The 41602-nt window shown below is 66.3% G+C and carries 39 protein-coding genes (1 of these 39 running past the window's edge); 19 read left to right on the top strand and 20 right to left on the bottom strand.

Translation table 11 applies throughout. The features are described from left to right. Window positions 1-249: 249 nt before the first annotated feature. Complete coding sequence (tyrS, locus tag MJ606_RS06335) at window positions 250-1461, bottom strand: tyrosine--tRNA ligase (RefSeq protein WP_243048544.1); 1212 nt, start codon at window positions 1459-1461, stop codon at window positions 250-252. A 183-nt stretch (window positions 1462-1644) separates the two neighbouring features. On the opposite strand from tyrS, the gene MJ606_RS06330 reads away from it, so the two are divergent. Together MJ606_RS06330 and MJ606_RS06325 are read left to right on the top strand one after the other, a co-directional pair. Beyond that, complete coding sequence (locus MJ606_RS06330; RefSeq protein WP_243048543.1) at window positions 1645-3084, top strand: peptidoglycan DD-metalloendopeptidase family protein; 1440 nt, start codon at window positions 1645-1647, stop codon at window positions 3082-3084. A gap of 6 nt (window positions 3085-3090) precedes the next feature. Next, entirely contained in the window at window positions 3091-4203 is a 1113-nt protein-coding gene (locus MJ606_RS06325; protein WP_243048542.1) for an anhydro-N-acetylmuramic acid kinase, read from the top strand. Between the two features lie 3 nt (window positions 4204-4206). On the opposite strand, the gene MJ606_RS06320 is transcribed toward MJ606_RS06325, so the two are convergent. From MJ606_RS06320 to MJ606_RS06310, 3 genes are all read right to left on the bottom strand, one after another. Continuing rightward, complete coding sequence (locus MJ606_RS06320; RefSeq protein ID WP_243048541.1) at window positions 4207-4503, bottom strand: hypothetical protein; 297 nt, start codon at window positions 4501-4503, stop codon at window positions 4207-4209. Window positions 4504-4600: 97 nt separating this feature from the next. Next, complete coding sequence (locus tag MJ606_RS06315) at window positions 4601-5911, bottom strand: MFS transporter (protein ID WP_243048540.1); 1311 nt, start codon at window positions 5909-5911, stop codon at window positions 4601-4603. After that, the gene (locus MJ606_RS06310) at window positions 5901-6671 is read right to left on the bottom strand and encodes an exodeoxyribonuclease III (RefSeq protein ID WP_243048539.1); all 771 of its coding nucleotides are present in this window, start codon (window positions 6669-6671) and stop codon (window positions 5901-5903) included. The genes MJ606_RS06315 and MJ606_RS06310 overlap by 11 nt, the downstream gene beginning before the upstream one ends. Window positions 6672-6705: 34 nt before the next feature. Here MJ606_RS06310 and MJ606_RS06305 point away from each other — a divergent pair, with 34 nt between their 5' ends. From MJ606_RS06305 to MJ606_RS06295, 3 genes are all read left to right on the top strand, one after another. Next, window positions 6706-7203 (top strand): GNAT family N-acetyltransferase, encoded by a 498-nt coding sequence (locus MJ606_RS06305; RefSeq protein WP_243048538.1) that lies wholly within the window; start codon window positions 6706-6708, stop codon window positions 7201-7203. Window positions 7204-7226: 23 nt separating this feature from the next. Further along, complete coding sequence (gene pyrE / locus MJ606_RS06300; RefSeq protein ID WP_243048537.1) at window positions 7227-7874, top strand: orotate phosphoribosyltransferase; 648 nt, start codon at window positions 7227-7229, stop codon at window positions 7872-7874. A 109-nt stretch (window positions 7875-7983) separates the two neighbouring features. Continuing rightward, complete coding sequence (locus tag MJ606_RS06295) at window positions 7984-8637, top strand: DUF4124 domain-containing protein (RefSeq protein WP_243048536.1); 654 nt, start codon at window positions 7984-7986, stop codon at window positions 8635-8637. A gap of 64 nt (window positions 8638-8701) precedes the next feature. Here the strand turns inward: MJ606_RS06295 and MJ606_RS06290 are convergent, their stop codons facing one another. Genes MJ606_RS06290 through coaBC form a run of 3 tightly spaced genes read right to left on the bottom strand, consistent with a single transcriptional unit; the run spans window position 8702 to window position 12744 of the window. Next, window positions 8702-11035 carry a phosphomannomutase/phosphoglucomutase gene (locus tag MJ606_RS06290; RefSeq protein WP_243048535.1) on the bottom strand — a complete coding sequence of 778 codons (2334 nt, stop codon included), beginning with the start codon at window positions 11033-11035 and terminating at the stop codon, window positions 8702-8704. Between the two features lie 51 nt (window positions 11036-11086). After that, window positions 11087-11542, bottom strand: a complete 456-nt coding sequence (gene dut, locus MJ606_RS06285; protein WP_243048534.1) for a dUTP diphosphatase — start codon at window positions 11540-11542, stop codon at window positions 11087-11089. Next, entirely contained in the window at window positions 11539-12744 is a 1206-nt protein-coding gene (coaBC, locus tag MJ606_RS06280) for a bifunctional phosphopantothenoylcysteine decarboxylase/phosphopantothenate--cysteine ligase CoaBC (protein ID WP_243048533.1), read from the bottom strand. Before coaBC ends, dut begins: the two co-directional genes overlap by 4 nt. Before the next feature lie 224 nt (window positions 12745-12968). On the opposite strand from coaBC, the gene radC reads away from it, so the two are divergent. From radC to MJ606_RS06265, 3 genes are all read left to right on the top strand, one after another. Next, the gene (gene radC / locus MJ606_RS06275) at window positions 12969-13640 is read left to right on the top strand and encodes a DNA repair protein RadC (protein ID WP_243048532.1); all 672 of its coding nucleotides are present in this window, start codon (window positions 12969-12971) and stop codon (window positions 13638-13640) included. A gap of 477 nt (window positions 13641-14117) precedes the next feature. Continuing rightward, a complete protein-coding gene (argS, locus tag MJ606_RS06270; RefSeq protein ID WP_243048531.1) occupies window positions 14118-15809 on the top strand; it encodes an arginine--tRNA ligase in 1692 nt (563 codons plus the stop codon). Further along, window positions 15810-16556, top strand: a complete 747-nt coding sequence (locus tag MJ606_RS06265) for an SPOR domain-containing protein (RefSeq protein WP_243048530.1) — start codon at window positions 15810-15812, stop codon at window positions 16554-16556. Between the two features lie 67 nt (window positions 16557-16623). On the opposite strand, the gene MJ606_RS06260 is transcribed toward MJ606_RS06265, so the two are convergent. The 5 genes from MJ606_RS06260 to speA form a co-directional block, all read right to left on the bottom strand. After that, window positions 16624-17484, bottom strand: coding sequence for an NAD(P)-dependent oxidoreductase (locus MJ606_RS06260; protein WP_243048529.1), 861 nt, complete (start codon window positions 17482-17484; stop codon window positions 16624-16626). 16 nt (window positions 17485-17500) lie between these two features. Then, window positions 17501-18691 (bottom strand): patatin-like phospholipase family protein, encoded by a 1191-nt coding sequence (locus MJ606_RS06255; RefSeq protein WP_243048528.1) that lies wholly within the window; start codon window positions 18689-18691, stop codon window positions 17501-17503. 16 nt (window positions 18692-18707) lie between these two features. Then, entirely contained in the window at window positions 18708-19448 is a 741-nt protein-coding gene (locus MJ606_RS06250; protein WP_243048527.1) for an acetoacetate decarboxylase, read from the bottom strand. 106 nt (window positions 19449-19554) lie between these two features. Continuing rightward, on the bottom strand, window positions 19555-20340 hold the full coding sequence (locus MJ606_RS06245; protein ID WP_243048526.1) for a 3-hydroxybutyrate dehydrogenase: 786 nt from the start codon (window positions 20338-20340) through the stop codon (window positions 19555-19557). Between the two features lie 154 nt (window positions 20341-20494). Further along, window positions 20495-22384, bottom strand: a complete 1890-nt coding sequence (gene speA, locus MJ606_RS06240) for a biosynthetic arginine decarboxylase (protein ID WP_243048525.1) — start codon at window positions 22382-22384, stop codon at window positions 20495-20497. A gap of 294 nt (window positions 22385-22678) precedes the next feature. Between speA and speE the strand changes: the two genes are divergently transcribed. Next, window positions 22679-23533: a polyamine aminopropyltransferase gene (gene speE, locus MJ606_RS06235; protein WP_243048524.1), complete on the top strand. Its 855-nt coding sequence runs from the start codon at window positions 22679-22681 to the stop codon at window positions 23531-23533. A gap of 62 nt (window positions 23534-23595) precedes the next feature. Here speE and MJ606_RS06230 read toward each other — a convergent pair whose 3' ends face one another. Continuing rightward, on the bottom strand, window positions 23596-23796 hold the full coding sequence (locus MJ606_RS06230; RefSeq protein ID WP_243048523.1) for an antitermination protein NusB: 201 nt from the start codon (window positions 23794-23796) through the stop codon (window positions 23596-23598). Window positions 23797-23959: 163 nt separating this feature from the next. Between MJ606_RS06230 and MJ606_RS06225 the strand changes: the two genes are divergently transcribed. The 5 genes from MJ606_RS06225 to MJ606_RS06205 all read left to right on the top strand — a co-directional run bounded on the left by MJ606_RS06225 (window position 23960) and on the right by MJ606_RS06205 (window position 28676). Then, window positions 23960-24988 (top strand): hypothetical protein, encoded by a 1029-nt coding sequence (locus tag MJ606_RS06225; RefSeq protein WP_243048522.1) that lies wholly within the window; start codon window positions 23960-23962, stop codon window positions 24986-24988. Window positions 24989-25068: 80 nt separating this feature from the next. Further along, entirely contained in the window at window positions 25069-25701 is a 633-nt protein-coding gene (locus tag MJ606_RS06220) for a ParA family protein (RefSeq protein ID WP_243048521.1), read from the top strand. Window positions 25702-25750: 49 nt separating this feature from the next. Further along, window positions 25751-26224 (top strand): histidine phosphatase family protein, encoded by a 474-nt coding sequence (locus tag MJ606_RS06215; protein ID WP_243048520.1) that lies wholly within the window; start codon window positions 25751-25753, stop codon window positions 26222-26224. Further along, window positions 26221-26787 carry a YceI family protein gene (locus MJ606_RS06210; RefSeq protein ID WP_243048519.1) on the top strand — a complete coding sequence of 189 codons (567 nt, stop codon included), beginning with the start codon at window positions 26221-26223 and terminating at the stop codon, window positions 26785-26787. The genes MJ606_RS06215 and MJ606_RS06210 overlap by 4 nt, the downstream gene beginning before the upstream one ends. 23 nt (window positions 26788-26810) lie before the next feature. Beyond that, entirely contained in the window at window positions 26811-28676 is a 1866-nt protein-coding gene (locus MJ606_RS06205) for a phospholipase D family protein (protein ID WP_243048518.1), read from the top strand. An 11-nt stretch (window positions 28677-28687) separates the two neighbouring features. Here MJ606_RS06205 and MJ606_RS06200 read toward each other — a convergent pair whose 3' ends face one another. Together MJ606_RS06200 and MJ606_RS06195 are read right to left on the bottom strand one after the other, a co-directional pair. After that, on the bottom strand, window positions 28688-29221 hold the full coding sequence (locus MJ606_RS06200; protein WP_243048517.1) for a TonB family protein: 534 nt from the start codon (window positions 29219-29221) through the stop codon (window positions 28688-28690). A 17-nt stretch (window positions 29222-29238) separates the two neighbouring features. Next, on the bottom strand, window positions 29239-30522 hold the full coding sequence (locus tag MJ606_RS06195; RefSeq protein WP_243048516.1) for an acetyl-CoA C-acetyltransferase: 1284 nt from the start codon (window positions 30520-30522) through the stop codon (window positions 29239-29241). Between the two features lie 116 nt (window positions 30523-30638). Between MJ606_RS06195 and MJ606_RS06190 the strand changes: the two genes are divergently transcribed. Both MJ606_RS06190 and MJ606_RS06185 read left to right on the top strand, forming a co-directional pair. Continuing rightward, a complete protein-coding gene (locus tag MJ606_RS06190) occupies window positions 30639-31769 on the top strand; it encodes a hypothetical protein (protein ID WP_243048515.1) in 1131 nt (376 codons plus the stop codon). A gap of 116 nt (window positions 31770-31885) precedes the next feature. Next, a complete protein-coding gene (locus tag MJ606_RS06185) occupies window positions 31886-34351 on the top strand; it encodes a GGDEF and EAL domain-containing protein (protein ID WP_243048514.1) in 2466 nt (821 codons plus the stop codon). A gap of 38 nt (window positions 34352-34389) precedes the next feature. Here the strand turns inward: MJ606_RS06185 and MJ606_RS06180 are convergent, their stop codons facing one another. From MJ606_RS06180 to MJ606_RS06160, 5 genes are all read right to left on the bottom strand, one after another. Beyond that, window positions 34390-34851 carry a GNAT family N-acetyltransferase gene (locus MJ606_RS06180; protein ID WP_243048513.1) on the bottom strand — a complete coding sequence of 154 codons (462 nt, stop codon included), beginning with the start codon at window positions 34849-34851 and terminating at the stop codon, window positions 34390-34392. 11 nt (window positions 34852-34862) lie between these two features. Continuing rightward, window positions 34863-36260 (bottom strand): nitrogen regulation protein NR(I), encoded by a 1398-nt coding sequence (ntrC, locus tag MJ606_RS06175; RefSeq protein ID WP_243048512.1) that lies wholly within the window; start codon window positions 36258-36260, stop codon window positions 34863-34865. Beyond that, window positions 36253-37263, bottom strand: a complete 1011-nt coding sequence (locus MJ606_RS06170) for an ATP-binding protein (RefSeq protein WP_243048511.1) — start codon at window positions 37261-37263, stop codon at window positions 36253-36255. Before MJ606_RS06170 ends, ntrC begins: the two co-directional genes overlap by 8 nt. A gap of 180 nt (window positions 37264-37443) precedes the next feature. Beyond that, window positions 37444-38721 carry an NADH:flavin oxidoreductase/NADH oxidase family protein gene (locus tag MJ606_RS06165; protein WP_243048510.1) on the bottom strand — a complete coding sequence of 426 codons (1278 nt, stop codon included), beginning with the start codon at window positions 38719-38721 and terminating at the stop codon, window positions 37444-37446. Between the two features lie 139 nt (window positions 38722-38860). Then, complete coding sequence (locus MJ606_RS06160) at window positions 38861-39691, bottom strand: alpha/beta hydrolase (RefSeq protein WP_243048509.1); 831 nt, start codon at window positions 39689-39691, stop codon at window positions 38861-38863. A gap of 279 nt (window positions 39692-39970) precedes the next feature. On the opposite strand from MJ606_RS06160, the gene MJ606_RS06155 reads away from it, so the two are divergent. The 3 genes from MJ606_RS06155 to MJ606_RS06145 form a co-directional block, all read left to right on the top strand. Beyond that, on the top strand, window positions 39971-40423 hold the full coding sequence (locus MJ606_RS06155) for a MerR family transcriptional regulator (protein WP_243048508.1): 453 nt from the start codon (window positions 39971-39973) through the stop codon (window positions 40421-40423). A gap of 91 nt (window positions 40424-40514) precedes the next feature. Next, entirely contained in the window at window positions 40515-41438 is a 924-nt protein-coding gene (locus tag MJ606_RS06150) for a hypothetical protein (protein WP_243048507.1), read from the top strand. 40 nt (window positions 41439-41478) lie between these two features. After that, a protein-coding gene (locus MJ606_RS06145) for a coniferyl aldehyde dehydrogenase (RefSeq protein WP_243048506.1) crosses the window boundary here: on the top strand, window positions 41479-41602 show its 5' portion. The gene runs 1358 nt beyond the window's last position; the window shows 124 of its 1482 coding nt (coding positions 1-124); it begins with the start codon at window positions 41479-41481; its stop codon lies off the right edge, out of view.

The following is a 41602-nucleotide window of genomic DNA, read 5'->3' as shown; positions in this document are numbered from 1 at the left end:
TTTCGTTCCGAGTGAGCCGCTCATCTTACATCGTTTTCCGTATCCGTCAACACCTTCAGCGAAGAATTTTTGCTGTCGTTGTTGCCGTGGAAGACGCTGCCAGCGGCGGGGAGGCGAATAATAGGGAGGCACCCCACCTTTGACAAGCAATTTCTGAAATTATTTTTCGTGTTTCGCGTAAGACGTTGTTCTCACGCGAAACATCCGTTCGCGAACGCATCGCGACGACGTTGCGTCGCCGCGATCAACTTATGCGAGCTTCAACAACACGCGAGCGAAGTTGCGCTTGCCGATCTGCAAAACCCCTTCAAAACCCGGGAAAAACACGCGTTGCGCATCTTCGACGACTTCTGCATCGATGCGCACGGCGCGTTCCTTCAGCTTGCGGTTCGCCTCGGCGTTGCTCGGCGTGAGGCCTGCTGCCGTAAGTAGCGCAGGCAGACGCAGACCTTCTGCAGGTATGGCGATTTCGGTGAGCGGCAGCAGGCTGGTATCGCCTTCGCCACGCACCACCGCATGCCAGCCGGCAATCGCCTGATCTGCGGCGGCGGCATCGTGGAAACGCGTGGCCAGTTCGCGGGCCAGCTTGAGCTTGGCATCGCGCGGATTGAGCACGCCGCTGGCCACCGCCTGCTTCATGCGGGCGATGTCCGCCAGCGAGGTCTCGAAACTGAGCAGCTCGAACCAGCGCCACATCAACTCGTCACCGATCTTCAGCGTCTTGGTGACGATGTCGATGGCCGGCTCATTGATACCTATGTAGTTGCCCAGCGACTTGGACATCTTGTTGACGCCGTCCAAGCCCTCAAGCAGTGGCATGGTGAGCACGATCTGCGGCGGCTGGCCGTGGTGTTCCTGCAGGGCACGGCCCATCAGCAGGTTGAACTTCTGGTCGGTGCCACCGAGTTCCACATCGCACTTGAGTGCGACCGAGTCGTAGCCCTGCACCAGCGGATAGAGGAATTCGTGGATGGCAATGGGCTGCTGCGCGGCGTAGCGCTTGGCGAAGTCGTCGCGCTCGAGCATGCGCGCCACCGTGTGCTGGGCGGCGAGCTTGATCATGTCGGCGGCGCCCATCTGGCCGAACCACTCGGAATTGAAGCGCAGCTCGGTGCGCTCCTTGTCCAGCACCTTATAGACCTGCTCGGCATAGGTCTCGGCGTTGGCCAGCACGTCCTCGCGGGTGAGCGGCTTGCGCGTGACGTTCTTGCCGGTGGGGTCGCCGATCATGCCGGTGAAGTCACCGATGAGGAAAATGACCTGGTGCCCCAGGTCCTGGAACTGGCGCATCTTGTTGAGCAGCACGGTGTGGCCCAGGTGCAGGTCCGGCGCGGTGGGGTCGAAACCCGCCTTGATGCGCAGCGGACGACCGAGCTTGAGGCGTGCCGCCAGCTCTTCCTGCTTGATGATTTCGTCGGCGCCGCGCGCGATGGTGGCCAGCGCCTGCTCAAGCTCGTTCATGTATTCCTCAAATTTTCGTTGTTTGGACGTCACCGGAAAGCATAGCTTCCGGAGCGGTTCCGTTAATTGTGTGTTAACCCAAAAGAACACGCAACCCATTGATGGAAAAGGCGTTGACGCCCTTTGCACAGGGCCGCTATGGTACGCGCCAATAAATGGTTTGTACCTCGGGGAACACCGGGCATGGGTGAGAGAACAGAGATCGCGCGTTCAGCGCGCAAACTTGCCATGCGCCGAAAGGCGCAGCGTCGGCACTCTCACTTCTATGAACGTTGCGCCCACTGGTCCTTCGGTTGCCATGGTGACGCAGAACCCATCCGCTGGCACCGCGAGCGCTGGATGCTCGCCGGCACGGCCCTGTTGATTACGGCGGTTTCCGGTTTCCTTATTCCTGCCTGGGCCGGTGCGATGCGCCCGGACACCGTGTCCACGGCCCACGCCATCCTGCCGCTCGCACTGCCCAAGGCCGCCCCCGAAGTCGCCCAGGCGCCGACGGTCGAGGACTGGCACATCGTGCAGGTGCAGCCGGGCCAGACGTTGTCGGACCTGTTCCAGAGCCAGGGCCTGAGCCTCACGGATGTACAGCACGTGGTGGACCAGTCGGGCAATGCCAAGGCGCTGCACCATATCAGTCCCGGCCAGGAGTTCGATTTCCTGCTCGACGGCGACGGCAGCCTCAAGGGCATCCGTTTCGACAACGACGAAGCCAACCGCACCACCATGCGCTTCGATGGCGACAAGGCCACGGTAACGGCGCAGGCGCGCGAAGTGGATCGTCGCGAGCACGTGGCGCACGGCACCATCGACAGCTCGCTGTTTGCCGCCGGCTCCAAGGCCGGCATGAGCAACGCGATGGTGCTCAAGCTGGCCGAGTTGTTCAAATACGACATCGACTTCGTGCAGGACCTGCGCGAGGGCGACAGCTTCACGGTGATCTACGACGACGTGTATCGCGACGGCGCCTACCTGCATGAAGGCGAGATTGTCGCGGCGGAGTTCGTGAACCAGGGGCAGCGCTACACCGCCTACCGCTTCAAGAAGGACGACGGCAGCTACGGCTGGTTCAGCGAGGACGGCCGCCCGATCCAGAAATCGTTCCTGCGTATCCCGGTGGACTTCACGCGCATCTCCTCGCAGTTCAGCGCGGCGCGCATGCATCCCATCCTGGGCCTGATGCGCGCGCACAAGGGCGTGGACTATGCGGCGCCCACCGGCACGCCTATCCACGCCGCCGGCGACGGTGTCATCAAGTTCAAGGGCTGGATGAATGGCTACGGCAATTTCGTGATCATCCAGCACAACGGCACGATCAGCACGGCCTATGGCCACATGTCGAAATTCGGCGACGAGCGGGTGGGCCAGCACGTAAGCCAGGGCCAGGTGATCGGCTATGTCGGCATGACCGGCCTGGCCACCGGCCCGCACCTGCACTACGAATTCCGCGTCAACGAGGTGCAGCGCGATCCGCAGACGGTGACCCTGCCCAAGCCCGAGCCGCTGCCCGCCGTCCAGCTGGCCAAGTTCAAGGCGCAGGTGGTGCAGCCGCAGCTGGCTCGCTTGAAGACGCTGGATGCGAACATCAAGCTGGCCCGCGCCAGCGGCAACTCGCGCAACGACGACTGATCCGACGTGAATGATGCTTCAGCGCTTTACCTCGGCCTGATCTCCGGCACCAGCGCCGACGGCATCGATGCCGCACTGGTGCGCTTCGACAACGACCTGCCGCAATTGGTGGATGCGCTGACGCATCCCTGGCCGCCGGAACTGCGCGAGCGCATCCTCGCGGTGGCACAGGACGAGACCCGGCTGGACCTCGATGCCTATGGCCGACTGGATGTCGCGATCGGCCACTGCTTTGCCGAGGCCGCCCAACAACTGCTGGCACGCAATGGTTCGGCCGCGGTACGGGCGATCGGCTCGCATGGCCAGACCTTGCGGCACCGCCCTGCCGGCGCGTTCCCCTTCACCCTGCAGGTGGGCGACCCGTCGGTGATCGCCGAGCGTTGCGGCGTCGATGTGGTCGCCGACTTCCGTCGCGCCGACGTGGCCGCGGGCGGCCAGGGTGCGCCCTTGCTGCCGGCCGTGCACGCGATGTTGCTGGCGCGCCCCGACCGCACGCGCGTGGTGCTCAATCTCGGCGGCATCGCCAATATCACGGTGCTGGGCGCGGACGGCACGGTGTTTGGTTTCGACACCGGGCCGGCCAATGGCCTGATGGATGCCTGGTGCCTGCGTCATCGCGGGGTGCCGTTCGATGCGGAGGGTGCCTTCGCCGCCTCCGGCCGGGTCGATGAGGCCCTGCTGCAAGACTTGCTGGCCGACCCGTACTTCACCCTGCCGCCACCCAAGAGCACGGGGCGCGAACATTTCCACCTGGCGTGGCTGGAGGCACATGCGCGTGTCGCCTCGCTATCGCCTGTCGATGTCCAGGCGACGTTGCTTGAGCTGTCCGCCCGTAGTGTCATCGAGGCCATTGAGCGCCACGCGCCCGACGCCGCCGACGTGCTCGCCTGTGGTGGCGGTGTGCATAACGGCGTGCTGATGCAGCGGCTTGGCGAGCGGCTGGTACCGCGCCAGCTGCGTAGCACCGCCGAACACGGCATCGATCCGGATTACCTGGAAGCCACCGCGTTCGCCTGGCTGGCGCGCCAGCGCCTGCTCGGCCTGCCCGGCAACCTGCCCGCGGTGACAGGTGCGCGTGGCCCCCGCGTGCTCGGCGCGATCTATCCCGCGCCTCGCTAGTCGTCAGTCATCGCCCAGCAGTTGGTTGCCCGGGGCCAGCTGCGTCGGCGTGGTGCGCGAAAGCGCCTGCATGGCTTCCATGAATGCGGCTTTTTCCTTGGCGTCCCACGAGCCGGCCAAGGTGGTCAGGTCGCCCGGATCGAGCATGGTTTCCGCAAACAGGTTGGTCGAGGCCATGCCAAGGCCATGGCGCAGCGCATGCAGCACCACGTCATTGATGGACCACTGTCGCTCTTTGGCCAGCGCCTTGATGCGGTCGGCCATGAAGCTGTCGATATGGCGTATGACGAGGTCCGGCACGGACTCCCCCTCCCAGTCATAAACCCCCTGTGAGAGCTATCTTGGCACAGCGGAATTTTGGGGACTATCGACCACTTGGCTGATTTTCACGGCGCCGTCACCCTGCCGGGGTGCTCTCCTCACGCGGGCGTTCGCGACCGAAATACGACCACAGGCCGGCGAACAGCAGCATCGCCGGCAGCATCGAGACCACGGTAATGGCGAAGTAGCCGCCATAACCCATCACGGCGACGAGGCCACCCGCAAAGAATCCCAGCACTTTACCCGGCAGGTTCACCAATGAACTCAGCAACGCATATTGCGTGGCCGTGTGCTGGCGGTTCACCAGCAACGAGAGGAAGGCCACCGTCGGCGGTCCCAGCAGACCCTCGGCAAAGTTCTGCCCGGAAATCGCCACCGTCAACAGGGCGAGGTTCCCATGGTGCCCAAGCAGCATCAGGTACAACAGGTTGCTGCAGCCCTCCAGCACGATGCACACACCCAAGGTACGCCAGGCCCCCCAGCGGGCGACCGCCGCGCCGCCGACGAAAGCACCCGCGATGCCGACCCAGACACCGTAGATCTTGGTCACCGCGCCGATCTCGGTCTTGCTGAAGCCCATGTCGCGCATGAACGGATTGAAGATGGTGCCAATGGACTGCTCAGGCAGCTTGAACAACAGGATGAACAGCAGCGTGAGACCTGCGAGCGGCCAACCGTAGCGGCGGAAGAAGTCGGTGAACGGATCGATCACGCTCTCGCGCATCGCCATGCGCCAACCCCGCGGCGTCGAACAGGCGATGGCCGGCTCACGCATCAGGATCGTGGTGACTATCGGCACCGCCATCGCTGCCGCCATCAGCACATAGATCCATGACCAGGCGATATGGTCGGCCAGAATCAGCGCAATCGCACCGGCCAACAGCAGGCCCAACCGATAGCCCAGCGCATAAGTCGCCACCAGCGCGCCCTGGGCGGCGGGCGGCGCGATCTCAATGCGATAGGCGTCGATGGCGATGTCCTGCGTTGCCCCCATAAATGCCACCAGCAACGTCGCCAGCACAAAAGGCTGCAGCCGATAGGGCGTGAACAGCGCCATCAGCAGGAGTCCGCAGAGCACGCCCAACTGGGCGAACAACAGCCAGCCGCGACGTCGGCCTAGCCGCTTGAATAGCGGCAGCCGCCAATGGTCCAACAGGGGCGCCCACAGAAACTTGAGCGCATAGCTCAAGCCCGCGCTGGCGATCATCGTGACGTTCTTCAGCGCGAGGCCGTCTTCCTTCAACCAGAGCGAAAGCGTGACGGACACCAGCAGGAACGGCAGCCCGGAGGAAAACCCGAGCAGGCACATCGTCCATGCCGCCGGTTCGGCAAACGAGTGCCAGACCGATGGCTTGGACGTCGCCGCCCCACCCACCTCAGTCGGCATAATCGACCGTATAAGGCGCGTGGTCGGAGAAGCGCTCGTCGCGATAGATCGAGCAGTGCTTCAGGCGCTTTTGCAGCGAGGGCGTCACGATCTGGTAGTCGATGCGCCACCCCACGTTGTTGGCGCGCGCCTGGCCACGGTTGGACCACCAGGTGTAGTCCTCGCCGGTGGGGTTGAGCGTGCGATAGCTGTCGACCCAGCCGCGCTGTTCGATCAGGTCGTTGAGCCAGGCGCGTTCCTCGGGCAGGCAGCCGGAGTTCTTCTGGTTGGAGCGCCAGTTCTTGATGTCCAGCTCGCTGCGCACGATGTTCCAGTCGCCGCACAACACGTAGTCGCGGCCGCTCTTGAGCCACTGGTCGAAGATCGGCCTGATCCAGTCCATCACCTTGAACTTGAACTGCTGGCGTTCTTCGCCCGAGGAGCCCGACGGCACGTACAGCGATACCACGCTCAGCTTGCCGAAGCGCGCCTCGATATAGCGTCCCTCGTTGTCGAATTCGTCCCAGCCCAGTTCGGTGCGCACCTCGTCGGGCTCGCGCTTGGCATAGATGGCCACGCCGCTATAGCCCTTCTTGCTGGTGGCGTCACGGTAAAAACAATGCGAGCCATCCGGGCGGAACATCGGGTCGGTGAGTTGATCTTCCTGCGCCTTGGTCTCCTGCAGGCAGACCACATCCGCCTTCTGGTGACGCAACCACTCGAACACGCCCTTGGTGGCGGCCGAACGAATGCCATTGGCGTTGAGGCTGATGATGCGCATGCGGACTCCCAGGTGATGCGCCATCATAGCAACCATGCCCGCCCACCCCGATATTCGCGTCGCACCCGTGCATGCCGCGCTGCGGCCCGCACTGCTGCAGCTTGCCGTGCACGAAACGCAGCAACCCTTTGTCAGCCCGATCGCCGTGACGCTGGCCGATGCCGAGCTTTGTGGCGGCAGCGAAGCCATGGCGATTCTTTGCGATGGCGCGCCGATCGGTTTCTATCGCATCGAAACCCAGCCGGGCTGCATCGCCGACCGCGATTTCCCACGCCCCACGCTGGGGCTGCGTTCGTTCTTCATCGATGCCCGCTGGCAGCGCCGTGGACTGGCCACGCTCGCGCTGACGGCGCTGGTGGATGACCTGCTGCAACGCCACCCCGCTGCGCACGACCTTGCCCTGACCGTGAACACCCGCAACACCGCGGGCATCGCGCTCTACCGCCGGGCGGGCTTCGTGGATACCGGGGAGTTGTACCATGGCGGGCGTTCCGGGCCGCAGCACCTGATGGTGCGCGCCCTCGCCCCCTGACCTTTCCATCGAGAGACCCCGCCGTGCACGACTACCAGCGCGACTTCATCGAGCTCACCCTGCAGCGCGAAGTGCTGCGTTTTGGCGACTTCACGCTCAAATCCGGCCGCCAGAGCCCCTACTTCTTCAATATGGGACGCATCGATTCCGGCGCCGCGCTGGCCCAGCTGGGCCGTGCCTATGCGGCGGCGGTGGTGAACGCGGGCATCGAGGTCGACATGCTGTTCGGGCCGGCCTACAAGGGCATCGCGCTGGCCGCTGCCACCGCCATCGCACTGGCCGACCAGCATGCCCGCGACCTGCCCTGGGCCTACAACCGCAAGGAAGCCAAGGACCATGGCGAAGGCGGCGTGCTGGTGGGCGCGCCGCTGCAGGGACGCGTGCTGATCGTGGATGACGTGATGACGGCGGGTACGGCGGTGCGCGAATCGCTGGCGCTGATTCGCGCCCAGGGCGCCACGCCGGCCGGCGTGCTGATTGCGCTCGATCGCCAGGAGCGCGGCCAGGGCGCGCTGTCCGCCGCGCAGGAAGTGACGGCGGAATTCGGCATTCCCGTCATCGCCATCACCAGCCTCGGCGACGTGCTGGCTTATGCCGGCGAGCGTCCGGAACTGGCCGGCGAACACCAGCGGCTGGTGTCTTACCGCGAACGATACGGCGTGAGCGGCTGATGACCTGCGCCTCTTGGCGAAGCCGGTCACACTAGGAACACCGACGCCATGGCAACGTCGTAAGCGTCACTGGTCCTGCCGGCTATACTTCGCCGACAAGGGGGATTTCATGCGTAAAACACTTATCGTCATCGCGATGCTTGCGCTGACCGGCGGCCTGCACGCGCAGGCACAGAAAACCACATCCAGCAGTTTCCGCTATCGCTGGAAGGACCCGAGCGGCCTGCCGCATTACAGCGACAGCCTCACCGCGGATGCCTTGAAGTACGGCTACGACCTCGTCAACGATCGTGGCCTGGTGGTGCAGCACGTCGACCGCCAGCTCAACCCGGAAGAACGCGCCGCCGCGCAGAAGCTGGCCGACCAGCAGGCCGCGGAACAGCACGCCGCACAGGAGCGCCAGCGTGCCGACGCGCAGATGCTGGCCGCCTATCCCACCGAGGATGCCTACAAGGCCGGACAGCAGTTGCAGCTGGACAGCATCGACCAGCAGATCACCACCACGCAGGCCAATATGCGCACCCAGGAAAAGGCGCTGACGGACCTGCTCACCCGCGCCGGCGATCTGGAGCGTGCCAAGCAGCCGGTACCTAAGCTCCTCAACGACAGCATTGCCAAGCAGCGCGACGTGGTGGCCAAGCAGCGCGACCTGCTCGAACACGAGCGGACCGCCCGCGATGCCGCCGCGCAGAAGAATGCGCAAGACCTGCAGCACTACCGCGAGTTGAAGGCGGCGCAGGACAAGAGCCAGCAGGGACAGTAAGGCAGCGCTCCTCGGGAAGCTGTCCAGCTAGCGAGAAGGCCCGGTTCTGCCGGGCCTTCGGCGTTCAGAACGGCAGCTTCAGCGACGGATCGACCGCCAGCAGCTGCTCGCGGAAAACATTCTCGATGCGGGCCAGCGCCGCGGCGTTGTCGGCATCGAAGCGCAGCACCAGGATGGGCGTGGTATTGGAGGGCCGCACCAGGCCCCAGCCGTCCGGCCAGTCGGCACGCACGCCATCGATGGTGGTGAGCGTGGCATCGCCGAAGCTGGCCTGCTGGCGGAACTTCTCGATAAAGCGGTAGTGCGCGCCCTCGGCCATCTCCACCTTGAGTTCGGGCGTGGACACGCCCTTGGGGCAGGTGGCGAAAATCTCCTCTGGCGTGCGTTCTTCCAGATCGCCGGCAAGGATCTCCAGCAGGCGCGCACCTGCGTAGATGCCGTCGTCAAAGCCGTACCAGCGCTCCTTGAAGAAGAAGTGGCCGCTCATCTCGCCGGCCAGCTCCGCACCGGTTTCGCGCATCTTGGCCTTCATCAGCGAATGGCCGGTGCGCCACATCAGCGGGCTGCCGCCCGCGTCGAGAATCACGCCCTTGAGGTGCCCGGTGCACTTCACGTCGTAGATGACGGTGGCGCCCGGCTGGCGCGACAGCACGTCGCGCGCGAACAGCATGAGGGTGCGGTCGGGGAAGATGATCTCCCCTGCCTTGGTGACTACGCCCAGGCGGTCGCCATCGCCGTCGAAGGCGATGCCCAGGTCCGCGCCGGTCTGCTTCACCGCGAAGATCAGGTCTTCCAGGTTGTGCGGATCGGACGGATCGGGGTGATGGTTGGGGAAGCTGCCGTCCACATCGCAGTAGAGCGGGATCGCCTCGCAACCGATGCCCTCGAGCACCTGCGGCGCCACTGCGCCCGCGATGCCATTGCCGCTGTCGACCACCACCCTCAGCCGGCGTTCGGCCTGCACGTCGGACGTAATGCGCTCGATGTAATCGGGCACCACATCGACGTGGCGCAGATTGCCCTTGCCGTCGCCCTCCAGCTGGTGGGAGGCGATGCGCTGGTAGAGATCCTGGATCGCGCCTTCGGCCAACGTCTCGCCGCCGACCACGATCTTGAAGCCGTTGTACTCCGGCGGGTTGTGGCTGCCGGTAACGGCTACGCCGCAACCCGTGTTGAAGCGATAGGCGGCGTAATAGACCACCGGGGTCGGCACCGCGCCCAGGTCGATCACGTCGATGCCAGCCAGGCGCAGGCCATCGGACAACGCCCCCGCCAGCTCCGGGCCGGACAGGCGACCATCGCGGCCCACCACGATTTCGGGCAGCCCCTTTTCGCGCATCACCGTGCCGATGGCCTGGCCCAACATGCGGGCCACGTCCTTGGTCAGCGACTTGCCGACCACGCCGCGCACGTCATAGGCGCGGAAGATGGTGGGATCAACGGTGACGGGTGCGGCAGGCTCCGCTTTGGCGGCGGCCAGGCGGGGAGCCGGTACCGGCTTGGCCGGCTCGGCGGGTGACTCGATCAGATCCGACAGAATTGCCTCCTCGACGTCGTCGGCGCGCTGCCGACGCGGATGGTTGCGCAGCCACAGCAGGTAAAAGCCACCGCCCAGGCACAGCAGCCCGAGCACGCCGGTCAACAGCCAGACGCGGGGCAGCACGATGTAAGCCGCCGGCAATGCTGCCACCACGCTCAGGGTGCTGCCAACCACCGGCTCGCCGGCGGACGACTCGCGCTCAGCGGCCGGGCTGCCCGATGCCAGCAGGCGCAGATCGCCGCGATCATCGCCCTGGCGCAACTCCAGCCGGCCGCCGGCGGGGGAGACCGACTCGAAGCGCTGCTGCAACGGCCCGAACGGCAGCGCCACCCAGACCCAGGCCACCGGGTGCGTGGGCTTGCCCACCGGCAGCACCAGGCTCAACACCCGACTGCCCTGGGCGCTATAGATGGTTTGCGCCAATGGCGCGCCATCGGCGGTCTGGGCGGCCATCAGCTGGGCCGCCTTGCCGTAGCCGAATACGCGGTAGTTGGCGTGCAGTACTTCATCCAGGCTGCCGCTGTAGGCATCCACCGCGACTGCCTGGGGTAATCGGGTGCGCAAGGTGGCGGCGGCCTGTGCGGGATCGGCCACCACGGTGACGGGATCCAGCGTGTCGACCACCGATGCGACACGCGCCCGCTCGCCGGCGATCTCGTCCGCCAGCGCCTTGGCCGCCTGTTTCTGCGCCGCATGCACGCGCTCGTTGGCGGTAGCCTCGTCGGCGATCAGCCAGGTCTGCCAGAGGCAGGCGAGCCCCAGCAGCAGCAGCAAGGTACCCGCCGCCAACGGCAACAGGCGGCGCCACTCGATGGTTCCCGCCAACGGTCGTCCGCCAATGCTCATGATCTTCGCCATGCCCTGTCCCCACACAGGTTGTCCGGCACATGCGGCATCCGCACGCTGTGCCTAGTTGAGCCCGGTCGACCCGAATCCGCCCTCGCCCCTCTGCGACGGCGCAAACTCCTGTACCACCTTCAGACGCGCCTGCGCCACCGGCACCAGCAGCAGCTGGGCGATGCGATCGCCCACTGCGATGGTGTACGGCTGCGTGCCGCGATTCCAGCACGAAATCATCAGCGGCCCCTGGTAGTCGGCATCGATGACGCCGACCAGGTTGCCCATGACCAGGCCATGCTTATGGCCCAGGCCGGAGCGCGGCACGATCAGCGCGCACCAGCCCGGATCACCGATATGGATGGCCATGCCACTGGGCACCAGGGCGCTTTCGCCCGGCTGCAGGGTCAGCGGCGCCTCGACGGCGGCGCGAAGGTCCATACCGGCGCTGCCCGATGTCGCCGGCTGCGGCAGCGGAATGGTATCGCCCAGGCGCGGGTCGAGAATCTTCAGCTCGACGTCGATCATCCACGCACCGCCCGGTAGCGCTCGGCCACCTGGGTCACCAACTGGCGCGCCAGCTCGGTCTTGGAGGTGCGCGCCAGCTCGGCGGCGCCATCGGCCCAGTACAGATTCAGCGCATTGTCGTCGGCCTCGAAACCGAGGCCACTACCCACCTGGTTGGCGGCAATCATGTCCAATCCCTTGCGCTGGAGTTTGTCGCGCGCGTATCGCGCCACATCATGCGTCTCGGCGGCGAATCCGACCAGGAAAGGGCGCACGGTTTGCGCGGCCAGCGTGGCGAGGATGTCCGGGTTCTCGGTCAGGTGCAGCTCCAGCGCGGCGCCGTCGTGTTTCTTGAGCTTGTGGTCGGCCACTTCGGCAGGGCGGTAATCGCCCACGGCGGCGGCGCCGATATAGATATCGGCCTGCGGGGTGGCGGCCAGCACGGCGTCACGCATCTGCACGGCACTGCGCACATCGACGCGACGCGCGATGCCGGGCGGCGTGGCAAGGCTCACTGGCCCGGCCACCAGGGTCACTTCGGCGCCCGCCTGCGCGGCGGCCTCGGCCACGGCGAAGCCCATGCGACCAGAGCTGCGGTTGCCGATGAAGCGCACCGGGTCGATGTCTTCATAGGTGGGGCCCGCGCTCACCACGACTTTCAGTCCACGCAGCACCGGCTTGCCGAAGGAGGCGACGATGGCCTCGCGCAGCTCCAGCGGTTCCAGCATGCGGCCCGAACCGATATCGCCGCAGGCCTGGTCGCCCGAGGCGGGACCGAGCAGGTGGACGCCACGCTGGCGCAAGGTGTCGATGTTGGCCTGCACCGCCGGGTGCGCCCACATCTGCTGGTTCATCGCGGGCGCCACATAGACCGGCGCGGCACTGGCCAGGCACACCGTGGTGAGCAAGTCATTGGCCATGCCGTGGGCGAGCCGGGCGAGCAGGTCGGCGCTGGCCGGCGCAATGATGATGCGCTCGGCCCAGCGCGCCAGTTCGATATGGCCCATGGCCGCTTCGGCTTCGGCATCCCACAGACTGGTGCGTACCGGCTGCCCCGATAGCGCCTGGAAGGTGGTGGCGCTGACGAAGTGCGTCGCGCCCTCGGTCATCACCACACGCACCTCGGCACCGAGGTCGCGCAGGCGACGGACCAGCTCGCAGGACTTGTAGGCGGCAATGCCGCCGGACACGCCCAGCAGGATGCGGCGTTGGGCAAGACTCATGGTGAGGAACCTGACAACCGGTTGAGCGCGTAGCTTACCGGATCGTCAGGTCCACTCGGTGCCATGGCACCGTCCTGCGATGGATCGACAGGCACGCGGAACGGTGCGCTTGTCCGCCGATTGAACTGACGGCCTGCGCCCACCCCACCCGGATCACGCGCCCGACCACGATCGCGCCATTCCACCGATGGGCGTCCCCGAGACATTGCCGGCAGGCTGGGGAGATGAGCATCCGAGAATGGCCCGAGCAGGAACGTCCCCGCGAAAAACTGTTGGCCAAGGGCTGTGGTGCACTGTCCGACGCGGAGCTGATCGCCGTGCTGCTGGGCAGCGGCGTACCCGGCAAGGACGCCATCGCGCTGGGCCGCGAGCTGCTGAGCCACCGTGGTGGCTTGAGCGCGCTATTGGCAGACCCCGGCGGTGCCGTGCGGCTGCGCGGCATCGGCCCGGCCAAGCGGGCGCGCCTGATCGCCGCGCTGGAACTGGCCCGCCGCTCCCTGGCCGAGCAACTGACCGAACGCCCCACCCTGGGCAATCCGCGCGACAGTGGCGACTACCTGCGCGCCCGGCTGCGCCACCTGCCCTATGAGGTGTTCGGCTGCCTCTATCTCGATAACCGCCACCGTGTGCTGGCGTTCGAAGAGCTGTTCCGGGGCACCGTGGACGGCGCCAGCGTCCACCCGCGCGAAGTCGTGCGCGCCTGCCTGCAGCACAACGCCTCAGCGGTGATCTTTGCCCATAACCACCCCTCGGGCGTCGCCGAGCCCAGCGCCGCGGACCGGGCGATTACCCGCGAACTACGCGATGCGTTGCAGCTGGTAGGGGTGCGGGTGCTCGACCACCTGGTGATCGGTAGCGCGGCGCCGGTGTCGATGGCGGCGCTGGGGCTGCTTTGACGGCGTGAATGCCCCAAAGAATAACGGCGCGGGGGGAGATCCGCGCCGTTTGGCCGTTTTGTGGGGAGAAAGGAGAGGAACGGCGATCTCCTGCCCTCGTCGGCGGGGAGGTGCCTGGAGGACGGAGTGAAGTGTGGCGGTGCCGCATGACAGGCCCATGACGTGGATGGGACATTTCAAGTCACGGTGGAGCGCGGCAACTTATGCACACTCGGCCTCGGACGCCACTTTCCGGCCAACTGTTGTCAAGGTCGTCACGTGTGCCTAGCAACATACTGAATAGATTGATTATTTTTCTTTACATTGCGGTTTCGGCCGAAAAATCGTGGGCATCCCGGTCAACGGCCGTTGCGTTCCCCACAGACTTATCCACAGATTTTCCCATCGCGGCGCAGCATGCCGAGGGCCAGGCTTGATCCGGTTGCCGGGGCGCCGGTCTGATAGGATTACCGGTTCCATCGTCGCCCGACTATTGCCGTGAAAGAACAGCTGCGCGAACTGCTGCTGCGGGCTATCCGCACCCTGCAAAATGACGCCACCCTGCCTGCCGACCTCGAGGTGCCGAACTTCGTGATCGAGCGCACCCGCAGCCGCGAGCATGGCGACTTCGCCGCCAATGCCGCCATGCTGCTGGCCAAGCCGGCGCGCGCCAAGCCGCGCGAGCTGGCCGAGAAGCTGGTGGCCGCCCTGCCCGCCAACACGCTGCTGGGCAAGGTGGAGATCGCCGGCCCGGGCTTCATCAACTTCTTCCTGGCCCCCGGTGCCTACCACGACGAAGTGCGCCGCATTATGGCCGATGGCCATGCCTACGGCCGCAGCACCAGCGGCAAGGGCGTCACCGCCGGCGTGGAGTTCGTCTCCGCCAACCCGACCGGCCCGCTGCACGTGGGCCACGGCCGCAACGCCGTGCTGGGCGACTGCCTGGCCCGCCTGCTCGACGCCACCGGCTGGAAGGTGAAGCGCGAGTTCTACTACAACGACGCCGGCGTGCAGATCCACAACCTGGCCATCTCGGTGCAGGCGCGCGCGCGCGGCTTGACGCCGAACGACGCCGGCTGGCCGGAAGACGGTTACCGCGGCGACTACATCGCCGACGTGGCCAACAGCTATCTGGCCGGCGACAGCGTGGAGGTGGAAGGCCACCTGGTCACCGGCGCGAAAGATGCGGACGACCTCGAAGCCATCCGCCACTACGCCGTGGCCTACCTGCGCCGCGAGCAGGACCTGGACCTGAAGGCCTTCGGCGTCGGCTTCGACACCTATTTCCTGGAGTCGTCGCTGTATACCGACGGCAAGGTGGAAGAGACCGTGCGCGAACTGGTCGCCCACGGCCACACCTATGAGGAAGGCGGCGCGCTGTGGCTGCGCACCACCGATTTCGGTGACGACAAGGACCGCGTGATGCGCAAGTCCGACGGCACCTACACCTACTTCGTGCCGGACGTGGCCTATCACTTGTCCAAGTGGCAGCGCGGCTACGTCAACGCGGTGACCGTACTCGGCTCCGACCACCACGGTTCGCTGGCCCGCGTGAAGGCCGGCCTGCAGGCGCTGGACACCGGCATCCCCAAGGGCTGGCCGAACTACGTGCTGTACCAGATGGTGACGGTGATGCGCGGCGGCGAAGAGGTGAAACTGTCCAAGCGCGCCGGCAGCTACCTCACCCTGCGCGACCTCATCGAGGAAGCCGGCCGCGACGCCACGCGCTACTTCCTGATCGCGCGCAAGGCCGACTCGCAGCTGGTGTTCGACATCGACCTGGCCCGCTCGCAGAGCAACGACAATCCGGTCTACTACATCCAGTACGCCCATGCCCGCGTGTGCCGCGTGCTGGAAGAACTGGCCGAGCGTGGCCTGCCCTCGGTCGACACGGCGGCCGGCATCGACCGGATGACGCGCCTGGACAGCGAGCACGAGCAGATCCTGCTGACCGAGCTGTCGCGCTACCCCGAAGTGGTGGAGGCCGCCGCAGGCAATCTGGAACCCCACCTGATCGCGCAATATCTGCGCGAGCTCGCCGGTGCCCTGCACAGTTACTATCACGAGCACAAATGGATCGTGGACGACGCCGAACTGCGCAATGCTCGCATCACGCTCGCCGTCGCCACGCGCCAGGTCATACGCAACGGTTTGGATTTGCTGGGACTTAGCGCCCCGGAGAAGATGTAAATGGCAGCACGCAAGGGCAAAGGTCGGCAGGCCGTCCGCAACAACAGCGGCGGCATGCCTGGGTGGGGTTGGGCCGTCATCGGCATCCTGATCGGTGCCGTGCTGATGTTCGCCATGCGCAGCCACCTGCCCATGACGCCGCGCGCCAGCGATGGCCCGCAGCCGAACGCGCAGGCCAACCCGCAGCGCGGCAGCGATGCCGGCGCCGCCGCCACGGAGTCGACCTCCGCGACGGACAACGCCGCCCCGGCGCCGAAGAAGCCGCAGTACGACTTCTATTCCGTACTCTCGGAAAAGGAAGTGCGCATTCCCGACGCGGTGATCAGCGCCCAGGCCAAGGCCGAGCAGCAGCAACAGCAGAAGCAGGCGCAGCAGGAAGCCCAGGCCGCCGCCGCACAGCAGCAGGCGGCCGTGCCCAAGCCGCCGGCGAACGCACCTGCCGCGGTCACCGAAGCCATCACCGCCGCGCCCGAGTCCGCCGTGAAGGCGCCAGCCCCGGCCGCTGCCGGCGGCAGTGGTTACCTGCTGCAGGTGGGTGCCTTCCCGAGCCCGGCCGACGCCGAAACGCTGAAGGCCAAGCTGGCCATGCAGGGCTTCGTCGCCAATGTCGCCGCCGTCAACGTCAACGGCCAGACCTACAACCGCGTGCGCCTGGGCCCGTTCCATTCGGCCACCGAACTGGAGGCGGCCAAGCAGCGCCTGGCCTCGGCCGGCATCAACGCGATTGCGCTGAAGGAAGGCAAGTAAGCCGCCCTTGGCATCGCATGAAAAAGGCCGCGCAATGCGCGGCCTTTTTTTGGGTCCTACGCAACGATCAGCTTTTGCGCTTCAAGCGGATCAGCGCGGAGATGTCGTCATCGCCATAGCCCTGGCTCATCAGCTCGGCGTAGTCGGCCAGCGAACGCTCGATCACGCTGCGGTTGATGCCGGCGCCTTCCGCGATACGCCGCACGATGCCCAGATCCTTGTGCAGCAGGCCCAGCTTGAAGCCGACGCTGAACTCGTTGCGCAGCATGGTGGCGCCACGCTTTTCCAGGAACCAGTTGCCGGCGGCGCCAGCGCCCAGGGTGGGCAGCAGGCGTTCGGGATCGAGGCCCAGCGCCTCGGCCAGTGCGAGGCCTTCGCATACGCCTTGCGCGATGCCGGCCACCAACACCTGGTTCACCGCCTTGGTCGCCTGCCCGGCACCGACGTCGCCCAGGTGGGTGATGCGCAGCGCGTAGGCTTCCAGCACCGGGCGGGCACGCTCGAGCACGTCGGCATCGCCGCCCACCATCACCGAGAGCTTGCCGTTCCTGGCGCCCTCCACGCCACCGGATACCGGTGCGTCGAGGAAGTGCGCCCCCACGGCGGACAGCCGCGCCGCCGCCTGCCTGGCGGTATCCGGGGCGACGGTGGAATGATCCACCACGATGGCGCCCTTCTTCAGGTGCGGCGCCAGCGCATCGACCAGCCCGAGCACATCGGCATCGGCGGTGACGCACAGCGCGATTACATCGCATTGCGCGGCGATGTCCGCCAGTGACGGCGCGGTGACGCCGAGTTGCTTCGCCACCGCATCGGCATTGGCCTGGGTGCGGCTGGATACCGCGTGCAGCAGGCCGTGGGCTTTCAGGTGACCGGCCATCGGCGTGCCCATGGCGCCGAGTCCGATGAATGCTGCCTTGAGACTCATGAGGTTTCCCGGTGTTTCAATCTTCACAATGAACGTCGTGGGTGACGAAGGGATGTTCGGTGCTTGGCAGCTCGAACCACTGCGGCTCGGCCAGCGTGCACTGCATGTCGTCCATGCCGCTGCTCCAGTGCTGCTGCATGCTGCCCACGCTGAACTCGTAGTCCTTGTAGTGCCCTTCGTACGGCTTGTTGCGGTAGATGAGGTGGAACAGGTTGACCAGCATGCCGCTGGCGTACAACTCCGCCTGGCGATAGGCCGAGTGTTGGCGCTGGCCTTCCGGCACCAGCGCCATCAGGTCGTGCAGCAGGCGTTGCTGCCTTTGCCGCAACCCCATGTACTCGGTGATCAGGCGGGTGCGGCTGGAAAACTGGATGTCCTTGGCGCGCGAGGTCACCTCGGCCAGGTCACGCGGCACCTGGCCCTGCGCGCTCCATAGGTCCACCTGGAAGATCAGCGAGTCGCGGCACGACGCATCCGCCAGCACCTTGTACAGTGGCGTATTGGAAACCATGCCGCCGTCCCAGTAGTACTCGCCATCGATCTCGGTGGCGGGAAAGCCGGGCGGCAGCGAGCCGGAGGCGATGAAATGCTCGACCCGCAGCGGGCCTTCGGTGTTGTCGAAATAGACAAAGTTGCCGGTGCGGATATTCACCGCGCCGACCGACACGCGCATCGCGGTCTTGTGGTTGATGCGATCGAAGTCGACCAGCCGCTCCAGCGTGCTCTTCAACGGCGCGGTGTCGTACCAGCTCGCCGTCGTGGGCGAGGCGCGCCACGGCAGCAGCGGGAACGGACGCGGCAGGAAGAAGCCCGGCTGGCCCTCGACCAGGGCGCGCAACGCGGCCCAGCCGCTAAGGCCGTTCTGCCAGGGCAGTTCCCACGCGCCGGGATCGAGCGGGGTGGTGGGCCATGCCGGCAACAGCGGCGGGCGGCAGATGGTGTGCCAGAACTCGCGCAGCCGCTCGACGCGACGCTCGGGCGGATTGCCGGCGATGATCGCCGCATTGAGCGCGCCGATGGAAATGCCGGCGACCCAGTTGGGATGGATGCCCGCCGCATCCAGTGCCTCGTACACGCCGGCCTGATAGGCGCCCAGCGCGCCCCCGCCCTGCAGGACCAGCGCGACCACCTGGTATTGCTGGTAGGACTGCCGCACAAGGTCCTGGTCGGTCAGTTGCGATTTCGAACGGTTCTTACGGACGTCCATACGGATAAGCCTCGGCTCAGTCGGCCAGATAGTCGTACACCACGCTGCCCAGGTCGAGGGTCAGGTCGGTGATGTAATGCAGCGCCGACTCCACCTTCAGTACCGGCAGGTCGGCCACCGGCGCCAGCGCATGCGGATGCAGTTCCAGCGAGCCCGGTCCGGTCCAGGCGCCTTTGAGCGTGACGTTGGTGGTGTAGTAGCGGACCAGTTCGCAGATGCGCGGCGTGCCGTCCACGTGCGGAATGATCTTGAGCAGGAAGTTGGGCGCGGCCAGCGCGGCCAATACGGCCTGCGGGTCGGCCTCGCGATGCTTGAAGCCCATGGTGGCCTTGGCCACCCGCACCTTGCCGTAATCGAGCGTGCCCACCAGGGTGTCGATCTCGGTTTCCAGCATCGGACTGGCGAGCTTCTTGGGAAACCCCCACAGCTCGCGTCCGCCGGCAATCGGGGGATGGTCGTTCAGGTACATCGAATGCACGTAACCGCCGCGCTGGCCCTGGAAGCTGACCGGAATGACCTGGCCGGATTCGGTGTAGTCGCCGAAGCCGGTGGAGTCGGGCATGCGGATGAATTCGTACTTGACCAGCGGCTCGGTCACTTCCAGCGGTTCCGGCACCACCGCGCGCAGGGCATCGAGATCCGTGCGGTAGGTGATGACCAGGAATTCGCGATTGACGAAACGGTAGGGCCCGGGCGGAAAAGCCGGGCTGGTCAGCGGCATGGCGAAGGCATGGGCCTTCACCTCGGCGATCTTCATGACGACGCTCCTGGCAATCCGTCCGCACGGCGCGCGCAGGCCCGTGCGGACCGGTAACGATGAAGGGCAGCGGGTCCCGCCCGGCAACCGGGACGGGACATGGCGACTACTGCATGTACCAGCCGTGGCTGACCACGATCGATTGCCCGGTCAAGGCGGCCGAGGGGAACGTGGCCAGGTACAACGCGGTCTGCGCGATGTCCTCCACCGTGGTGAACACGCCGTCCACAGTGTCCTTCAGCATCACGTTCTTGATCACGTCGGCTTCGCTGATGCCCAGTTCCTTGGCCTGCTCGGGAATCTGCTTCTCCACCAGCGGCGTGCGCACGAAGCCCGGGCAGATCACGTGCGAGCGCACGTTGTGCGCGGCGCCTTCCTTCGCCAGCGTGCGCGCCAGGCCCAGCAGGCCGTGCTTGGCGGTGACGTAGGCCGACTTCAGCTTGGACGCCTCGTGCGAGTGCACCGAGCCCATGTAGATCACGATGCCGCCGCGATCGTCCTTGTACATGTGCTGCAGCGCGGCCTTGGTGGTGAGGAAGCCGCCATCGAGATGGATGGCCAGCATCTTCTTCCAGTCGGCGAAGGCGAACTGCTCGATCGGGTTGATGATCTGCACGCCCGCGTTGGAAATGAGGATGTCCAGATGACCGAACGCGGCGACCACCTTGTCGGTGCCCGCGTTGACCGCCGCCTCGTCGGTGACGTCCATGGCGATGCCGATGGCCTTGCCGCCGGCGGCTTCGATTTCCGCGGCGGTCGCATCGGCGGCCTGCTGGTTGATGTCGGCGATGGCCACCGCCGCGCCGTTCTTCGCATACAGCTCGGCAATCGCCTTGCCGAGCCCGCTGGCTGCGCCAGTGATGAGTGCCACTTTACCGTCGAGACTTGCCATAACCACTCCTGCGTCAAGGGGAACGGGGAAAGCTGAAACGGAATCAGGTCGTGGGTTGCGCCGCCTGGCCGTTGTCGACGATACAGGCTGGCACAGCTCATGGACACGCATCCATGCGACGAATGGACAGCAGAGGGCTGCCTCGCCACTTGGCTCAGCGCACACCCTCGGACAAATAGGTATAACCCGTCAAACCTTCGTTCAAGGTAACGAACAACTGCTCCGCCGCGTCGCCCTGCACGCCCGCGGCAACGATGCGCTCGCGATAGCTCTGGCGCAGCGCTTCGAGGTCGTAGCCGACGTAGTCGAGCATCAGGTCGGTGGTGTCGCCGCGGCGCTTGTGCGCAAACACATACGAATCGCCGTCCACGCGCACGTTCACCGCGTCGGTGTCGCCGAACAAGTTGTGGATGTCGCCCAGCGTCTCCTGGTACGCGCCCACCATGAAGATGCCCAGGCGATAGCTTTCGCCTTCGTTCAAGGCGTGCAGCGGCAGGCTCACATCCACGCCCTCGGCATCCACGTAATCGTCGATGCGGCCATCGGAATCGCAGGTGAGGTCGACGATCACGCCGCGCCGGGTCGGCTCCTCGTCGAGCCGCGCGATCGGCGCGATGGGAAAGATCTGGTCGATCGCCCAGATATCCGGCACCGACTCGAACACCGAGAAATTGACGAAGTACTTGTCGACCAGCTTCTCGTCCAGTTCGTCCAGCGCCTGGCGATGCGAACGCTCGGCCGGCAGCAGGCGGGTGCGCACCGCATTGGCGATGGCGTAGTACATGTCGTCCAGGCGCGCGCGGTCGTCCAGCGTGAGCTGGCCCAGCGCGTACAACGCCTGGCCCTCGGCGAGGTGGTGCTGGGCTTCGTGGAACAGCTCCAGCGCGGGGCGCGCGTCCAGCTCGTGCCAGGTTTCGCGCAGGCGGCGCAGCACGGCCGGCTCGTGCTCGTGGGCCGCGGGGATGTTGCCCACCGGCACCGGCTCCACCTCGGTCACGTTCACCACCATCACCGCATGGTGCGCGGTCATGGCACGGCCGGCCTCGGTGATGATGTGCGGCGCGGGCAGGTTTTCCTCGGCCACGGCCTCGGCCAGCGACTGCACGATGGTCGCCGCGTACTGCTCGATCGAGTAGTTGATGGAGTTGTGGCTGCGCGAGCGCGAGCCTTCGTAATCCACGCCCAGGCCGCCGCCGACGTCGACGATGTCCAGCGGCACGCCCATGCGCTTGAGTTCCACGAAATAGCGCGTGGCCTCGCGCATGCCGTTGGCGATGTCGCGCACGTTGGAAATCTGCGAACCCATGTGGAAGTGCTGCAGCTTCAGCGTGTGCTTGAGGCCGGCCTGGTCCAGGCGCTCGACCAGGGTGAGCACCTGGCTGGGCGACAGGCCGAACTTGCCCTTGTCGCCGCCGGTGTTCTGCCACTTGCCGGCGCCGATGGAGGCCAGCCGCACGCGCACGCCGAGCAGCGGCTCCACGCCCAGCGCCTTGGACTCGCTGAACACATGGTCCAGCTCCGAGAGCTTCTCGATCACGATGTGCACGCGCAGGCCGAGCTTGCGCCCGATCAGCGCGAGGCGGACGTATTCGCGGTCCTTGTAGCCGTTGCAGATCACGATGCTGCCGGGTCGGGCCATCGCCAGCACGGCCATCAGCTCGGGCTTGGAGCCGGCCTCCAGGCCGAAGCCGTGCTCGCCGGCGGCCACCAGCTCGCCGGCCACGCCGCGCTGCTGGTTCACCTTGATCGGGTAGACGGCGGTATAGCCGCCCGCGTAGTTCCATTCGCCGATGGCCTTGGCGAAGGCGTCCTGCAGGCGTTTCAGCCGGTCGGCGAGGATGTCCGGAAAGCGCACCAGCAGCGGCAGCCGCAGGCCTTCGGCGCGGGCGCGCTCGACGATGGCCGGCAGCGACAGCGCCGGCCCCTTGGCGCCTTGCGGGCGCATGACGATGTGGCCGGCCGCGTCCACGTCCACGTAGCCGTCGCCCCAATGCGGGACGGCGTAGGTATGGCGGGCAGCGTCGATGTTCCAGTGCTTCGACATGGAGGGCTCCTTGTACAACGGGCGGGTGACACCCTGAACATGTCGTCGCAGCGGCGAGCCTTGACGCGCTTGCTCGGTAAGAGCACGAAGTCAGCCGGCCGGAAGCCTCGCACGCCGCGGGGCCGGGCAAACTTGGCGGGCCGCGGGCGGAATCGCCTGGCGGGCCGGGGCGCCATTGTAACGACCTCTTGTGACAATGTGCCGGCGCCGGGTTGCCCCGCCTCGACGGGACGTAGGCGGCAGTTCGGCTACAATTCCCGCTCTTTGACCCCAACGATTGTCAGGATCATCCCCATGTCGCAGCACCCCAGCTGGTTCACCGAAGCCCACCAGGCCTCCGGCTCCTCCATCGGCTACCGCGTGGAGAAGCTGCTGCATGCCGAGAAAACCCCGTTCCAGACCATCGAGATCTACCAGACCACCGACTGGGGCAACCTGATGGTGATCGACGGCTGCGTGATGCTGACCAGCCGCGACAACTTCCTCTATCACGAGATGATGACCCACCCGGCGCTGTTCACCCATGCGCGCGCCAAGCGCGTGGTGATCATCGGCGGCGGCGACTGCGGCACCCTGCGCGAAGTGCTCAAGCACGAGGAAGTGGAGCATGCCGTGCAGGTGGAGATCGACGAGCGCGTCACGCGCCTGGCCGAGGAATACTTCCCGGAGCTGTGCGACTCCAATAACGACCCGCGCGCCGAGCTGCTGTTCATCGACGGCATCAAGTACATGGCCGAGGCCGAACCGGAATCGCTGGACCTGATCATCGTCGACTCGACCGACCCGGTCGGCCCGGCCGAAGGCCTGTTCAACGCCGCCTTCTACGCCAGCTGCTACAAGGCCCTGCGCCACGGCGGCATTCTGGTGCAGCAGTCGGAGTCGCCGATCGCGCACCTGGAGCTGATCAAGTCCATGCGCTCGGCCATGCGCACCGCCGGCTTCAGCGCGGTGAAGACGCTGCCGTTCCCGCAGCCGTGCTACCCCACCGGCTGGTGGAGCTGCACCATGGTGCGCAAGGGCGGCGACCTGGCCGGCTTCCGCGAGCGCGGCGCACTGAGCAAGAACTTCCCCACCCGCTACTACAACGCCGATATCCACAAGGGAGCGCTGGCGCAGCCGGAATTCATGCGCGAGGCGCTGGGCGAATAAGCCCGCGCCCCGTCCGAAAAGGCCCGCCACCGGCAACGGGGCGGGCCTTTTCGTTTCAGGGCTCAGAACAAGGTCTGGCGCGGCTTGGGCAACAGCACCAGGATCAGCGTGGCGAGCGGCCCGATCACCAGCGACAGCAAGAACCACAGCAGGCCGCTGCGGTTCTTGCCCTGGGCCAGCCCGGCATTGATCAGGGCCAGCGTGCCCCAGCCGACGAACCAGGGCGTGGCGCGCCCATCGGCCAATATCGAAAAGTCGTTCACTACCTGTCTCCCGTGCTACGCAGGATGATGGAACATCCCGGGCATGCGAAGCGGCCATGCTAGCAAGCCCACGCACTTTCTCGCGCCCGATGCTTTCGCCGGATCAGGCGAGCTTAATGCGGGAACGGTATGCTGTCCGCTTCGCTTTCGGTAGGAGTCCTCGATGCTTGGACGGCGCGTTCTTACACTCGGACTGGTTTTCGCCTCACTTGCCGCACCGGTTTTAGCGGCCACGCCTCCGGCCAAGACCACCGCACCCTCGGCGGACAAGCAAGCGGCCGCGCGTCACAAGGCGCTGCTGGCCTTCCAGAAAGACCTGGTCAGTGTGATCGCCCCGCAGGCCGACCCCATCCCGCTGCTGGGTGGCGCCCTGCTGGCCCGACCGCTGCCGGACCAGCCCGAGATCAACAGCTTCCACAGCCTGATCGGACGCGCCGAGCAGGCCCCGGGCGCCGGCCCGGAGATCAACTGGGTACGCCTGAGCGATTGCGACAGCAAGGCCGACGACTGCCCCAACGCCGACGCCATGGGCAAGCTCACCACCCAGGCGCCGGACAACGCCGCCGTGTGGCTGCTCAAGCTGGGCCTGGACGTGCGCGACGGCAAGTCGGACGCTGCCCGCGACGACCTGGCCAAGGCCGCCGCCGCCAAGCTCTACGACGACTACACCGGCACCAGCCTCAAGGCTCTGGCCAGCACCGTCGCGCTGTTGCCGCCGCCGCCGGCGGTGATCAATCCGCTGTCGCCCTCCGGCGCGGCCGGAGTGCAGATGGTGATGGTGTTCGGCCTTGCCGAAACCCAGCCGCAGCCGGGCCTGCAGGCCACCGCGCGCCTGTGCGAAGACGGCGCCAGCGACGCCGCGCTGAAGGCCGACTGCCTCAAGCTGGGCAAGGTGCTGGAATGGGGCTCCAGTCCGCTGGCCCGCTCGCTGGGCCTGCACCTGCGTGAGGTGCTGTCCGACGATCCGGCCCAGCAGGAAGATGCCCGCCGCGCCCGCCGCAACCTGGTGTGGCAGGTGCAGAATTTCGCCCAGCTCTCGGCGCGCGCCCAGGGTGAACCGGCATTGGCCGGCCACCTGCTGGCGCTGGCCCGTTCGGGCGGCACCCAGATGAGCCTGATGCTCACCGCCCTGCATGACTACGACATTTCCGTCGATGCACCGGCCGACTGGGATCCCAACAAGGCCGGTTGATGCGGTTTGATGCTGTCGCTTGCCTGGTCGCCCCGGCCTTCGTGTAGGCTTGGCCACGACCTGGACACTGGGGCAGCGTCATGCTGACGGTACTGGTAGCAAGCAGCAAGGGCGGGTGTGGCAAGAGCACGCTGGTGACCCAGCTGGCCTCGCACTGGGCGCAGGATGGCAAGCACACCGCCATCATCGATGCCGACCGCCAGCACTCGGGCTTCCGCTGGGCAGCGCAACGTCCGGACAACGTGCCGGGCGTGCTGGCCCTCGATGGCGGCCGTCGATCCCTCGAAAAACTCCCGCCCGACACCCAGCGCGTGCTCATCGACACGCCGGCCGGCTCGCAGGAGCGCGATCTCGAGCCGTACCTGGAGCAGGCCGACGTGCTGCTGGTGCCGGTGCTGCCGTCAACGTTCGACCTCGATGCGACGTTTGATTTCCTGGAACACCTCAAGCAGATCAATCGCATCAAGCGCGGCAAACTGCCGGTGGGCTTGGTCGGCAATCGCCTCAAGCCATGGACCAACGCCAGCCAGGACGCCATGGCTCGACTGGCGGAAGGCGCGCCGTTTCCGATCGTGGCCCAGTTGCGGGACAGCCAGGCCTATGTGCTGCTGGCCGCCCTTGGCAAAGGCATCTTTGACTACGCTTCGGAAAACGTCCGGAGCCACCAGGAGGACTGGAAACACCTCCTGCGCTGGATCAAGCGCCAGCACTGAACCCGCGCGACCGCGCTACCCCGGCGCCGTCCGACCTAGGAGCCAAGCCATGCACGAACTCATCCTGTTGCGACACGCCGAAGCCCAGCCCGCGCCATCCGGCGCGGACGACCATAGCCGGCGCCTGAGCGGCCGCGGCGAACAGGAGGCGCGGGCCGCCGGCAGCTGGCTGGCCTCGCACGGGGTCAAGCCGGACCGCGTGCTGTGCTCGCCATCGGAGCGCACGCGCAGCACCGCGTCGCTGGCGCTGGCCGCGCTGAAACAGGCGCCGTCACCCGAGTTCGCCGACGACATCTACGAGGCCACGCCCGGCGAGCTGTTGGCCTTGCTCGATCAGCATGGCGATGCCGAAACGGTGATGCTGGTGGGCCACAACCCCGGCATCGAACGCCTGGTGGCCTTGCTGGTCGAGGGCCGCTCGGACGAATTCCGCGGCATGCCGCCCGGTGGCCTGGCCGTGCTGCACCTCAACGGTACGCTGGAACCGGGAAACGCACGCCTGGATGCTTTCTGGTCGCCATGAGCTGGCAGTTCGCCGGCTGCCTGGCAGCTCTCCTGCTCGCCGCCTGGCCGGCACATGCCGCCGACTACCGCATTGATCCCGCCCGATCGCACGCCGACTTTGGCGTGCGCCTGTTATGGCTCAGCCAGATCCTGGGCCGCTTCGAGGAAATCGACGGCGACGTGACCCTGAGCTCGCTGCACGACACCGCTGTGGTCGATGCGCGCATCACCGTCGACAGCATCCAGATGAGTTCGGACCGCATCCGTCGCTGGGTGCTGGCGCCGGAATTCTTCGACGTGTCGCACTATCCTTCGATCCACTTCGTATCCCAGCCCATTTCGCTGGCCATGCTGGAGAAAGGCGGGGACCTGCAGGGCACGCTCACCCTGCGTGGCATCACCCGGACGGCGCATTTCGAGCTGCTGCCCTCGCGCTGCCCGCTGCATGAGCCGCAGCAATGCGTGATTTCCGTGCGCGGCACCATCCAGCGCAGCGACTTCGGCATGAGCGGGCATCGCGCCGCCGTAGCCGATCGCGTCGATCTCGGCATGATGATCAGCCTCGATTACGCCAAGCGCTAAAAGCAGCCTTTATCATCCGAAGGATGCACCCGCGCTGGATCGCCCTTGCCGCCCTGCTCGTTGCGATCCTGGTTCTACCGGGATGCAGCGTGTCGCCCACACGCATCCGGCGCGCCGATGCCGTGGTGGCCGCCGCCACGCCGCACGAACTGGACTGCGACCGCCCCGATCGCTGCGCGATCGACTCGCCCCTGCTCGATGCCGCGCGCCAGGCGATGTCCGACTCCACCCCCGAGCAGCCCGTCCATGTCGTCACCCTGCTCAACGACAGCGAGGCGGCCATGGTGGCGCGGCTCAACCTGATCCGCGCGGCGCAGCACACCATCGACGTGCAGACCTATATCTGGGACCAGGACGACGCCGGCCAGCTGGTGCTCAACGAGTTGCTGCGGGCCGCGCGGCGCGGCGTGAAGGTGCGCATCCTCGCCGACCAGTTGTTCTCCTTTGGCGACCCCGTCCTGCTCGAACGCCTGGCCACCGCGCACGCCAACCTCGAAGTACGCCTGTACAACCCCACCTTCGACGAGGCGCAGACCTCGGTGGCCGAGTTCACCGCGGGCATCGTGTGCTGCTTCATGAAGTTCAACCAGCGCATGCACAACAAGCTGTTGCTGGTGGACGACACCATCGGCATCACCGGCGGGCGCAACTACCAGGACCGCTATTTCGACTGGGACGACGAGTTCGACTATCTCGACCGCGACGTGATGGTGGGCGGCCCGGCCGCCCACGCCATGGCCACCAGCTTCGAGACGTTCTGGAACCACAAGCGCTCGGCGCCGCTCACCCACCTGCGCGACGTCAACCGGCACCTGCTCGATAGCGACGATCCGCCGCCATGGCCGGCACCGCACTACGCCCATCCGCAGCGGGTGGCCCGGGTGATCGAGGAGGCGGAGGATGACGACTGGCTGGACGATGCGCTGGTCAGCGAGACGCTACGCACCGGTCGCGTCGACTACTTCAGCGACCTGCCCTCGAAAACCACGCAGCCGGACAAACGCAGCGCGCATGAATTCACCGCGCACGTGATGCGCATGGTCGGCGCCGCGCAACACGAAGTGGTGCTGCAGACGCCCTACCTGGTGCTGAGCAAACCCGCGCAGGAGATTTTTTCGCGCCTGCGGCAGGGCGAGACGCCGCCACGCATCATCGTCTCCACCAATTCGCTGGCCTCCACCGATGCGTTCGCGGTGTATGCCATCTCCTACAAGCACCGCAAGCGCTATCTCAAGGAATACGGCTTCGAGATCTACGAGATGAAGCCGCAAGCGGCCGGCCCCGCCGAGGACAATGCCGATGCCGCCGCCGACGAAGGCCCGGCGCCGTCCGCGCTGGCGGGCACCAAGGCCAAGAACCGCATCGGCAACGAACGTGGCCTGCTAGGCAGCCGGGGCGGGGCCCGGCGCAACCGGCCGGCGCCGCTGACCACGGCCGGGCGACGCTTCGGCCTGCATGCCAAGTCCATCGTGGTGGACGACGACTTCGCCATGGTCGGCTCGCACAACTTCGACCCGCGCTCGGACCACTACAACACCGAGGCGGGCGTGATCGTCTACGACGCACGCTTCGCCAGCGAGCTGCGCGACAGCATCCTGCGCGACACCCAGCCGGAAAATGCCTGGGTGGTCGCACCGCGCCAGCAGAGCAGCCTGAGCATGGCCATCGGCGACTTCTCCGCCAGCCTGCCCATCTTCGACCTGTGGCCGTATCGCTACGCCACCAGCTACGAGCTCAAGGCAGGCTGTACGCCCATGCGCCCGAGCGACCCGGCCTTCCTCAGCTGCTACACGCCGGTGGGCGACTTCCCCAACGTGGCGATCTCCTCGAAGCTGATCTATACCCGCCTGATCACCGCGTTTGGTGCCGGCGTGAAGGGCATCCTGTAGGGCGGCAGGCCTCAGGGCGCGGGCAGGCTGCGGTCCGCGCCCTCTTCGAAACGCATCACCAGGGACCCCGGCAAACCCTCGGGGTGGTCGGCCGGCACCGCGAAGCGCCAGCCCAGCACCGTTTGCAGGGCGCGATCATCGAGGTCGGCATCGCCGCTGGTCTGGGACACGGCCGCCTGGGCCACCCGACCCGCGCCGTCGACCTGGAGATGGAGGACTACCAGGCCATGCAGCGGGGCGGTCCGCCGGAACGGCGACACCGCCAGCGATGGCATGTCGATGGGCGTCAGCGTGGGCCATGCCGGTGCGGCGCTGGCCGGTGGCGGTGCCGCGGCCATCCGGACCGGTGCATGGCTGGCTTCACGCGGTGCATGCACCGCACGCGGATACCGGCGCAACATGGCCCGCACCTTGTCGGCATGGGTCGCCGTGTGCGCGGGCGGGCCTGCCCAGTCATCGGTCAACGTGCTGAGCCAGGCGGTGCCACCTACACCTGCCGCCAGCGCGAGCAGGCTCAGGCCAGCGGTGGTGCGCAAGCGCAACATGCGGCCTGCGGCGCGGCTCAGCGCTCGAGGATGGCGGTGACGCCCATGCCGCCGGCGGTGCAGATGGAGATCAGGCCACGGCCCGAACCCTTCTGCTCCAGCAGTTTGGCCAGCGTGGCCACGACGCGCGCGCCGGTGGCGGCGAACGGGTGGCCGGTGGCGAGGCTGGAGCCATGCACGTTGAGCCTGGCCGGGTCGATGGCGCCCAAGGGCTGGTCCAGGCCCAGGCGGTTCTTGCAGTAATCGGCGCTTTCCCACGCCCGCAGCGTGCACAGCACCTGCGCGGCGAAGGCCTCGTGGATCTCGTAGAAGTCGAAGTCCTGCAGGGTCAGGCCCTGGCGGGCCAGCATGCGCGGCACCGCCACGGTGGGCGCCATCAGCAGGCCTTCGCCATGCACGAAGTCGACCGCCGCCACTTCGGCGTCGCGGAACCACGCCTGCACGGTGAGGCCGCGCTTGGCCGCCCACTCCTCGGTACCCAGCAGCACCGCAGCGGCGCCGTCGGACAGGCCGGTGGAATTGCCGGCGGTGAGCGTGCCGTGGCCGGAGGTCTTGTCGAACGCCGGCTTCAGCGAGGCGAGTTTTTCCAGGGTGGTGTCCGGGCGCAGGAAACCGTCGCGCTTGAGGCCACGGAACGGCACCACCAGCTCATCGAAGAAGCCGGCCTCGTAGGCGGCGGCCAGCTTGTGGTGGCTGTCCAGGGCCAGCTGGTCCTGCGCCTGGCGGGTGATATGCCATTCCTTGGCCATCTTCTCGCAGTGGTCGCCCATCGACATGCCGGTACGCGGCTCGGCCACGCCCGGGAAGGCGGGCTTGAACTCCTTCAGCGAGAAGCCCTGGGTGGCGGCGCGCAGCTTTTCCTGCCAGGTCTTGGCGCGGTTGAGCGCCAGCAGGCGCTTGCGCAGGCGTTCACCCAGCACGATCGGCACGTCGCTGGTGGTGTCCGAGCCGCCGGCGATGCCGGCCTCGATCTGCCCGGTGGCGATCTTGTTGGCGATGATGATGGCGTTGTCCAGCGAGGTGCCGCAGGCGCGCGCCGTGGTGATGCCCGGCGTGGTCGGCGCCAGCCCGGAGGACAGCAGGGCTTCGCGGGCCAGGTTCCAGTCCGAGGCGTGCTTGATCACCGCGCCCATGGCCACCTCGCCCAGCTCCACCCCGTGCAGGCCGTAGCGTTCGACCAGCGCGCCGAGCACTTTCACCGACAGCCCGAAATTGCCGACGTCGGCATAGGCGGTGTTGTTGCGGCAGAAGGGAATGCGCACGCCGCCGATCACACCGACGCGCTTGAGCGTGTTTTCCATGGCAGGCACGGTCCGAAAAAACTGAGTCCACAAGGCTAACCCGCCCCGCTACGCCACGGAAGCCCAAAATCCACGAATGCTAGAATTCGGTTCTTTGCCGTTCGGGTTTGTCATCCGTGGAAGCGCAGACACTTATCGCCCTGCCCGTCGTACTGGCGCTGGAACTCTCGGCCAGCGACACCCCGCGGCAGCGCACGCTCAGCCGCGATGAAGCCGCCGAGCTGGCCGCCCTGGTCGCCGCCGACCTGCACGCGCTGGTACCCCAGGTGGACGAAGCCCGCCTGGCCCTGGCCGGCGCGCTGTTCGACGCGGTGGAGCTGCTGCGCCCCGGGTTCCCCGTATGGGGCACGCTGGACGAGCTGGCCCGCCGCGTGCCGCGCGGCCACCTGGAAAACGTGGTGGCGTTCGGCACCCACGAAGGCCGCATGCCGGCCCAGCCGCTGGAGCCCGAGGCGATTTTCGCCGACGGCCCGATGCGCCTGCTGCCGATCTCCCTGCTCGCCCCCGAGGCGTTGGCCGAAAGCCTGTCGGAGAAGCTGGAAGTGGAACTGGTGGGCCGCGGCGAAGCCGGCGCACGCACCGCCGACTGGCTGATGCGCACGCTGGGCGTGCAGCTGGAGCATGCCCGCTACCTGAGCCGCAACGACCTGCTGGCGCTGACCTGCGTGCAGTACGAGCACGTCAATCTCGCCCCGCTGTGGACTCTGCTGGAGGCGGCGCTGCTGACGCCTTATCGCGAGGAATCCACCCTGAGCGCACGTGGCCTGGCCCTGCGCTATGTCGAGGGACGGGTGGAAGTGCAATCGCCGTCCGGCTGGCTGCGCGAGCAGCGCGGGGAAGTGGGCCAGCGCGCCCATGATTTCGCCGGCATCGTGTTCGAGCTGCGCCAGTACGCCGCCCTGCTCGATGCCCATCACCTGCCGCTGGTGCTGGTGGACCGCGCCGAACCGGCCACCGGCTATCTGCTGGAGGCGTTCGCCACGGCCGACAGCGGCTATGACGCGCCGGCCCTGTATGCCCACGAGGCGCCAGGGCTTGGCGTGGTGGCCGTCACCGTGGCCCAGCGCGGCGAAGGCGGTCGCGCCCGCGTGCTGGCGCACGGCTATCCCCTGCATCCCAGGGCACTGGGCCCGCTGGTCGCCAACCTGGCCGATCGTTATGCGATCGCCTCCGATCTGCATGCCCTGGGGCGCATCATGCTCGATGCTGACGGCCAGCTCGGCGCGCCCGCCGACGCCTTGCACTAAAGACACAGCCTCATCGTGAGATGGGGCCTCATCACCGGCCATCTGCACAGCCGACGCCACTTGGCGCATGATGCGGGGAAGAAGGCGCAAGGGGAGCGCCAGGTGACGACAGCCGCATGCAGCAAACCGATCGTGAGTACCTCCCAGGCGATGGCGAGGCCCCATGGGCCACCCACGTGCTCAACGGTGCTCCTGCGCTGATCACCTATATCGATCGTCACCGCCGCTTCCGCTTCGTCAACGGCACCCACCTGCGCTGGCTGGGTGTCGACCCCGCCCAGATGGTGGACCGGCTCGTCGACGAGGTAGTCGACGACTGGAGCCTGCAGCGCGCAGGCTCCTGCCTGGAACAGGCGCTCGCGGGCGAGCCGGCGGTCTATGAAGGCGAGCTGTTCGGCGGCAGCGCACGTTGCTACATGCATGGCAATTTCCAGCCGGACTTCGACGCCGATGGCCAGGTGCGCGGGGTGTTCACCGTGTTCATCGACATCACCGAGCGCCACGTGCTGGAGACCCAGCTGCGCGAGAGCGAGCAGCGTTTCTACGGCGCCTTCCAGCACGCCGCCATTGGCATGGCCCTGGTCGCGCCCGACAGCCGCATGCTGCGGGTCAATGGCGCGTTGTGCCAGATGCTGGGTTACAGCGAAGAGGAACTGCTGTCCAAGTCGTTCGTCGAACTCACTCATGAGGACGACCTGGCCGCCTCCCACCAACTTTCCTCCGAACTGGCCGCGGGCGGACGCGAGACCTACCAGCTGGAGAAGCGCTACATCCATCGCGACGGCCACATCGTGCACGTGCTGCTGAGCGTATCGCTGGTGCGGGGCGCCGATGGCCGGCCCCAGCACGCGGTGGCGCAGATCCAGGACATCAGCCAGCGCAAGGCCTACGAAGAAGCCCTGTTCCGCGAACGCGAGCTGGCCGAGGTCACGCTGCGCTCGATCGGCGATGCGGTGATCACCACCGACATGCAGCACCGGGTGACGTCGCTCAATCCGATCGCCGAGGCGATGACCGGCTGGAGCCATGGCGAAGCCGTCGGCAAGCCGATGAGCGAGGTGTTCAAGCTGATCGACAGCCGCACCCGCGACCCACTGCATAACCCGCTGCTGGATGCCATCGCACGCGACGCCATCGTCGAACTGAAAGGCGACGCGGTGCTGCTGCATCGCAATGGCTTCGAAACACCCATCGAGGACTCCGCCGCCTCCATCCACGACCATGCCGGCAGCGTCATCGGTGGCGTGCTGGTATTCCACGACGTGAGCGAAACCCGCGCGCTGGCGCTGAAGATGGCGCACCTGGCACAGCACGACACGCTCACCGGCCTGCCCAACCGCAGCCTGCTGCAATCGCGACTGGAGCAGGTGCTGGCCGCCGCACAGCGTCGGCAGGACCAGGCCGCCCTGCTGCACATCGACATCGACCATTTCAAGCAGATCAACGACACCTTCGGCCATGCCGCGGGTGACGATGTATTGCGCGCGCTCGCCGCTCATTTGCGCAGCCACCTGCGCAACGAGGACACGGTCAGCCGCGTGGGTGGTGACGAGTTCGTGGTGCTGCTGTCCCACGTGGATGGACGCATCGGGGCCAGCCAGCTGTGCGAGAAACTGATACGCGGCTGGCAGGCCTCCAATGCCAGTCGGATGGGCGAGCTGAGCATCGACTTCAGCGTGGGCATCAGCGTCTATCCGGACGACGCACATGACGCCGAAACCATGCTGCGCAATGCCGACGTGGCGATGTACGAGGTGAAGATGCAGGGTCGCAGCGGCTACCGCTTCTTCGTGCCCTCCATGAGCGAACGCCCGGCTGCGCGGCTGCGCATCGAACAGGAGCTGCGCAAGGCGCTGCGCCGCGGTGAGCTGGTGCTGCACTACCAGCCGAAGGTGGAAGCCGTCTCCGGCGTCATCGTCGGTGCCGAGGCACTGTTGCGTTGGCTGGTCGATGGCCGCGAAGTCTACGCTCCCGATGAGTTCATCCCGGTGGCCGAGGAAAGCGGCCTGATCGTGTCGCTCGGCGACTGGGTGCTGCGCGAAGCCTGTCGCCAGGCCGGGGAGTGGTATCGCGCAGGTCGCCCCATCGTGGTGGCGGTGAATGTATCCGCGCCCCAGTTCCAGCACGCGGGTTTCCATGATGCGCTGCAGGCCGCGCTGCAGGAGGCGCAATTGCCGCCGGCGCTGATCGAACTGGAGCTGACCGAGCGCATGGTGATGTCCGCCGGCGACCAGAGTCGCGTGCTCATGCAGCGCATCAAGGACCTGGGCGTGAGCCTGGCGTTGGACGATTTCGGCACCGGCTACTGCAGCCTGTCGTATCTGAAGTACTTTCCCATCGATGCACTGAAGATCGACCGCACCTTCGTGCGCGACATCGCCAGCGACCCCGACAACGCCGCCATCACGGACGCCATCATCGCCATGGCGCACGGGCTGGACATGACCGTGGTGGCCGAAGGCGTGGAAACCCCCGAACAGGCCGGGCACCTGCGACGAGCCGGCGTATCGCTGCTGCAGGGTTTTCTGTTTGGCACCGCGCAACCCGCCGATGAACTATTCCGGCAATTGGCGCCGAGGTAACCACCGGCGGCAGCCTGCCGTGCTTCAAGCTGCCGCTGTCATGGCGACACCGGAAACTCCGCTTCGTACATGAAGTAGTGGCAGCGATTCATGCCCAGGCCGGCATAGGTGCGCTGCGCACGCTCGTTCTCCGTCTCCACGTACAGGCGCAGGCCGACGGCGCCAGCCTGACTCGCGCGCTTTTCCACCGCTTCGTAGAGACGGCGAAACACACCGAGGCGACGCGCCGTCTCCACTACGTACACGCTCTGGATCCACCAGAAATCACCCGCGCGCCAATCGCTCCATTCGTAGGTGACCAGCAGGCAACCCACCGCCACGCCCGCCTGTTCGGCCACCAGGTAGAAGCCACGGCGGGGCTCGTCGAATACCGCCGTGACGCCTCGCTCCAGCACCACCGGGTCGAGTGTCTTGCGTTCGGTTTCCCAGGCCATCGCGGCGTTCCATTGCACCACGCGGGAAATATCGGAGCGATTGGCGGCGCGAACCGTGACTGTCATGGCGCGTGGACTCAGGGCTTGGAGGGACGTCGCGAGCGCGATGCGCCCAGCTTGCGGGTAAGAGTGTTGCGGCCCACGCCCAAGGCCGCGGCGGCATGCTGGCGGTGGCCTTCATGGGCGGCCAGCGCGGCTTGCAGCAGGGTCTGGTCGAGTGCTTCGCGCGCCCGCGTGTGGATGTCCAGTTCGCCGTCGGCCAGCGCCTGGCTGGCCCACTCGCGCAAGGCGTCGGTCCAGCCACCACGGGTGGCCGCGGCGGCCGTGCTGCCCAGGTCCGACGGCAGGATTTCCACGCCCGGTGCAATCACGGCGAGGCGACGACACAGATTCTCCAGCTCGCGCACGTTGCCCGGGAAGTCGCGCTGCGCAATCGCCTTGAGTGCCGCCTTGGAGAAACGCTTGGGCGGCAGCTTCAATTCCTTCGCCGCCGACGCCAGGAAGTGCTGCGCAAGCAGCGGAATGTCCGAGCGACGCTGGCGCAATGCCGGCAGTTCGATGCGCACCACGTCGAGGCGATGCTTCAGGTCCGCGCGGAACTGGCCCGCCGCGACGCGGCCATCCAGGTCCTGATGCGTGGCGGCGATGATGCGCACGTTGCCGCGCATCAGCTCGCGTCCGCCCACGCGATAGAATTCGCCGCCGGCCAGCACGCGCAACAGGCGCGTCTGCAAGGCCAATGGCATATCGCCGATCTCATCGAGAAACAACGTGCCCCCCTCGGCTTGCTCGAAGCGGCCGGCGTGGCGACGCGTGGCGCCGGTGAAGGCGCCCGCTTCGTGACCAAACAACTCGCTTTCCAACAGCTCGCTGGGAATGGCCGCGGTATTGAGCGCGACGAAGGGCTTGTCGCGACGCGCGCTTTCCTCGTGCAACGCGCGCGCCACCAGCTCCTTGCCGGTGCCGGTTTCGCCGGTGATCAGCACGTTGAGGTCACTGGCGGCGACACGGCCGATGAGGCGAAACACTTCGCGCATTGCAACGCTTTCGCCGAGCAAGGCATGCGTCGGCACCGGCTCCGGAGGCGGCGCGCTGGCGGCATGGGGTACATCGGCCAACGCGCGTTGCACGGCGGCTACCGCCTGGTCGAGGTCGAACGGCTTGGCCAGGTAATCCACCGCGCCCGCTCGATAGGCGGCAGCCGTGGTAGCGACATCGGTGTAGGCGCTCATCACGATCACCGGCCCGATGCCTTCGGCCTTCAACGCCGAGAGCAGGGCCAGACCGCCTTCGCCCGGCATGCGCACGTCGGTTAGCAGCAACGCCGGGCGAGCCTCGTGCAGTGCCGCGCGCACGTCTTCGCCATTGCCGAATTCACGCACGACCAGGCCCGCATCACGCAACGCCTCAGCCAGTACGAAACGCACGCCGCGGTCGTCATCGGCGATCCAGATTTCATGGCGTGGTTCAGTCATGTGCATGGCCCATCGGCAGATACAGGGAGAACACGGTGTCGCCCGGTCGACTCACATAGCGCAGTTCGCCGCCATGCTCGCGGGCGATTTCGCGCGCCAGCGCCAGGCCCAGTCCGCTGCCATCGGCACGACCGGACACCAGCGGCTCGAACAAGGTGTCGCGCAACGCGGCGGGCACGCCCGGACCGTCGTCGATCACATCCACCCGCAACGCCATGCGCGCCACGCGCTCGCCCAGTCGCACGGCGTGTTCGGCGCGCGTGCGGAAAGTGAGCGTGCGCGCACCCGCCTCGATGGCGTTGCGTGCGAGATTGAGCAGCAGCTGCAGCACGCGGTCGGCATCGCCATAGACGTCGGGCAGGCTGGGATCGTAGTCGTGCCGCAAGGTGGGCGGCGCGGGCTCGGCCAGCAGCAGGTCGCCCAGGCGTTCAAGGCGCTCATGGATGTTCACCGGCCCAAGCTGGGCCGCGCCATCGTGGCGCAACAAGCGGTTGGCGAGCGCGGCGAGGCGGTCGGCCTCACCGATGACAAGGCCGGCCAGCGAACGCAGATCGTCATCCTCCACACGCCGCTGCAACAGCTGCGCGGCACCGCGTAAACCCGCGAGCGGGTTCTTCACTTCATGGGCAAAGCCGCGCAACGTGGCGGACAAGGGCGTATCGGACGACGCCGGCGGCGCCAGCGCATGCACTTCCAGCAGCAGTTCGCCAGATGGCAACGGCTGCATGGAGACATCCATGCGCCCGGCCTCACCGCGCGCGGAGGGCGCCTCGATACCGCGAAGCTGCAGCGGCGACGGTTCGTGCAGCGCGCGCTGCGCCAACGCCATCCACTCCGGCCGGTGCAGCAGCACCGCCAACGACTGGCCCACCGCGCTGCGCGGACCGATCCCCAATTGCTCCGCCAGCGCCGGGTTGATCCATAGCAGGCGCAACTGGCTATCCGCCAGCGCCAAACCGGTCGCCAGCTGCTCAGCCCATCGACGCCATGCCTGATCGCTCATTGCACCATCATGGGTAATGCGCTTTGTTGGTGCAACCGGTGGGACTGGAGCGGCGTGTGGCAAGAGCTAGTGGTGTTCACAGGCGCATAGTTTGTGCGGGTTGTACAAACTTTGGCGTTTAGCCCTTGATCCTGTCGAGCGTAATGTTGATCGATGCTGGCTCCGGTCCTGCCATTCCACCTACGTTGGCCGTAAATCGACCTCGTGGGTAGACGCGCGTTGGATCTGCCTCGAACGTCGAACAATCCACTGTCGATACGTCCGCGTGCGCCACGCGGTGGCTGCCTGCTGTTCAATAAGAGCGCGCAGTGGCGATACGCGCGGATTGGGTGACTTGCCGTGGCTGATCTTGCGCATCTGATAGCGCACGGCAGCCATGTTCGCCAAGGACGCCAGCGGCTTGTTCTTCCAGGCGATGGGCGACAACTCCGGCGTGTTGTCGGCGCCCATGCGCCAGTCCGCCGGCAAAAACGGATCAATGGCGAGTGCCGTGGCGATGCCGACCATATCCACGCCACTTTCAATCACCTGGTTAGCCACTTGGCGACGGCGGATGCCCCCGGTCACCATCACCGGCATCTTTGCCACCGTTCGAATGTCTCGCGCGAACTCCACGAAGTACGCCTCTCGTGCCAGGGTGCGGCCGTCACGCGCCTGTCCTTGCATGGCAGGGGCTTCGTAGCTGCCGCCTGAGATTTCGACCAGATCCACGGCCAGCTCGTTGAGCAGGATTACGACTTTCTTGGCGTCATCCGTGCTGAAGCCACCGCGCTGAAAGTCGGCGGAGTTGAGCTTGACGGCTACTGCAAAGGCGGGCGAAACCACGGCCCGCACTGCGCGGACGATCTCGATCAACAGGCGCGCGCGGTTCTCCAACGAGCCGCCCCATGGATCGGTTCGGCGATTGATGAGTGGCGAAAGGAACTGGCTCAACAGGTAACCGTGCGCCGCGTGGATTTCCACGCCGGTGAAGCCAGCGGCTTCGGCCAGGCTCGCGGTGCGCGCGAACCGATGGATCACCTCTTCGATCATGGCTTCCGTCATCGCGAGCGGCACATTGAAGCGCTTGGACATGTTGCCGAGCTCCAGCGGCACGGCGGACGGCGCCCACGTCGGCTGGCCGAGGTTGGCCTGCATCTGGCGGCCAGGGTGATTGATCTGCAACCACGCTTGCGCTCCCTTCGAGCGACTGATCTGCGCCCAGCGCTTGAACTTGGCCAAATGGGTGGCGTCTTCCAGCACGACGCCCGCGGGCCCCGTCATGGCGCGGCCATCGACCATCACATTGCCCGTGATCAGCAGGCCCGCACCACCGTCGGCCCAGGCCTGATACAGGCGCATGAGGAATTCGGATGGGGCCTGATCGGCGTCGGCCATGTTTTCCTCCATCGCTGCCTTGGCGATGCGATTGGGAAGGGTCGAACCGTTGGGGAGCGTGAGCTTGTCGAACAGCTTCATGAGGGGTAACTCCGGAGGGCCATGCCTTAACCTTAAGCTTAAAGTCAACTTTAAGGTCAAGTGTGCCGGAGGTGTCGACCGTACCTCTGCATCAGCAAACGTTCGGGGCGGCCGGAACCGCCCCGGAACGTGAGGGACGCTAGCTCTTGATGAACGCCAACAGATCGGCGTTGATGGTGTCGGCCTCGGTGGTGGGCATGCCGTGAGGGAAGCCCTTGTAGATCTTCAGCGTGCTGTTGCGAGCCAGCTTGGCCGAAAGTACGCCCGCGTCCTCGTAGGGGACGATCTGGTCGTCATCGCCATGCATGACGAGCACCGGAATGGTGGTGCCCTTCAGGTCCTCCGTGAAGTCCGTCTGGGAGAACGCGACGATGCCGTCGTAATGCGCCTTGGCACTCCCCATCATGCCCTGCCGCCACCAGTTCCAGATGATGCCCTGCGAGGGTTTCGCGTTGGGCCGGTTGTAGCCGTAGAACGGGCCGGCGGGCACGTCGTAGTAGAACTGCGCGCGGTTGGCGGCCAGTTGCGCCTGCAAGTCGTCGAACACCTTCTTGTCCAAGCCGCCGGGGTTATTGGGCGTCTTCACCATGATAGGCGGCACCGCGCTGATCAGCACCGCCTTCGCCACTTTGTCCTCGCCGTGCCGGGCGACGTAATGGATCACCTCGCCACCGCCCGTGGAATGCCCCACATGTACGGCCTTCTGGACGCCCAGATGCTTGACCACCGCGGCCGTGTCGTCGGCGTAGTGATCCATATCGTGGCCATCCCACACCTGGCTCGATCGCCCGTGTCCCCGCCGATCATGCGCCACCACGCGAAATCCCTTGGACAGGAAAAAGAGCATCTGGGCATCCCAGTCGTCCGCGCTCAATGGCCAGCCGTGATGGAAGTAAATCACCGGAGCGTCCTTCGGGCCCCAGTCTTTGTAGAAGATCTCAACGCCATCCTTTGTGGTCACGTATCCCATATCGCGTCTCCTTCAGTGAAGTTCGGTTATGAAGCAGTGACACGCTCTCCGACGGCCTTCCGTTACGGGGAGCAAGGGCCTGGGAAAGTGGCTCGTGGATTTCTGGCCCATGCGACTCCGCCTCCGCCGATAAACCCGACGAAGGACAAGCGGGGCGGCCTGCATGGAGCTGGCCGCAGGGAGCGTAAGTGGTGGACCATGGTGCAGCCTGCTTTGACTGCCTGAGGAGCGTAGCCTTAAAGTGAACTTGAAGGTCAATGGCTTTTCGAGTTCGAGCGCATGAAGATTGGTGATCTCGCCAAACAAAGCGGCCTGACGGCCTCACGCATCCGTTTTTACGAGGCCAGCGGGCTGATCCAGGCCGTGGATCGCAAGGCCAACGGCTATCGTGATTACCCGCCCGAGGCCCTCGCCATCCTGGATATCATCGCCAGCGCGCAGAACGCTGGCTTCACACTGGATGAGATCCGCCACTTGTTGCCCGTCGCCTCCAAGGGCGGCTGGCATCACGAAGAACTGGTGGAGGCCATTGAACACAAGATCGCGGAGATCGAGGGCATGCAGCGGCGCCTTGCCGCGACCAAAAAGCAGCTCGCCACGGCCCTGAATAGCATCAAGAACCGTCCCGAGGACCTTAGCTGCGTGGATCGGGCCAAGTGGGTGTTGGAACGTCTTCACTCGGAGGAAGCGAAGCCTTCCAAACCCGCCAAGCCTTCCGGGGCAAGCCGCTGATCGGTCGGCTGAAGCATCCAGCGGCCAGGCTTGACCTTCAAGCTTACTTGAACCTTAGAGTTGACGAGCCGGCTCCCGTGGGGAGCGCTGTTTGCCCTCCGAGGTGCACGTGGAAAAGCAGTACACACTGGCGCAGTTTGGCCCCCATGAGGTTCCTGTGTTGGCCGGGGGTTATTACGATCGCTACCGGATGAATCCAGACCTCGATGAGGTGGCGCGTGACCCTGCCGCTGGCAATGTCGACTTCTTTCGCCGGTTTCCCAAACAACAGATCGCCTCCCGAGTTGGTTCGATCTGGGCACCGAACTTCTACTACCGGACCAGCAACGTCCAGCTGCTGATGCAGGCGCCACTCACGCGGCTGCGCGCGATGCTGCCCGAGCCACTTGAACCATTGAGCGCTCTGCCGGGCTATGGCCTGATCGCCCTGACCTTCTTCTCGTACGCCGTGTGCGACAACGACCCCTACGACGAGGCGTCCATCGCCATCGTCATTCGCCGGCCGGGTGCGAAGGCGTCATCCGCTTCGCAACTGTTGTCGGCTACGCGGCGGCGCAGTTTCTTTGCCCACGTGCTGGCACTGCCCGTCACTTCCGAGATCGCGCGTGTTCGCGGCGTGGACGGCTATCAGTTGCCGAAGTGGCGCGAGGACATGCATGTGTCCATGGATGCCGAGGTCCGCGCAAGCATCGCTGGACCCGATGGCACGCCCGATCTGTCGTTGCGCGCTCCGCTCCCTGCGCTTCGCCACGTGGTGCCGCAATCCCGCATGAGCACCACCACCATGGTGCACCGGGTGGACGGCACCTGGCACCAGACCGTGGTCAATACCAACACCTTGTCGTTTGCGCAGGTACTCTTGCCGCGCAAGGTGGAACTGATCCGGGCCGGCGGCCCGATGAGCCAGCTGCTCGATGGCCTTGGCGCTTCCCGCTACCTGCGACTGGACGTGGTGAAGGACGCCCAGGTGGTGTTGAACCTGCCCACGCCACTGAAGGCGCTCGATGCCCTGTGAGCGCCCGCATTCCCGCTTCCTCTTGCATGACAGGTGTCCCATGACCGCTGACTATGACAATCGCCCGCCGACCGACATGGAATCCTTGTTATCCAGGCAGCGCGCGGCATTCCTTCGCGACGGCATCCCCACGATTTACCAGCGCAAGGAGCGACTGCAGCGGC

It is taken from the genome of Dyella sp. RRB7 (genome assembly GCF_022761115.1).
In the GTDB taxonomy this organism is placed as follows: domain Bacteria; phylum Pseudomonadota; class Gammaproteobacteria; order Xanthomonadales; family Rhodanobacteraceae; genus Dyella.
This window is presented reverse-complemented; position numbering and strand designations above follow the sequence as displayed.

Excerpts from the sequence above, each read along its gene's own strand:
- tyrS (WP_243048544.1), bottom strand. The coding sequence starts at position 1,461 with ATGAACGAGCTTGAGCAGGCGCTGGCCACCATCGCGCGCGGCGCCGAC.
- MJ606_RS06330 (WP_243048543.1), top strand. The coding sequence starts at position 1,645 with ATGGGTGAGAGAACAGAGATCGCGCGTTCAGCGCGCAAACTTGCCATG.
- MJ606_RS06315 (WP_243048540.1), bottom strand. The coding sequence starts at position 5,911 with ATGCCGACTGAGGTGGGTGGGGCGGCGACGTCCAAGCCATCGGTCTGG.
- MJ606_RS06310 (WP_243048539.1), bottom strand. The coding sequence starts at position 6,671 with ATGCGCATCATCAGCCTCAACGCCAATGGCATTCGTTCGGCCGCCACC.
- MJ606_RS06305 (WP_243048538.1), top strand. The coding sequence starts at position 6,706 with ATGCCCGCCCACCCCGATATTCGCGTCGCACCCGTGCATGCCGCGCTG.
- MJ606_RS06295 (WP_243048536.1), top strand. The coding sequence starts at position 7,984 with ATGCGTAAAACACTTATCGTCATCGCGATGCTTGCGCTGACCGGCGGC.
- MJ606_RS06290 (WP_243048535.1), bottom strand. The coding sequence starts at position 11,035 with ATGGCGAAGATCATGAGCATTGGCGGACGACCGTTGGCGGGAACCATC.
- dut (WP_243048534.1), bottom strand. The coding sequence starts at position 11,542 with ATGATCGACGTCGAGCTGAAGATTCTCGACCCGCGCCTGGGCGATACC.
- coaBC (WP_243048533.1), bottom strand. The coding sequence starts at position 12,744 with ATGAGTCTTGCCCAACGCCGCATCCTGCTGGGCGTGTCCGGCGGCATT.
- radC (WP_243048532.1), top strand. The coding sequence starts at position 12,969 with ATGAGCATCCGAGAATGGCCCGAGCAGGAACGTCCCCGCGAAAAACTG.
- MJ606_RS06265 (WP_243048530.1), top strand. The coding sequence starts at position 15,810 with ATGGCAGCACGCAAGGGCAAAGGTCGGCAGGCCGTCCGCAACAACAGC.
- MJ606_RS06260 (WP_243048529.1), bottom strand. The coding sequence starts at position 17,484 with ATGAGTCTCAAGGCAGCATTCATCGGACTCGGCGCCATGGGCACGCCG.
- MJ606_RS06255 (WP_243048528.1), bottom strand. The coding sequence starts at position 18,691 with ATGGACGTCCGTAAGAACCGTTCGAAATCGCAACTGACCGACCAGGAC.
- MJ606_RS06250 (WP_243048527.1), bottom strand. The coding sequence starts at position 19,448 with ATGAAGATCGCCGAGGTGAAGGCCCATGCCTTCGCCATGCCGCTGACC.
- MJ606_RS06245 (WP_243048526.1), bottom strand. The coding sequence starts at position 20,340 with ATGGCAAGTCTCGACGGTAAAGTGGCACTCATCACTGGCGCAGCCAGC.
- speA (WP_243048525.1), bottom strand. The coding sequence starts at position 22,384 with ATGTCGAAGCACTGGAACATCGACGCTGCCCGCCATACCTACGCCGTC.
- speE (WP_243048524.1), top strand. The coding sequence starts at position 22,679 with ATGTCGCAGCACCCCAGCTGGTTCACCGAAGCCCACCAGGCCTCCGGC.
- MJ606_RS06225 (WP_243048522.1), top strand. The coding sequence starts at position 23,960 with ATGCTTGGACGGCGCGTTCTTACACTCGGACTGGTTTTCGCCTCACTT.
- MJ606_RS06220 (WP_243048521.1), top strand. The coding sequence starts at position 25,069 with ATGCTGACGGTACTGGTAGCAAGCAGCAAGGGCGGGTGTGGCAAGAGC.
- MJ606_RS06215 (WP_243048520.1), top strand. The coding sequence starts at position 25,751 with ATGCACGAACTCATCCTGTTGCGACACGCCGAAGCCCAGCCCGCGCCA.
- MJ606_RS06210 (WP_243048519.1), top strand. The coding sequence starts at position 26,221 with ATGAGCTGGCAGTTCGCCGGCTGCCTGGCAGCTCTCCTGCTCGCCGCC.
- MJ606_RS06205 (WP_243048518.1), top strand. The coding sequence starts at position 26,811 with ATGCACCCGCGCTGGATCGCCCTTGCCGCCCTGCTCGTTGCGATCCTG.
- MJ606_RS06200 (WP_243048517.1), bottom strand. The coding sequence starts at position 29,221 with ATGTTGCGCTTGCGCACCACCGCTGGCCTGAGCCTGCTCGCGCTGGCG.
- MJ606_RS06195 (WP_243048516.1), bottom strand. The coding sequence starts at position 30,522 with ATGGAAAACACGCTCAAGCGCGTCGGTGTGATCGGCGGCGTGCGCATT.
- MJ606_RS06185 (WP_243048514.1), top strand. The coding sequence starts at position 31,886 with ATGCAGCAAACCGATCGTGAGTACCTCCCAGGCGATGGCGAGGCCCCA.
- MJ606_RS06180 (WP_243048513.1), bottom strand. The coding sequence starts at position 34,851 with ATGACAGTCACGGTTCGCGCCGCCAATCGCTCCGATATTTCCCGCGTG.
- ntrC (WP_243048512.1), bottom strand. The coding sequence starts at position 36,260 with ATGACTGAACCACGCCATGAAATCTGGATCGCCGATGACGACCGCGGC.
- MJ606_RS06170 (WP_243048511.1), bottom strand. The coding sequence starts at position 37,263 with ATGAGCGATCAGGCATGGCGTCGATGGGCTGAGCAGCTGGCGACCGGT.
- MJ606_RS06165 (WP_243048510.1), bottom strand. The coding sequence starts at position 38,721 with ATGAAGCTGTTCGACAAGCTCACGCTCCCCAACGGTTCGACCCTTCCC.
- MJ606_RS06160 (WP_243048509.1), bottom strand. The coding sequence starts at position 39,691 with ATGGGATACGTGACCACAAAGGATGGCGTTGAGATCTTCTACAAAGAC.
- MJ606_RS06155 (WP_243048508.1), top strand. The coding sequence starts at position 39,971 with ATGAAGATTGGTGATCTCGCCAAACAAAGCGGCCTGACGGCCTCACGC.